Source organism: Pseudomonas sp. B22129, assembly GCF_044218875.1.
In the GTDB taxonomy this organism is placed as follows: Bacteria; Pseudomonadota; Gammaproteobacteria; order Pseudomonadales; family Pseudomonadaceae; genus Aquipseudomonas.
The window spans coordinates 6,531,279-6,586,073 of record NZ_CP162592.1; the positions used below are offsets into that span (position 1 = coordinate 6,531,279).

Sequence of the window (54,795 nt, forward strand, 5' to 3'; positions counted from 1 at the left end):
GGCATGCTCACGGCCGCAGTGCTCGGCGAATTCAATCTCGATAGAGGATGGAGGTTGTGACGACATCACGGGCTCATGTGAGTGGAACGGTAGTGAACGACCTTGATCCGCAGGTTAACCCGTGCAACGTGAAAAAAAAGTCGAAAGCCTTCCAGCCTGCCAATTCTCACCACAACAAGCCCACTCACCACAACAGCGCGGGGTTCACGCCTGGTGCAGGTACCACCGCCAATCCTGCTCACCGACTTCGCCCATGAACTGGCGGTATTCAGCGCGCTTCACCGCCAGGTACACGCCCAGGAACTCGCTGCCAAACGCATCCCGCGCCCAGCTTGAGCCTTCGAGGGCGCGCAGGGTGGTGAGCCAATCGGTGGGCAACAATTCCTTGGCCTGGGCGTAACCGTTGCCTTCTACCGGGGCGCCGGGGTCGCGCCTTTCGCGAATACCGCTGTGGATGCCCGCCAGGATGGCTGCAGCGGCCAGATAAGGGTTGGCATCAGCGCCGCAGATCCGGTGTTCGATATGCCGCGAATTCGCCGGGCCACCGGGCACGCGCAGGCTGACGGTGCGGTTGTCCACCCCCCAGGTCGCCGCCAACGGCGCGTAGCTGTTGCTCTGAAAGCGGCGATAGGAGTTGGCGTTGGGGCAGAACATCAGCAACGCATCGAGCAAGGTGCTGAGCATGCCGCCCACCGCCTGGCGCAGCAGTGGTGTGCCATCGGCGGCCTCGCTGGCGAACAGGTTGTTGCCCTGGGCGTCGGCCAAACTGACGTGCATGTGCATGCCGGTGCCGGCCAGGTCGTCGAAGGGTTTGGCCATAAAGCAGGCGGTCATGCCGTGCTTGTGGGCCACGCCCTTGACCAGGCGTTTGTAGCGCACCGCTTCATCCATGGCTTGCAGCGCGTCGGCACGGTGTTCCAAGGTGATTTCCACCTGGCCCGGGGCGTATTCGGAAATCGCCGTACGCGCCGGGATGCCTTGCAGTTTGCACGCGCTGTAAAGGTCGGCAAGGAACGGCTCGATTTGCTCCAGCTCACGCAGGCCGTAGACCTGAGTCGAGCGCGGACGGTTGCCGTCCACGTCCCGCGCCGGTTGTGGGCGGCCGTTGCTGTCGGGTTTCTGGTCGAGCAGGTAGAACTCCAGCTCGGCCGCCATCACCGGGTAATAACCATCAGCCTTGAGCCCGTCGATGACCTTTTCCAGCAAATGCCGGGGGTCGGCCACGGTGGCCGGCAAGCCTTCGGTGGGGTGCATGCTGACCTGCACCGCCGCCGTAGGGATCAGCCGCCATGGCATGCGCTGCAAACTGCCGCTGACCGGGTAGGCGCGGCAGTCGATATCACCGACCTCCCAGACCAGGCCGGAGTTTTCCACATCGTCGCCATTGATCGTCAGGCCAAGAATGGTGCTGGGCAATGGCCGGCCACTTTCGTACACCGCCAGCAGCTCGTCGCGGTGCAGCAACTTGCCGCGGGGTACGCCATTGTTGTCGAGGATAAACAGCTCGAACATCTCGATGTCCGGGTTCTGCTCAAGGAAAGATTGGGCTTCGTGCAGGCTCGCGAAAACACTCATGGCAGTTCTCATACGGTTGCGTCAGGCAGGCGCACAGGCGCCGCCAGGCAGATGCGCGCAGGTGCGCGTCATCCATGGGGCAGATCAACGTGGGAGAAGAGTGTCTGGTGGGCGCGCGTGTCGGCAGTGGAACAAAGCCCAGAAGGCCAGCTCGGAGGGCAATGCCTCGACAACCGTCGGACGGCTCGGCACCAAGGCGCCGGGCGATGTCTCGGGGTGAGTGTCGGGGGAACCGTCCATGCAAAAGTCACAATGAGGTAGATACCCGGCAGCGTCACATGCCGCCAAAGGTTGTTCAATTCAGGGTTGACGGAGTTTGGTTGCAGCTTGGCTAAACAATTGCCATCCCCCCGATTTGCTGGAAATAATGGCGCCCCCGATCATGCCCCCAAGGAATCGACCGCATGAAAGCGCCTCTGGCCTTCTGTTTACTGGCAAGCCTGGCTACCCACGCCTTGGCCGACTCGCGGCTTGATGACGTGCAGCAGCGCGGCACCCTGAACGTCTGCACCACCGGCGACTACAAGCCTTACTCTTCCCTGCGCGACGACGGCCGCTACGAAGGCATCGACATCGCCATGGCCGAGTCACTGGCAAAGAGCCTGAACGCGAAAATCCGCTGGGTGCCCACTACCTGGAAAACCTTGATGCCGGACTTCATCGCCCAACGCTGCGACATCGCCGTGGGCGGCATTTCGGTGTCACTGGAGCGCCAGAAAAAAGCCTTCTTCAGCCAGCCCCTCGGCGTCGACGGCAAGATCCCGCTGGTGCGTTGCGCGGATGTGCAGCGCTATCAGAGTGTCGAACAGATCAACAAACCCGAGGTACGGGTGATCGAGCCGGCAGGCGGCACCAACGAAATCTTCGCCCGCGCGCACCTTGGCCAGGCGCAAATCCGCCTGCACGACAACGTGACCATCTTTGACGAACTGCTGACAGGCAAAGCCGACGTGATGATCACCGACGCCAGCGAGGCGCGTTACCAGCAAAAACTCAAGCCGGGGCTGTGCGCGGTCAACCCGGAGCGGCAAATGCAGTACAGCGAAAAAGCCTTTCTGCTGCCCCGCGATGACGTGGCCTGGAAGAGCTACGTCGACCAGTGGTTGCACCTGAGCGTGGCCACCGGCGTGTATGCCGGCATCGTCAATCAATGGCTGGCGGCGCCCTGAGCCCCGGCGGTCTACGCTGTTGTCACATCTAACAAGAACGAGGAACGGGTCATGAAGGGACTGCTCCGACTCACCTGGCTGCTGCTGTTGGGTTTCAGCCAGGTGCACGCGGCCACGGCGCAAGAAGAAGACGCGGCGGCGGCCAAGGCGTTACTGGAAAAAGCCTTGGTGTATTACCAGAGCAATGGCGATAAGGCGTTTGCTGCGTTCAGCCGCCAGGGTGAGTTTGTCGACCATGACCGCTATGTATTTGTGGTCGACACCCAGGGTGTGTTGCTGGCCAGTGGCGGCCCCTCCTCTGCGTTGATCGGTCGCGATGTGTCCGAGGTGCTGGGGCCGGATTTGCGTCAATCATTCAAGGATGCGTTGAAGGTGCCTGAGGGTCAGGGTATTCAGCAGGCGGACTACCGCTGGCAGAACTGGAATGACGGCAAGGTGGAACACAAACATGTGTTTTACCAGCGTGTGGGCGAGCGGATTCTGGCGGTCGGGTATTACCTGCCACGCGCTACGCCTGAACAGGCGCGGGCGCTGCGTAACAAGGCGGCAACGGCGTTGCTCAAGGATGAAGCGGGGACGCTGAAGGCGATTAACTCATTGCAGGGCGGGTTTCTGCAGGATGATTTGTATGTGTTTGTGGTGGACCTGAATACCGGGCGCTATGTAGCGCACGGGACGAACTTGCGCCTGGTGAATACGGATTTCGGCAAGATCAAGGACCCGGACGGAAAGCCTGTCGGGGAGCCGATGCTGAAGATCATGGCGGAGCAGGATCAGGGGGAATACAAGTATCGGTGGAAGAACCCGGTGACTGACAAGGTGGAGAACAAGCACGCTTATGTGCGTAAGGCGGGGCATTTTATGGTTGCGGTGGGTTACTACAGCCCCTGATCAACCTTGAAATGCACACCCCTGTGGGAGCAGCTTGCCTGCGATAGCGGTGTATCCATGGCAACTGTGCCAACGGGTCGAGCGCAATCGCAGGCAAGCCAGCTCCCACATTTGGATCTATCGAGTGTCAGTTATCCAGCCTTGTCTTCACGGCCGCGCAGCAAGCGATTCGGCATGGCAACCGCCGCCGCCAACCCCAACAACGACACCCCCGCACTCACCATCAACAGATGCCGGAACGTCACCGCCAATTCCCCGCGCAACGCATCCTGCGCCGGGCCAGGCGCGGCGTTCAGGCCGTCGAGCAAAACGTTGCCCGACCCACCCTCGCCTGCCAACGCCCCACTGGCCAAATGCGCAAAACTCGAATCCTGCAACAACGCCAACAACAGCGCTGACATCGAAGCGACCCCCACAGCCCCACCCAACGAACGGAACAAGTTAGTGGTACTGGTCGCCACACCAATGTCGCGCTGCTCGACCGAATTCTGCGTCCCCACCAACGAGGTCGGAAACTGCATCCCCGCCGCGATGCCACACAGCAACATAAACACCGCCGTCAGCGCCACCGCTTGCGGCGCGCTGTAGGCCATGCCCAGAATCGCCAGCGGGCTCAACAACGCGCCGCTGAGAATCATCGGTTTATAGCGCCCGGTCACGGAGGTCATGCGCCCGGCAAAATAGGCCCCCATCGGCAACCCCATCGCCAAGGGCAGCAAGTGCAGCGCCGCGCTGTCGGCACCGGAGCCGGTCACCGTCTGGTAGCGCAGCGGCATCAGTACCGTCAGGGAAATCGCCTGAAAGCTGGTAAAGAAAATCGTGCACCAGCACAACACTGCGCTGCGGTTGGCAAACAGGTGCATCGGCAACAAGGGCTCGCGCGCACGGCGTTCGTGCCACACAAACACACTCAGCGCCACCAGTGCACACCCCAGCAACCCGAGCACTTGCTGATCACGCCAGTGGTGGCCCTGGCCAATTTCGGTAATGCCCAGCAACAAGGCGGTTAAACCGATGATCATCAGCAAGGTGCCAAGGTAATCGATGATCGGCTTGCGCTGCGGCACGGGCAGCCCGACCAGGGTGCGATGCGCCACGTACCAGGCGCCCGCGCCCAATGGCAGGTTGATCAGGAACACCCAGCGCCACGACAGGTACTCGGTCATGTAGCCGCCCAACACCGGCCCGGCCACGCTGGCCACCGCGTACATGCTGCTGAAATAGCCCTGATAACGCCCACGCTCGCGGGGCGGGATGATGTCGCCGATGATCGCCTGGCTCACCGAAATCATCCCGCCGGCGCCGATCCCCTGGAGAATCCGCGCCAGCACCAGTTGCTCCATGCTTTGCGCCATGCCGCAGAACAGCGAGGCGAGTGTAAACACGCCCATGCCGATCAGCATCATCGGCCGGCGCCCGTACAGGTCGCCGAGTTTGCCGTAGATCGGCACCGCCACGGTCATCGCCACCATGTAGCCGGAGATCACCCAGGCCAGCAGGTTGACGTCATGGAACTGCGCAGAAATGGCCGGCATCGACACGGCCACAATGGTCTGGTCCAAAGCCCCCAGGAAGATCGCCAGCATCAAGGCGGCAAGCACACTGCGTACGGCGGGAACGGGTTGGGCGGGCTGATTCAGGTTAGTCACGGCAGAACCTTCGAGCAGGGCCCGCTGGAAAGGAAGGGCCGGCGGGAATGCTCAACATCTTACTCGATAGCTGGCTATTCGATAGCCTCGTAAGGAAGCCCAACGTAATTTTCTGCAATGGTTTTGCGACCGGCTTCAGAGTGAATGAAGTAGGCCAGCTCACTCTCGGCAATGCGCTGGCTGAAACCGTCCGCCTCGGGGAATTCGTGCAGCATCGAGGTCATCCACCAGGAAAACCGCTCGGCCTTCCACACGCGGCGCAGGCAAATGGCCGAGTACTTTTCCAGCAGGTCCACACGCCCTTCGCGGTAGACCTTGAGCAGGATCCGGTACAGCGTGCTCACATCACTGGCCGCCAGGTTCAAGCCCTTGGCCCCGGTAGGCGGCACGATGTGCGCGGCGTCGCCGAGCAGGAACAGGCGCCCGTACTGCATCGGCTCCACCACGAAACTGCGCAGCGGCGCGATGCTTTTCTCGATGGACGGGCCGGTGACCAACCTCTGGGCCAGTTCACCCGGCAGACGGCTTTTCAGTTCATCCCAGAAGCGTTCGTCCGACCATTCATCCAGCGGCTCTTGCACCGGCACTTGCAGGTAATAACGGCTGCGGGTCGGCGAGCGCATGCTGCACAGGGCAAAGCCGCGCGGGTGTTTGGCGTACACCAACTCAGGGTGCACCGGCGGCGTGTCCGCGAGGATGCCCAGCCAGCCAAAGGGATAGACGCGCTCAAACACTTTCAGGGATTGCGCCGGGATCGACTGGCGCGCCACGCCGTGGAAACCGTCGCAACCGGCAATGTAGTCGCAACCCAGGCGAACGCGTTCGCCCTGATATTCGAAGGTCAACCAGGGGCGGTCGGTTTTCATGTCATGGGGTTGCACATTGCGCGCTTCGTAGAGCGTGACGCCACCGGCGTCGGCCCGGGCGGTCATGAGGTCGCGGGTGACTTCGGTCTGGCCGTAGACCATCACCGACTGGCCGCCGGTCAACGCTTTAAGGTCGATATGGCTGAGCTGACCATTAAGCACCAGTTCAAAACCGTCATGCACCAGGCCTTCGACGTCCATGCGCCGGCTCACGCCCGCCTCGCGCAACAGGTCGACCATGCCCTGCTCCAGCACTCCGGCGCGGATGCGGCCCTTTACATAATTAGCAGCCTGGCGCTCTAGGATGAGGGTCTGGATACCGGCGTTGTGCAGCAGTTGACCGAGCAGCAATCCCGAAGGACCGGCGCCGATAATGGCGACTTGGGTTTTCAGCGTTTTCATTATTTTTATGGCCCGCAAGCTTCACCGAACGGATTGGGTGAAAGAGTTGTCATTGAACTGATTGCTGGCATTTTTCACTTGAGTGGCCGGCATAAGAAGGTGAAAACTGAGCCAATGCCTGCGCTTTTTGCCAATCGGGGCGATTACCGCACCACTATCCTGAGTATCGGATTGAAACCATGACCAAAACTGCCAGTTCCGCGATTCCGGTCTTCAAGCTGTACGGGGAAAGCCAGCAATGGCCGACACCGGATTTACTGCACTGCGAGACCATCTCCCGGCGCAGTCGGGAATACCAGTGGGAAATCCAGCCCCACCGGCACGCGGATCTGTGCCAGTTGTTGTACGTACACAAAGGCCAGGCGCAACTGGAAATCGAAGGCCAGCGCACCACACTCAACGAGGCCACCTTGCAGGTGCTGCCACCGTTATGCGTGCACGGTTTTCGTTTTTCCGAGGATGTCGAAGGCTACGTGGTGACCCTGGCGGCGCCACTGGTCAGCCATTTACAGGAACAACTGGGCGCGACGGTGGATGGGTTGCAGGCCCTGGGCAACTACCCCGCCGGCAAGGACAGCGACTACCTCAATGCGCAATTCGCCCGTCTGCAGACCGAATACGCCGATGAACAACCCGCACGGGACATGATGATGCACGCATTGGTCAGCGTGTTGCTGGTGTGGATCAGCCGCCAGGCTATCCAGCGCCGTCACCCGCGCGCGCCACGTGGCCGTGAGTATTTCCGGCGCTTCACCCAGTTGGTCGAGCAGCATTACCGCGAGCACCCGAAAATCGAAGATCTGGCCCACAAGCTGGGCATCTCGGTCTCACACCTGAACGGGACGTGTCGGGAGTTGGGCGGGCAGCCCGCGCTGCAGATCATGCATGACCGCCAATTGCTGGAGGCCAAACGCTTGTTGACCTACACCAGCATGACCATCAATGAGATGTCGGAGGTGTTGGGGTTTTCCGACCCGACCAACTTCTCACGGTTGTTCCGCCGACGGGTCGGCTTCTCACCCAAGGCCTTTCGCGAGCAGTTGAAAGCGGAACAGGCCGTTACCTGAGTGCGCTGAAACTGCCGGTGCGCGGCACGCACAGGTCCTGATGACAACTGACGGCGAACGCCGCCGGCTGCATGCGCGTCTGTTCAACGCGGTAAGCGGCAGTGCCGTACAGCGCAGTAGCCAGGGCGCACAGGGTGAAAATCATCAGGTACTTTCTAATTTTTAGAGTCATGGCGGCGACCTCCGAACAGGCCTTGATGGGCCTGTTTAAAGCATAGGTCAGTCACGGCGAGTTGCCATTATCGGGCGCCATTCAACACGTTTATGTCGGCTTAAAGGCCAGCCCTTAAACACCCCTTGTCTAGCGTCAACACTCCCCCCCTGTGGCAAGCACTAATACCAGTCAGTTAAGGGCGAACGCTGTACCTGTGGCGAGGGAGCTTGCTCCCGCTGGGCCGCGAAGCGGCCCCGGCTCTTTGTTTAAAAAGCCTGGGACTGCTACGCAGTCCAGCGGGAGCAAGCTCCCTCGCCACAGGTACTCGTTGCCTGTTCCAAAGATTGCGCTCAGAGGCCGATGTCCCACGCCGGCTCTTGCGGGAACCTGAGCACCAGGAAATCCAGCAGGCTGCGCAGCGCCAACGGCATGTGTTTGCGCGAGGCGTACACCGCGTAGACATTCATTTGCTGCGGCTCAGCCTCGGGCAGCAGACGAATCAGCTCGCCGCTGCGGATGTAGTCCCCGGCCTGATAGCTCGGCAGCCGCGCCACCCCTGCCCCGGCCAGCGTCACCCGCAGCAGGGTCGTGGCCTCGTTGGCGGTGATATTGCCCTGCACCGCCACGGACACTGGCCCGCCGTTCTCGGTAAAGTGCCACAGGCTTTTGCCAAAGTAGGAGTGCGTCAGGCAATTGTGTTCGGCCAGTTCGTGCACGCGCCGGGGTTGCGGATGCTCCTGCAGGTACGCGGGTGAGGCGCAGATCACCGAGCGGCACAGCGTGAGCTTGCGCGCGATCAGGTTGGGGTCCAGCTCAAAGCTGGTGCGGATGGCCAGGTCGATGCGCTCATCGACCAGGTTCACGGTGCGGTCGAGCATCTGCATATCGATACTGACCAACGGGTACAGCTTGACGTATTCGACGACCGCATCGGCCAACTGGGCCTGGCCGAACGAGCTGCTGACACTCAAGCGGATCTGGCCGCGCGGGGCTTCATCCGGCTCAGTGACGGCGGCTTGCATGTCGTTGCACAACTCCAGCATCTGCCGACAACGCGGCAGCATTTCGCTGCCGGCTGCCGTGAGGCTGAGCTTGCGCGTGGTGCGGTGCATCAACCGCGCCCCAACCCAGTCCTCCAGCTCGGCCAGATAGCGCGACACCACCGGCCGCGACAGGTCCAGATGATCAGCGGCGGCGGACTGGCTGCCCAGGTCCACTACGCTGACAAACACGCGCATTGCTTGAAGACGGTCCATGATTTGCCCGGTTTTAGAAACAAACTATGTTCAAGCATGGCATTTTTTGTGATGTTTAGTGCAACTAAGCTCTGTGCATCACTGACCCCTTGCTGGAGCTGCACATGATCCCGATGTTCAAACGATTGGCCACCGCCATGGCCGCTTTGGCTTTCGCCGCCCACGCGGCTGCTGCCGACCTGACGCTGGACGCCTACAACCCTGGCGCCTCGGCGATGATGCCGGTGAGTTCGGTGCTGGTCAGCGGCGAACACGACGTCATCCTGGTCAACGCGCAATTCGGCAACGGCCAGGCCGAAGACCTGGTGCAGAAAATTCGCGCCAGCGGCAAGCACCTCACCACCATCTACGTCAGCGATGGCGACCCGGACTACTACTTCGGCCTTGACGTCCTGACCAAGGCCTTCCCGGACGCCAAGGTGCTGGCCTCGCAACCGGTGGTCGACCACATCAACGCCACCGCCGAACACAAACTCGCGTTCTGGGGCCCGAAACTCGGCGCCGACAAACCGGCGAAGCTGGTCATCCCGCAAGTGTTGCAAGGCCATACGCTGACCCTTGAAGGCAAAACACTGGAAGTCATCGGCCTCGACGGCCCGCAACCGGACCGCACGTTTGTATGGATTCCATCGATCAAGGCCGTGGTCGGCGGCGTCGTGGTATTTGAAAACACTCACGTGTGGATGGCTGATACCCAAACAGCAAAATCCCATGCCGACTGGCTGACCACCCTCAAGCGTATTGAAGAGCTGAAACCGCGCACCGTGATCCCAGGCCACTACCTGGGCACACCGACCGTGCAGTCCGTCGCGTTTACCGCCGGCTACATCAAGGCGTTCGACGAAGAGACCGCCAAAGCCAAGGACTCCGCCGCCCTGATCGCGGCCATGAAAACGCGTTACCCCAACCTCGCCGACGAAGGCAGCCTGGAACTGGGCGCCAAAGTCGCCAAGGGCGAAATGAAGTGGTGAATGGTTTTAAACCCTGACCTGACTGGAGAACGTCATGAGCAAGATTGCAATCATTGGTGCCACCGGCCGTGCCGGTAGCCAACTGCTGGAAGAAGCACTGCGTCGCGGGCATAGCGTGACCGCCATCGCGCGTAACACCGACACGCTCGCTGCGCGCCCGGGTATCACCGTCAAACAGGTGGATGCGCTGGATGCTGAGGCCTTGCAACAGGCTGTCAGCGGCAGTGATGTGGTCATCAGCGCTGCGCACTTCGCCACCCTGCCCGCCAATGCAGTCATCGGTCCGGTCACAAAAGCTGGCGTGAAACGCTTGCTGGTGGTGGGCGGTGCCGGTTCGCTGTTGCTGCCGGGCGGCAGCCGCGTCATCGATAGCCCGGGCTTCCCGGCGGAGTACAAGGCTGAAGCCAGCGCCGGCGCCGAGTTTCTCGCCACGCTGCGTCAGGAAAACGGTCTGGATTGGACTTTCCTGTCGCCGTCGGCGGAATTCGTCGAGACCGAGCGCACCGGCAAATTCCGTCTGGGCCAGGATGATTTGCTGGTCAGCAGCGAAGGCCGCAGCTGGATTAGCTTTGCTGACTATGCAATTGCGTTGATCGACGAAGTGGAAACACCCAAACACTCCCGCCAACGCTTCACCGTCGGCTACTGATAAAACAGGGTAAGCCTGTATAAGAGGACTTATGTGGGAGCTGGCTTGTCGAATCGTCGCACCGCTGCGATGCAGGCAACTCGGAGTGTCAGCTATACCGAGGTGATGCTATCGCAGGCAAGCCAGCTCCCACACAAGCTCTGCTCCCACATTTGGTTCTTCAGCGTTACGACTGTTGTGCCTGGCTCACCAGCCAATTCATCAATTCTTCCAGCCCGGCCGACGGCGCCGTCCCCGGCGGATACACCAGGTAATACCCCATTCCCGTCGGCACCCGCAGTTCAAACGGCGTCGCCAACCGCCCCGCTTTCAGGTCCTCGCCAATCAGCGCACTGTCGCCTATCGCCACACCCGAACCTTGGGATGCCACCGTCATGGCCAAATCCAGCGTTTCGAAATGATGCCCCTGAGCCAGGTTGCTCAGCCGCGTATTCGCAGCCTTTAACCACAATGCCCAATCGCGCTCATCCCGTGTGGGGTGTAAAAGCACCTGCTGCTGCAAGTCGGCGGGTGTATGTAAACCTGCAAGCAATGCCGGCGCGCAGACCGGCGTGAGTTGCTCGTCAAACAAATGCCGGGCCTCGGCGGACTGCTCGGCGATAGGCGCGTAAATCACCGCCGCATCGAATTGCTCGCGGCGAAAGTCTACGGTATAGGCCACGGTGGTCGTCAGTTCCACCGGCACGTCCGGGCGTTCCTTTTGCCACTGCATCAACCGTGGCAGCAGCCAGCGCATCACGCAGGTGGAGGCTTTGAGTTGCAGGGTTTCGCGGCGGCTGCTGATCTGCTCCACCGCATCGCCGATCAGGCCGAAGACCTGTTGCGCGCGCAGCGACCATTCGCGGCCCTCTTCCGTCAGGCTCAAGCCTCGCGCCTGGCGCTGAAACAACGCGTAGCCCAAATGGCTTTCCAACCCGGCAATCTGCCGGCTGACCGCCCCCTGGGTAATGTGCAATTGCTCGGCGGCTCGGGTGAAATTGCAGCACTGGGCCGTGACCCAAAAAGTGTGCAACGCGGGCAGTGGAGGAAGGCGTTTCATCGGGCTCAGCCATGACGTGAGGACATGGCTAGTATGACTTTTTATCGATTGTTGCCGCTACCGGCCAGCCGGTCCAATACCGCCTCGAATCCATAACAAGAGCGACATCTATGGCGACCTGCGGCGAAGTATTGGTCAACCTCCTGGAAAGCTACGGTGTGGACCAGGTGTTCGGCATCCCCGGCGTGCACACCGTGGAGCTGTATCGCGGCCTGGCGCGCTCGAGCATCCGCCACGTCACCCCGCGCCACGAGCAGGGCGCAGGCTTTATGGCCGACGGCTATGCCCGCACCAGCGGCAAACCCGGCGTGTGCTTCATCATCACCGGGCCGGGCATGACCAATATCACCACGGCCATGGGCCAGGCCTACGCCGACTCGATCCCGATGCTGGTGATTTCCAGCGTGCAGTCGCGCAGCCAGTTGGGTGGCGGGCGCGGCAAGTTGCACGAATTGCCGAACCAGGGCGCGATGATCGCGGGCGTGGCGGCGTTCTCGCATACGTTGATGTCAGCCGCCGAATTGCCCGGCGTGCTGGCGCGGGCGTTTGCGCTGTTCCAGGCTGGCCGGCCGCGCCCGGTGCACATTGAAATCCCGCTGGATGTGCTGGTGGAAAATGCCGACGCGTTGCTCGGCAGTGAGCCGGTCAGTGTCGCCCGCGCCGGTGCCGCGCCATCGGCAGTCAAGCAGATGAGCCAGTTGCTGGCTGCGGCAAAACGTCCGCTGATCCTGGCCGGGGGCGGCGCCATCGACGCCGCCCCCGAGCTGACCCGCCTCGCCGAAACCCTCGGCGCGCCGGTGGCCCTGACCATCAATGCCAAAGGCATGCTGCCGGGGGCGCACCCGCTGCTGATTGGCTCGACCCAAACCCTGGTCGCCACCCGCGCCTTGGTCGCCGAGGCTGACGTGGTGCTGGCCATCGGCACGGAGCTGGCGGAAACCGACTACGACGTGACCTTCGCCGGTGGCTTCGAGATTCCCGGCGCCCTGCTGCGCGTCGACATCGACCCCGACCAGACCGTGCGCAATTACCCGCCGCACGTGGCGCTGGTGGCCGACGCACAGATCGCCGCCGAGGCCTTGTTGACCGAGCTGAACAGCAAGCCATTGCCTGCCCGCGATACGCGTTGGGGCGCGCAACGCGTCGCGCGTTTATGGGCCGAATTGACGCCCGCCTGGGATGCCGCCACCCGCGCGCAATCCCTGTTCCTCAAAACCGTGCTGGAAGAACTGCCAGGCGCCGTGCTGGTCGGCGACTCCACCCAACCGGTGTACAGCGGCAACCTGACCCTGAACCTCGACCACCCGCGCCGCTGGTTCAACTCGTCCACCGGCTACGGCACCCTCGGTTACGCCTTGCCTGCCGCCATCGGCGCCTGGCTGGGGCGTGGCGACGGGCAGCCCGTGGTGTGCCTGATCGGCGACGGCGGCCTGCAATTCAGCCTGCCGGAACTGGCCAGCGCCGTGGAAGCACGCGTGCCGGTGATCGTGCTGCTGTGGAATAACCAGGGCTACGAAGAGATCAAAAAATACATGGTCAACCGCGCCATCGAGCCGGTCGGCGTGGACATCTACACCCCGGACTTTATCGGCGTGGCCAAAGCACTCGGTTGCGCCGCCGAAAGCATCCAGGGCGTTGAACATTTGCGCGGCGCCTTGCGCGCCGCCGCTGATCGCCAGGGGCCGACGCTGATTGAAATCGACCAAGGGCTTTGGATGAAGGAGGTAGCGGTATGAGCGCAGTGTTGAATGGTGTGTTTATCGGCGGCGAGTGGCAGGCAGGCCGTGAAGTGTTGGAGGTGATCAACCCGGCGACCGAGGCCACGTTGGCCCAGGTCAGCGTGGGCGATGCGGCGGCGGTGACGCGGGCGGTGGATGCGGCCAGCGCAGCGTTTGCCGCGTGGTCGAAAAGCACCGGGCGGGATCGCGGTGCCCTGCTGCGCAAAATTGCCCAGGGCGTCAGCGAAAGGCGCGAACAGCTGATGCAGCTGCAATCGAGCAACAACGGCAAGCCGTTGTTTGAGTCGGGAATCGATGTGGACGACGTGATCGCCACCTTCGAGTATTACGCCGGTGTGGCTGACGAAATGGACACCGCACAGGACAGTCCCGTCGCGCTGCCAGGCGATAATTTCAGCGCACGCCTGCGCCGTGAGCCGTGCGGCGTGGTGGGGCTGATTGTGCCGTGGAATTTCCCGATGGTGACCACCGCCTGGAAGCTCGCCCCGGCCCTGGCCGCCGGCTGCTGCGTGGTGCTCAAGCCGTCGGAAGTCACGCCGCTGGCCGAGCTGCAACTGGCGCGAATCATCGCCGAGGCCGGCGTGCCCGCGGGTGTGTTCAACCTGGTCTGCGGCACGGGCCTGGCGGTGGGCGCACCGTTGACGGCGGACCGCCGCGTGGCGAAGATTTCCTTCACTGGCAGCAACGCCGTGGGCGTGCAGGTGATGCAACGCGCGGCGGAAACCATCAAGGGCGTGAGCCTGGAATTAGGCGGTAAATCCTCGTTACTGGTGCTGGCCGATGCCGACCTCGACCTGGCGGTTGAGCTGGCCTGTGGCGGTGGCTTTTTCAACGCCGGGCAGATCTGCTCCGCAACCAGCCGCGTGCTGGTGGCTGACAGCCTGGCGGATGAATTCCTGCAACGTTTACAGGCGCGCGCTGAAGGCGTTCGCGTGGCTGATCCGTTTGCCGATGACGTGGAAATGGGTGCACTGATCAACCGCGCGCAGTACCTGCGCGTGCTCGGGCATATTCAGCGCGGCATCGAAGAGGGCGCACGCTTGCTGTGCGGCGGTAAGCGTCCGGCGGAACTGGCGAAAGGCTTTTTCATTCGGCCCACGGTGTTTACCGATGTACCGCCAGGCAGCGCCTTGTGGAATGAAGAGATCTTCGGGCCGGTGTTGTGTGTACGGCGGTTTACCACTGAGGACGAGGCAATCGCCCTGGCCAACGACAGTGATTTCGGCTTGGTCGCCAGTGTGGTCACCGCCAATGCGCAAACCGCTGATCGCGTGGCGAATGCCTTGCAAGCCGGTTTGGTGTGGATCAACGCGCCGCAGGTGATCTTCCCGCAGACCGCATGGGGCGGTTACAAGCAGAGCAGCATCGGCCGCGAACTGGGGCCGTGGGGGTTGGCGGCGTTTCAGGAGATCAAGCATGTGATCAAATCCAACTAACCCCACAAAATCCATGTGGGAGCTGGCTTGCCTGCGATAGCTATCGGTCAGTGAATGCAATGTTGACTGAAGCACCGCTATCGCAGGCAAGCCAGCTCCCACAGCGGGATTTGCGGTGTGTCAGTGATCTGCAATTTTCAGATAACCCGCGCGACGTTCTGATTTGCCCCTCGCCCCCCACAGCATTACACACGACATATTCGCTCACGTCGTGTTACCAACATTATTTGTCCCACACCAAACATAGAAACGACCTACAGAGCTTTCTATTGGTACGGGCGTTCCGTTAAGCTTTTGCGCAGTCTTGTACTGAATTCGGTACAAAGGGTTGACGGACGAAACCGATGCTAAACAGTAACTTGCTCAGAAAGCTTGATATGCAGGACTTGATGGTGTTTATCGCCGTCTATGACCAGAGCAGCGTTACCGAGGTGTCTGAAACACTGTTCGTCAGCCAGTCCACCGTGAGTTACAGCCTGAAAAAACTGCGCACCAGTTTTGAAGACGAGCTGTTTATCAACACGCGCGCGGGCATGCGCCCGACGTACAAGGCCACCACCATGTATGGCCATGTGCAGAAGATTCTGGAGAGCATCAACCTGTGCCACGCCGGTGGCCAGGCCTTCGACCCGACGCACAAGGCTGTGACCTTCAATGTGTGCGCCCCGGAATACTTCGAGCAACTGATCCTGCCGCGCCTGTTGAAGCACTTCGACCGCGCCGAGCTGCCGGTCATCGTCAATGTGCAGAAGCTGGAAACCGACATCCCCGCCGACGACCTGCGCGAGGGCCGCCTCGACCTGGTGATCTGCTTCGGCCCGCACGTTCACCGCACCCATAAAAGCTTCAAGACCCAAATGCTGCTGGAAGACGATCTGGTGTGCGTGTTCGATCAACGCTCGGCGCCCAGGGAGCCGGCGTTCAGCCTGCAATCCTTCGTCGAGCGGCGCCACGTATTTCCCACGCCATGGGCCTCGGACACCAACATGATCGACGGCTGGCTGGCGCGCAAGGCCCACAAGCGTCAGGTGATCGCCCGGGCCGACAGTTACAGCGCGGCGTTGAAGATGATCGCCGGTACCGACTTTGTCGTCACCCTGCCCCGCCGCGTGCAAAAACTGCTGGCGCCCGCGCCGGCATTCGGCCATTGCGAGGCGCCCAACGGGTTGCCGGGTTTTACCCTGGACATGCAGTGGAACGAAACCAGTGAACAGGACAGCGCCAATACCTGGTTTCGCGAGCAAGTCGTGAAAGTGTGCGCGGACCAGGGCTTATTGTAGTGAGCGGGCTTGCCCCGCGCTGCAATGTGCCTGACACCCGCAGCGCTCACTGACGGATCAGCCGATGGCGACTTTGCTGTAAGACTCACGGTCCATGTCCACCAGTTGCACACTCAGCTGAATCTGCACGTCGGCCGGCCATTCGCCCAGGTCTTGCAGCGCGGCCAACAGGCTTTCCGACAACTGTTTCTTGACCTGTGGCGAACGCCCGCTGAGCAAGGACAGTTTCACCGCGATAAAGCCGCGCGGGCTGAGGGAGGTGCCCACTTGAAACGTCTCGACCTTCACCGCGCGGCTCTTGATATCGAACTCGGAACCGAACTGCCCGGACGCCATCAACACGTTGTTGAGCCGCAACAGGGTTTTCTCAACGGCCAGGTCTGGCAGGTTGGCGGTGTATTCCAGGTGCAGGTGCGGCATGAAAAGCTCCGAATGATTGTAGGAAAAGGGTCATACATATACCACGCAGCCGAACCGAACCCGACCGCTTTCAATGTGAAAGTTCGGTCAGCCCCCGCAGCGAGCGGTTCTCCCAGAACGCCACGATCACCAGGACCAGTGTGGTCAGCGCGCCCAACACCAATGCCGAGAACACCTGCTGCAGCCCCAACGGCAACAGCACCAGCAACATCAGCAACCCGGCGAGGTGCGAGAACGGTGGCAACGGCCGGTCGCCCATCACCCACTTGAATAACGCACTGCCCAACAGAAACACCCACGGGCCGGCGATGATCGCGATGACCCCCGCCTGGCTGGCGTGACCGGGATGCACCAGCACCAATTCGTCGGCGACCGCGCTGACAATGATCCCGGCGACGATCAACACGTGCAGGTAGGTGTAGGCAATCCGCGCCTGCCGGCCGGGGTCGGCGGAGCTGGCAATGCGGTGATGGGCGCGCTCGGCGCCGCTGTCGAAGTAAATCCACCACAGCGCGATGCTGCCCACCACTGCCACCAGGAAGGCACTGAGGCCTTCCAGACTCCAGGGCAGCTCGGCGAAAGTGGCGCCGGTGACCAGCAACGACTCCCCGAGGGCGATGATCACGAACAGGCCGCAGCGTTCGGCCATGTGGTTGCCTTCCACATTCCAGTCCGTCAGCGTCGAACGCCCAAGCCCCGGCACCCAGAAATACACCGACGGCGAGATCAGCTCGATCAACAACGCCAGGGCCCAGAAGGCCAGGCGCTGTTCGCCTTCAAGCAGCGCGCCGGTGATCCAGAACACCCCGGAGCAGAGCATCCACGCCAGAATCCGCTGGAAATTGCGGGTCATGTTCAGCGACTCGCCGCGCACGGCCCACACTGCAAACAGCGTACGGCCCACTTGCATGAACACGTAGGCACCGGCAAACAGCAGGCCGCGATCGGTAAACGCCTTGGGAATCGACGAGGACAACAGCAGCCCGGCGACCATCAAGCCGAACAGGCCGATGCGGATCGGGATTTTTTCGGGGTCGAGCCAGTTGGTCACCCACGAGGTGAAGATCCACACCCACCACACCGCCACCATCATCAGCGCCACCTGCACCGCGCCGCCAAGGCTCAGGTGGGCGAGCAGCGAATGGGACAATTGGGTCACGGCGAACACAAACACCAGGTCGAAAAACAGCTCGACCATGCCAACCTTGCCGCTGTCATGACTGCCGCGCCCACGCAGCAAGGAACGGGATGGGGTCATCGGTGGTTCTCCCTGAAGGCGTTATTTCAAGATTTTTGCGCCAGCACCGGCAGCCTGTCGCGCTCGCTCATGAAGGCTTCGAGCCGCGAGCGCATCCAGCGCTCGGCCGGGTCGGTGTCGACGTGGCTGAGCCAGACCATGGACAAGTCCAGGGTCGGGGTTTCGAACGGGAACGGCTCGCAGAACAGGTTGCCGCCGGCCGCCATGGCGTGGGCGGTGTAGTCCGGCAGGCTGGCGATCATGTCGGTGCCGGCGAGCAGCGCCGGCAGCGCGCTGTATTGCGGCACCGACAACACCACGTGGCGCTTGCGCCCCACCTCCGCCAGCCATTCATCGGCAAACCCGGACACGTTGGCGGTGTGAGAGACCAGTACGTGGGGGCGTGCGCAGTATTCGTCGAGGGTCAGCGGTGTGTCCGAGGCGTCGGCGCGCAACAGGCAGGGGCGGATATGCCGCAACAGTTTGCGCTTGGCATTGGCCGGCAGGCCGCGCGTCTGGGTGATGCCGACGGTGATATCGCCGGACGCCAACAGGTCAGGAATGCGCCAGTAATCCACATGCTGCACCACGAACACCACCAGCGGCGCTTCCTGGCGCAAGGCGCGCAGCAACGGCGGCAACAGGCCGAACTCCACGTCATCGGACAGGCCGATGCGGAAGGTCATGGTGCTGATGGACGGGTCAAAATCATGGGTCAGGCTCAGCGCCGATGACAGCGAATCCAGGGCCGGCGACAAGTGCTGGATGATTTCTTCGGCGCGTGCGGTGGGTTCCATGCGGTGGCCGACGCGAATGAACAGCGGGTCATTGAACAACGTGCGCAAACGGTTGAGGGCCGAACTGATGGTGGGCTGGCCGAGAAACAGCTTCTCCGCCACCCGCGTCACATTGCGCTCGAGCATCAGTGCTTCGAAAACCACCATCAAATTGATGTCGGCCTTGCGTAGTTCATTACGATTCATCGGCGCCTGCCCCTTTCCCCAAGACAAGCCGCAGTTTAGAAAGCCCGCGGGGCTGCGTCTATGCGCCCACTGTTCATGGCGTAACTTAGGGGCTATAAATCAGCTGATTAAGGCCACAGGAACACACCGTGCTTGCCATTCTTGCCTTGGTCACCCTCTTGGCCGGGCTCTGTCTCTGGGCCATCCGGTTTATCGCCCACCCGATTGCCCGAACGTTGTTGAGGGTATTCGTCGGCCTGTGCCTGGCGGCCACCGTGGCGTTTCTGGTGTTGGCGTGGGGCTTCCCCATTTCGTTGTTGGTGTCTTGACGCCATTTGATTTTTTCGCAAGGAGCGCTCAACCATGAAATTCGCCTACACCATCCTCTATGTGCCGGACGTTGCGGCCTCTTTGGATTTCTTCGAAAAAGCCTTCGGGTTCAGTCGTCGTTTCCTGCATGAATCAGGCACCTATGGCGAGCTGGAAACGGGGGCTACGACCCTGTCGTTTGCCGCTCATGAACTGGGCGAAATGAATTTCGAGGGTGGGCATGTCCAAGCGCACACTTCGCGTCAGCCGCTGGGAATGGAGGTGGGGTTTGTGACCACGGATGTGTCGGCCGCGCATGCCAAAGCGCTTGCGCAGGGCGCAGTAGAGCTGTCGGCGCCGACGACTAAACCTTGGGGGCAGGTGGTGTCGTATGTGCGTTGCCCGGATGGGACGCTGGTGGAGTTGTGTACGCCGATCCTGGCATAAACACACATTTCATGTGGGAGCTGGCTTGCCTGCGATGGCGGCTTTACAGCCAGCACATCATTGCCTGATACACCGTCATCGCAGGCAAGCCAGCTCCCACATTTTGGTCCTTCATGTTTGGGCTATCAGGGTTTAAGCGGCCGTTCCTGGTCGCGCTCCGACAGCTCCGTACCGTCGTCCGGATGCTTCCAGGTCTGGGGTTTCTCCTCCTCATGACGCCGGGGTTGTTCACGCTCCGGCTCATCGTGGCGCTTGCGTTCGTCAGCCATTGTCACCTCCCATCCGTAAGATTTGGTCACACCCTCAAGCATAGAACAGGGTCTACCTTTTTGATGAATTCGGCGATTGATAGCCTTCACGCATCAATACATCCAAATTACTCACTTATCATTTCTAAATGTGTCAGCCACTATCCGCGGTCTTAAGCGAAACAAGCACTTTAAAAAGAACGCTGGAGACACAAAACCATGACTAGCCCTTCCCGGCCCGCCTCTGCCCGCTCGAAAGTTGGTGCGGTTTTCCGCGTGACTTCCGGCAACTTCCTCGAACAGTTCGACTTCTTTCTGTTCGGTTTCTACGCCACCTATATCGCTGCCGCGTTCTTCCCCGCCGCCAATGAATTTGCATCATTAATGATGACCTTCGCCGTATTCGGCGCCGGCTTCCTGATGCGGCCACTGGGCGCGATCATTCTGGGTGCCTACATCGATGATGTCGGCCGTCGCAAAGGGTTGATCGTGACCCTGTCGATCATGGCCAGCGGTACGCTGCTGATCGTGCTGGTACCGGGTTATCACACCATTGGCCTGTGGGCTCCGGCACTCGTGTTGCTGGGCCGCTTGCTGCAAGGCTTCTCGGCCGGTGCGGAACTGGGTGGTGTGTCGGTGTACCTGGCCGAAATGGCCACCCCGGGCCGCAAGGGTTTCTACACCAGCTGGCAATCGGGCAGCCAACAGATCTCCATCGTGGTCGCCGCCGCACTGGGCTATGGCCTGAACGTGTGGATGGAACCGGCCGTCGTCGCCGATTGGGGCTGGCGCATTCCGTTCGCCATCGGCTGCGTGATCATCCCGTTCATCTTCATCCTGCGTCGCAACCTGCAAGAGACTGAAGAGTTCGCCAACCGCAAGCATCGCCCGACCATGCGCGAAGTGCTGGCCACGCTGGTGAAGAACTGGACCGTCGTGATTGGCGGCATGATGATGGTGGCGATGACCACCACCGCGTTTTACCTGATCACCGTGTACGCACCGACCTTCGGCAAGACCGTGCTGCAACTGAGCACCTCCGACGCGCTGCTGGTGACCTTGCTGGTGGCCGTGTCGAACTTTGTCTGGCTGCCGATCGGCGGCACCTTGAGCGACCGTTTCGGCCGCAAGCCGGTGCTGATCGCCATGACCGCCCTGACCGTGCTCACCGCCTACCCGGCGCTGTCGTTTGTGGTCAACGCGCCGAGCTTCGCGCACATGCTGGAAACCCTGCTGTGGTTCTCCTTCCTGTATGGCATGTACAACGGCGCGATGATCCCGGCCCTGACCGAAATCATGCCGGTGGAAGTGCGGGTGGCAGGCTTCTCGCTGGCCTATAGCCTGGCGACCGCGATCTTCGGCGGTTTCACCCCGGCGATCTCCACCTGGTTCATTCACATCACCGAAGACAAAGCCTCGCCGGCCTATTGGATGATGTTTGCCGCGCTGTGTGCCTTTTGCTCGACCCTGGCCTTGTATCGTCGTGCCGGCAACCGTGGGCAGGTGATGCAGGAGGCCGCGTAATGCGCCCGCTGCTCAACACCCTGACGGCCCTGGCCCTCGGCGCTCTGGCGCTGACGGCCCAGGCCGAAGAGCTCAAAGTGATGACCTCCGGCGGTTTTACCGCCGCGTATAAATTGCTCGGCCCGCACTACACCGAGAAAAGCGGCGATACCCTGGACACCATCCTCGGCCCGTCGATGGGCAAGGCGCCGGAAGCGATTCCCAACCGCCTGGCCCGTGGCGAACAGGCTGACGTGGTGATCATGGTCGGCTACGCCCTGGATGACTTGATCAAACAGGGCAAGGTTGACCCGGCGTCCCGCGTGGAACTGGCGGACTCGCGCATCGGCCTGGTGGTGAAGGCTGGCGCGGCAAAACCTGCAATCGGCACTGACGCCGAATTGAAGGCCGTGCTGCTCAAGGCCAAGACCGTGGCGTATTCGGACAGCGCCAGCGGTGTGTATGTCGAGAAGGAGCTGTTCAAGAAGCTCGGCATGCCGGCCAAAGGCACCATGATCGAGCGCATCCCGGTGGCCGAACAGGTCGCCAAGGGTGACTACGAAGTGGGCCTGCAACAGGTCGCCGAGTTGTTGCCGGTGCCGGGCGTGACGTACGTGGGCAAGATCCCGGAAGACGTGCAATCGGTGACGCGCTTTGCGGCGGGTATTCCGGTCAACGCCGAGCACCCGGCACAGGCCAAGGCGCTGCTGCAATTCCTGGCCTCGCCGCAGGCACAACCGGTGGTGCAATCCACCGGCCTGGACTCGGTGTCACACTGACCGGAACGGCATCTCGCGCACTAACCGCTCCAACTCCAACGCCGCTGGCGGCAATGTCCGCCCGCGGCGTTTTATCAAGCCGACATTGCGCATCACCTGCGGCTCCACCAGCGGCACACTCACCAGTATCGGGTGCGTGCCTGCCGGCATTGCAATCGACGGCACCATCGCCACGCCCAGGCCGGCTTCCACCAGACCGATCATGGTGGTCACGTGGTGCGTCTCGCAGATGCTCTGCTTTTTCACCCGCACGCCACGCAACGCCTGATCCAGCAAGAAACGGTTGCCGGACGTTTTGTCCACGGTGATGTAGTCGTGCTCGTAGGCCTCGGCCCAGGTCACGCTCTCGCGCCCGGCCAGCGGGTGGTCACGGCGGCAGGCCAACACATAGCGCTCTTGCAGCAGCAATTCGAACTCCACTTCATCGGCCAGGCTGCCGCTGAAACTTACGCCGAAATCCGCCTCGCCACTTTCCACCGCGTTGCACACTTCACCGGCACTCGCGTCCAGTACGCGCAAGCGAATTTTCGGGTACAGCTTGTGGAATTCGGAAATCACGTGGGGCATGAAATAGTAGGCGGTGGACGGCACACAGGCGATGGTCACGTTGCCCATGCGCGTGGAGGCGACGTTGCTGATGCCCATCAACGCGACGTCGAGGTCATCGAGCATGCGCTCCACCTGGGGCAGGAATGCGCGCCCGACCATCGTCAGGCTGACCCGCCGCGTGGTGCGCTCGAACAGCTTCACGTCGAGGGCCGACTCAAGCTTCTCGATCCGCCGGCTGAGGGCCGGTTGCGAGATACGGATAGCCTCGGCGGCCCCGCGGAAACTGCCCTTGTCCACCACGGCGCGGAAGGCCTGGAGGTCGTTGAGGTCGAAATTGATGATCACGTGGGTTGGCCAGTGTGGTCGATTTGGCGGGCATTATCGTATGGGTGGGGGTGAGGCGCCACGTGTGTCGCTGCCGGCTTGCACTAATAACCCTGCTACAAATATGAAGTCATACATATCAGTGGGTTATTGGTCTGCCGAGGCCGCGAGATTGCAAAATTGCGTCAATACTTGCGGCCTGACCCTTTTTAAAGAGAGACAACCGCAGCCATGGAAATCTGCCAAAACCCATTGCTTTTCTGGACCGACGACGAGACGCCGGCCATCGACATCGGCCCGTTGCTGCTTGCTTCACGCCAATGGTTGAGTAGGATTGAATCCTACTCAACGCCTGCGGACGTCAAAATGCGCTCAACCCAACAAATGAGTATCACGTTGCCTCTCGAGATGGCCGCCCTGGTCAAGGCCAAGGTCGCAGCCGGTGAATATGCCACGGAAAGTGAAGTGATACGCGACGGCCTGAGGGTGTTGCTGGCGCGTGACCGTGCGATGGACGACTGGTTGCGCGACCAGGTTATCCCGGCGGCTGCAGCGCTGGCAGCTAACCCGGAGCGAGCCCTTTCAGCCGAGCAGGTGCGCGAGCACATGGCTGCCAAGCGCCAGCGAAAAGGCATTGAGAAACCGTGAGCTACTCGGTAGCCTTTTCGCCTGAGGCGCTGGCGCAACTCGACGCGCTTGAAGACTACATCGGCCACACCGGATCACCTCTTGCTGCAGCACGCCTGGTCGACAACATCATCGGCTACTGTGAAAGTCTTGCCCTGTTTCCCCAACGCGGCAATCGTCGCGACGACGTGCTGCCTCACTTGCGTATCACACACTACCGCCACACCACCGCCATTGCCTTCAGGGTCGAGCCTGACATTCAAAAGGTCTCGATCCTCGGCGTGTTTTACGGTGGGCAAAATTACTCGGCGCTGTTATCCCATGACGAGGAATAACCCCGTTCACAGCGTGCTCTACAAACAAGGAAGACAACAATGAACAGCACCGGATCGATGAATCGAGCACTGCGCGCGGGATTAAGCCTGTTTGGCTTGTTGGGAGCCGCGACCCTGGGCTTCTTCGCCTGGCAAAGCTTCTACCCCGTCAGCGCGGCAGCCGGCTGGAGCGTCCAGACCGTGCACCGTGATGTACCGAAAGCCGCCTCGCTGATGCCGTTACCGGACGGTTCGTTGATGGTGAGCCAGGAACTCAATGACGCCAAGGGCAGCATCGTGCGGATACACCCGGACGGCACCCGCGAAGTCGTCGTGGCCAACCTGTCGAAACCCGACGGCATGTTCGCGACCCACGGCGGTTGGGTATTCAGCCAGGAAACCGGCAACGCGCCCGTGAGTTTTCTCAAGGATGGCGTGGTCACCGAACTGTTCCGGGGTGAAAACGTGCAGGGCTTGTGGGTCGAAGGCGACGACCTCTACGCCATTGAAGATCGCAAGGAAAACGGACGGCTGATGCGCTACCGCTGGAGTGATCAGTCGCTGACCGTAATGCGCGACCAGTTGAACGAAGGCGAGTCCATCGCACGTTGTACTGACGGGCGCATGCTCTATACCGAAAAGAAAAAAGGCGTGATTCGCGAGCTGACCGACGACCACAGCGACCCTGTAGTCGTGGCAGGTTTGAACAAGCCGACATTCTTGATGTGCGATGAACGCGGGCTGTGGGTCAATGAAGACTCGACGCATCGCGCGCGGTTGCTGCTGATAGACCGGCAAGGGCGCCAGCAGACAATCCTGTCGTTCCTGAAGGCGCCGCAGTCGATTGTGCGAATCGGCGACGGCACCTATTTACTGGCTGAAGGCGGTCGTGACCGCGTCCTGAAACTTGTCAGCCAACCGCTGACACTTGCCAGCGATGGCGTGAAGCACTAAGCCCACATCGCCAAGAGCCCACCTTTGCGATGGGCTCTCTTCATATTGCCCACTCTTGCGGGCCACCGAAAAACGCCTGCGCATTACTGTCCAGCGTCTCTAGGTGGTACCCGCCTTCCTGCACGATCACACAGGGCAACCCCAGCCCGCGTATGCATTCGCCCAGTCGCGCGAACCCGTCGCGCGTCACCGCGACTTTGCTTTGCGGGTCCAGCTCGTAGATATCAAAACCCAGGGACAACACTAGCACGTCGGCCGATAACTCCTTCACTGCCGTCAGCGCGAGTTCCAGTTTTTCAAAGAACAGCGCTTCACTGGCGCCATGCGGCATGGGCAGGTTGAGGTTGAAACCTTCACCAGAGCCGGCTCCCCGCTCTTCGGCGAAACCTGCCACACCGGGGTAAAAGTTGGTGGGGTCGCCATGGATCGACACATACAGCACGTCGTCGCGCGCGTAGAAAATCTCCTGGATGCCTTGCCCGTGGTGCATGTCGGTATCCAGCACGGCGACGCGCTGGAACCCTTCGCGCAGGACCTGCGCGGCCACTGCGGCATTGTTGATGTAACAGAACCCACCCGCCGCCTCGTATCGGGCGTGATGGCCGGGCGGGCGGCACAAGGCGTAGGCGGCGGGCGCACCCTCGAGGACGTCCCTTGCGGCTGCGACAGCACTTTGCGCCGACCAGTAAGCCGAGCGCCAGGTCAGTTCGCCGATCGGGCAACTGCCATCGGCCAGGTAACGCGCAGCCTGGGCGAGAATACCGCGCAGGGCGTTGGGCTCGCGCACGAAGATGTTGGACATGACTTCGTCGCCCCAATCTTCAGGGATTTCCTTCCAGCGCAGGTGGGCTTCCTGAAGGAAAGCCAGATAAGGCGCACCGTGTACGCCAAGCAATGGATCAAGGCCGTGGTCAGCCGGTTGCCGGATATCGAAACCCAGTGTTTGCGCAGCCAACAGCAGGTTGCGGGCGCGCTCAGGGACTTCCTGCGGCGTGCGCATCTGGCCACGGGAGTAGTAGCTGCGCGGATGGTGCAAGAGTTGTTCGGGGTGGAAGTAAGTACGCATCAAATGCTCCTGGATAACCGTGCAACCTATGGGAGCTGGCTTGCCTGCTCCCACAGTGGATTGTGTTCAGTGTTACAAGACTGGGTCGTCAGCCAACCCGGCCGGCGCGTTGCAGCACGGCGTTCAGCAATACATCGGTGCCCTGGCGCACGTCTTCGGGCAACACATCTTCGGCTTCGTTATGGCTCAGGCCGCCCACACAGGGAATGAAGATCATCGCCGTCGGGCAGTAACGCGCCAGGTGAATGGCATCATGCCCGGCGCCACTGACGATGCGCTGCTGGCTGTAACCCAAGGCGTCCACCGACGCTTGCACGCAGGCAACGCACTCGGCGTCGAACGGCGTGGCCGGGCTGATCCAGTGCGGGCTGATGGTGATATTCAGGCCGCGCTTTTCAGCGATAGCCTGCAGGCGTGCGCGCACTTGTTGCTCCATGGCTTCGATGTCGGCATCACGGTGATGGCGCAGGTCCACAGTGAAATTCAGCAGGCCGGGAATGGTGTTGCGCGAGGACTTGGCAATGCTCAGTTCGCCAACGGTGGTCAGGCCTTCGGGGGCGAAATCCGTCGCGAGATTTTCCAGGGCCTGGATCATTTTCGCGGCGCCGTACAGCGCATCTTTGCGCAGTGGCATCGGCGTGGTGCCGGCGTGCGCGGCCATGCCTTCGACACGCACATCGAGCCAGCGAATCGCCTGGCCACCGGTGACCACGCCGATGCTCTTGGCGTTGTCTTCCAGGATCGGGCCTTGTTCGATGTGCGCTTCAAAGTACGCGTCCACTGCAGCACCCAACGGGCGCTCACCGCTGTAGCCGGCGCTGCGCAAAGCCTCTGCGACGCTGATGCCGTCGATGTCCGCCGTGGCCAAGGCCTTTTCCAGCGCCAGGGTGCCGGTGAACACTGCCGAACCGAGCATGGCGGGGGTAAAACGGGCGCCCTCCTCGTTGGTCCACACCGCGATTTCCAGCGGTTTGCGGGTCTGAATGCCGTGGTCGTCAAGGCTGCGCAATACTTCAAGACCGGCCAACACACCGTAGACGCCATCAAAGCGCCCGCCTTCGGGTTGAGTATCGAGGTGGCTGCCCATCATCACCGGGGCCGCATCCTTGTCCGTGCCGGCGCGGCGGGCGAACAGGTTGCCGATGGCGTCCACGCTCAGGGTCAACCCCGCCGCCGTGCACCAGTGGCTGAACAGTTCACGCCCGGCTTTATCTTCGGCACTCAACGCCAGGCGGCAACTGCCGCCGCGTGCGGTGGCGCCGACCTCGGCCATGGCCATCAGGCTCGCCCACAGGCGCTCGCCATTGATCTTCAGCATTACGCAATCTCCATCATTTCAACGCGATGAGCCGTGGCATGGCGGCGCGACAACGCCAATACACACACCAGCGAGACCGCCGCGATCAGGCTGTAAAACACTGCCATGGGCCACCATTGGCCCTGGTATTCATGGGCCAGCCAGGTGCCGATCAACGGCGTGAGACCACCGGCCAGCGCGCCACACACCTGATAGGCCAGGGAAATCGCGGTGTAGCGCACGCGGGTTTCAAACAGCCCGCTGACAAAACCTGCGATGACCGCATAAAACGAGGCCATGCACACCACCGCCAGCGCGATGCCGAGGATGATCAGCGGTGCCTGGCCGCTGCTGACCAGCATGAACATCGGATAAGGCGAGGCCATCGCCAGCACGGTCATGGCGCAGAGGAAACGTGTGGCGCCAACCTTCTCGGCCACCCAGGCGGCCAAGGGTTGGACGCAGAACTGGATGATGGCAACGAAGAACAGGCACTCCAGAATCAGCGAGCGCGGCAGGCCCAGCTGTTGAGTGCTGTAGGCAATCATGAAGGTGTTGGTGAAATACACACCCGCGATGCCCAGGGTGTTGGCGCCGATGCACAGCAACAGTGGGCGCCAAGCGGTTTTCAACACTTCGATGACTGGCGCCTGGTCCTTCTTGATCGCCCGCGCCTTTTCAGCGAGGGCTTTATCTTCAAGAAACTCTGGCGACTCGTTCACGCCCAGGCGGATCGCCAGGCCGACAATCAACAACAAGGCACTGGCCAGGAACGGCACGCGCCAGCCCCAACTCAGCAAGTCTTCTTCCGGCAGACGCGTCACCGCACTGAACGCCAGCAGCGACAGAATCAATCCCGCCGGGCTGCCCAGTTGCGCGAAGGACGCAAAGAAGTTGCGGCGGCCCTTCGGCGCATGCTCGCCGGCCATCAAGACCGCCCCGCCCCACTCGCCACCGACCGCAATACCCTGCACCACGCGCAGCAAAATCAACATCACCGGCGCCGCGACGCCGATCTGTGCATAGGTCGGCAACAGGCCGATACACACCGTGACCACGCCCATCATGACCAGGGTGATCACCAAGGATTTCTTGCGCCCGATGCGGTCGCCGATATGCCCGAACACAATGCCGCCCAATGGCCGCGCGAAGAAGCCCACAGCAAACGTGCCGAACGCGGCCATGGTGCTGAACAGTTTGTCGTCGGAGGGGAAAAACAGTTGGCCGAACACCAGCGCAGCGGCGGTGGCGTAGATGTAAAAGTCGTACCACTCGATCATGGTGCCGATAAAAGCGGCGGCCGCAGCACGGCGAGGCTGCGGCGAAGCGGATGGCTTCATGGGGCTGGCTCCTTTGGTTATTTTTTTGGCAGGAGAAGGTCAAACCGGTGCGCTCTGATGGCGCTTGTTAAGGGTGATTTATCGTCGCGGGGCTATGATTAGTCAATTTTCTATTTATTATTCCAATTATAAATCCTACTTATTATTGAGCCGCACCATGTCTGACATTCGCCGCGATATTCACCCATTGCTCAACGACCGGCTGGACTGGAACCTGCTGCGCACCTTCCGCGTAATCGGCCAGGAGCTGAGCATCAGCCGCGCTGCCGCGCGCCTGCACCTGACCCAACCCGCGATCAGCCAGGCGCTCAAACGTCTTGAAGAACAGCTCGACTGCCAACTCATCGTGCGCCGTGGTCCGCGCTTCGTACTCACCGAGGCCGGTGAGCAGATCTTCGCCATCGCCGGCGAGATGTATGGCCAGGTGTCGCAGATGAGCAACGCCCTGCAAAAACCCGGCGACGAAGTGATCGGCAAAGTGCGCCTGCTGATGATCAGCCGCATCAACTCCGACACCTTCGATGACTTCCTCGCCGGCTTTCACCGTGAACATCCGCGCGTGGACCTGGACGTTGAAGTGATGCGCAGCTCGGACATCGTCGCTGCGCTCCTGGAAAAAACCGCCACCTTGGGCCTGAGCCTCAATCGCCGTGCACAACCGCGCCTGGAACAGCACCTGTTCCTGCGCCAGCGCTATGCGTTTTTTTGCGGGCGCCATCACCCGCTGTTCGGGCGCAGCGGTTTGGCCGAAGGCGATTTGCAGTCGGAAAATTTCGTGAGTTTCACCAGCGACCAGATTGGCGGAATGCTTTCGCCCTTGACGATTTTCCGCGATCAACAAGGCTTCAGCGGGCGGATCGTGGCGTCGTCTTCCAGCCTGGAAGAAGTGCGACGCCTGGTGATTGCCGGGTTTGGGCTCGGGTGTTTGCCGATTCATGTGGTGGCGGAAGATGTCAAAAACGGCCTGCTGTGGCGGCTGCCGCCGGATGAAGGGATCGCGGATGTGGATATTCATTTGCTGTGGAACCGGGAGCAAAAGATGAGCCGGGCGGAAACAGTGTTTATTGAATGCCTTTCGGCGCGGTTGGTGGCTCAATGATTGGCGCACTTTGCAAGTCACCTGGCGCCCTCTTGCTAGTGTAAGAACAACGCCCATCGACCATCCTTCGTGCACTGGCTGATTCAGCTGTCTCACACGAAGAGGTGTTCACATGTCCAAAGTCTGGTTTATCACCGGCAGTTCCCGTGGCCTTGGCCGCGCCATTACCGAGGCGGCTTTGCGCGCGGGTGATCGGGTTGCGGCCACGGCGCGCAGCCCTCGCCAACTGGATGATTTGGTCGCCGAGTTCGGCGATGCGGTTTACCCGTTGCCACTGGATGTGACGGACAACAAACAGGTGGCTCAGGCTGTGGAAGCCGCAGTGGCACATTTTGGCCGCCTGGATGTGGTGGTCAACAACGCGGGCTACGGTGATCTGGCATCGGTGGAAGATGTAACTCCGGAGGATTTCAAGGCGCAGATCGATACCAATTTTTATGGCGTAGTGCACGTGAGCAAGGCGGTTGTGCCGGTACTGCGCGCCCAGGGCAGCGGGCATATTTTTCAGGTATCGTCCCTGGGCGGGCGTATTGGCATGCCGGGCCTGGCGGCTTACCAGAGTGCGAAATGGGCCGTCGGTGGTTTTTCGACGGTGCTGGCGCAAGAGGTCGCGCCGCTGGGCGTTCAGGTAACGGTACTGGAGCCGGGTGGCATGCGCACGGATTGGTCAGGCAGCTCCATGACGATTGCGCCGATCAGCGAGCCCTACCAGCAAACCGTTGGCGCACTGGTTGAACTGCTCAACTCCCCAGGCATTCTGCCGACCGGCCCGGCGCGGGTCGCCGAGATCGTGCTGGAGTTGGCCTTGAGCAAAGACGCGCCATTGCGTTTGCTGATTGGCGCGGATGCCGTGCAATACGCGGCCAGGGCAGCCGAAGACTTGGCCGCTTCCGACAAAAAATGGCATGACCTCAGCGTGTCAGCCTCCGACTGATGTGATCGTTTGACCGCAAGGTGCCCCATGCCTGACACACGCCAATCGCGCTTCAACATCCCGGATGTTTTCTGGCAAGCCCTGAGAAACATTGGGCTGGAGCCGTCTGCGGTGCTGCGTCAGGCGCGGCTACCCGTGACCCTCAACCTGCGAGAGCGCCGGGACCGGCGCCAAGTGACAACTGCGGAGTTCTTTCGGCTGTGGGAGGCAGTGAGCGTGCTCAACCCGGATCCGGCCGCCGGCGTTTTGCTGGTCACCCAACTGGAGAGCACAACACTGCCACCGTCCAGTTTTGCGGCGTTTATTGCACGTGACTTTCGCGATGGGCTGCAACGTCTCGCCCGCTTCAAACAGTTGTGCACGCCTGAGCGTGTGCGGCTGACCGAAGAGGGAAATACCTGCACCGTCACCCTCGATTGGTTGCGCACCCCGCAGCCCTCTCCCACCTTATTGATCGACGCGGCATTTGTGACGTTCGTCGAGTTGGGCCGGCGGGGCGCCGGGGTTCACATCGCTCCACACAGTGTCGAACTCGCCCGGCCAAAAAACGGCAATAGCGCATTGGCCGATTTCTTCGGTTGCCCGATACGTTTCGGTGCCGAACGCAATGCCCTGGTGTTCAAGGGGGCTGACTTGGATCGGCCGTTTCCTGGCCATAACCCTGAACTGCTCGAAATACTTAACCCCGCGCTGGTGGCGGCACTGGCCGAAGCGACTGCGCCCACCACCGTCAGCCATCAGGTTAAAAACGCCCTCAAGCGCATCCTCGCCAGCGGCCGGCCCGAAATGGTCGAGGTGGCGCGGGAAATGGGCATGAGCGAGCGCACGTTGCAACGCCGCATCACCGAAGAAGGCACCAGCTTTCGCCAACTGATGCTGGAGACACGCCAGGAAGTGGTGCGCCATCTACTCGCCGAGCCGTCTATCGAAATTGATGAGATTGCGTGCCTGCTCGGGTACGAAGACACCAACTCGTTCTATCGGGCATTTCGCTCATGGGAAGGCACGACACCCGCTCGCTGGCGGGCGACGCAGTTGCCTTCAACTCACTAGTGTCTTTTCAACACTGCCGGCCATGATGTGCAGATCCTCGAAGGCGTTTCTGCCGATCAACATGAAAGCATGGGAAGGATTGGACCAAAACACCACGTTCATCCCCCGACGTTGTTCAGTGGCCATCGGCTGCGCGCCCTTTTTACTGGCCGTGATACACAGTGCCAGGGGGCCGTGGCGTGGGTCCAGATAGGTCAATTGGCCGATCAGTACGCTGTCATAGTCAAGAATCTGCGCACGCCGGAACTCGGCGCCGGGCAAGTTCACGGACGCAATGGACAAAGGCAAACCCAACTGCGCGCCCACGGAACTGAGCTGGGCAAGGTGCGAGGCAGGGTCGGCGCTGAGGTTTTCCAGCGTCTGCGGCGTGTACAAGGCCATGTATTCAGCGACTGACGCACGCCAGCCCTGGCCGGATTCTGTGTGGGGCCAGCTCAGGAACAGGCGATCGGCGATCACGCCGGCGACCGCAAAGCTTGCGGCGACGGCCAAAAAGCTGCGCCGGCTGAGGGTCGCGGTTTGTGTCGGCGGCAAAGCGTTGAGCATGGCCTGCAAGCGCCCGGCAGGCGCCTGATCCAGCATCGAATCGAACGCCGTTTTGAACGGCAAGCCAATGCACTGCAATGCTTCCAGACGTGCCGCCAGATCAGGGTCTGCCTGAATCTGCCGGGCGATGAGCCGCTGCTGGTCAGCGTCCAATTCACCGTCAAGATACGCCACCAACAGTTCGTCGGGCGGTGCGTTCACGTCAGTCATCGCCGTTCTCCGCTGCTTTTTTCCGGCAAGGTTTTTGGCGGGTTCGTTTCTGCAAGCTTCAGGCGTGCCGCCGCTAAACGGCTCATCACCGTTCCCACCGGAATGTGCAGCACCTCGGCAATCTCCTTGTAGGAAAGCCCTTCCACATACGCCAGAAAAACCGTTTCCCGCTGCGCTTCCGGCAGCCCGTTCACACGCTTGATCACTTGTGCAGCCAACACGTGCTCCTGAGCCTGGCTTTCTCCGTCGAACGACAACGCCTGCTCGGCATCGACAAAACCCTGCCCTTGCCTGACGCGCTGCGAGCGCAGTTCGTTGAGCCAGATCGAGTGCATGATCGCCAGCAACCAGCGGTCCAGCCGCGTGCCGGGCGCAAACTGCCCGGCACGTTCCAACGCGCGTACGCAGGTGGCTTGCACCAAGTCCTCGGCCACATGCTTTTGTCGCGACAACACCCAGCCGTATCGCCATAAACGCGGCAATAGCAGGCCCAACTCACGACGAAACTCAGCCTCTGTGGTGATGGCTGCCCCCTGCCCTTTCACACATGGATGATCACGCCTGCGGCGCGGCGGCGATGGCTTCGGCCAAGTCTTCGTACTCTTCGCAGGTGGTGCTGCACAAGGCTTTGATTTTCACCAACTGCTCCTGGGCCAAATCGACGCGGCCCTTGATCACGTAGGCCTCACCCAGGTACTCGCGAACCTGTGCGTAGTTGGGGTCCAGCGCGACTGACTTAAGGTAATAGCTGATGCCTTCATCGGTGCGGCCAAGTTTGCGGGTGGCATAGCCCCGATAATTGAGGGCCTTGGCGGTATTCGGCTCTTGCAGGGTGTCGAGCAGGGACAGCGCCTCCTCGTAACGCCCATCCTTGGCAAGGCGGTACGCGTAATCGGTGCGATCAGCATCTGAAGTAGCCTTGCTGGTTTGCAGCACGCATTTGCCGGTTTTGGTGTCCCAGACCTGGCCCTTGGGGCAGTTGGGTTTGGGCGGCGCCGATTCGTCGCCTGAGGCGCGGGCCTGGCCTGCCAACAAAGCAGCCGCCATACAGGCGCCGAAAAACAGCGCGGTACGGTAGGTGATCGGGTGTTCCTGGCGGTTCTTCATGGCGGTCATGCTCCGTAACGAGAGGGAAGTACAGCAGCAATGTTCATTTTTGAAGAGCGCCGGGCAGCATACGGCGCAAGGTGTTGTCGCCCATCACAAAGTGATGCCACAGCGCAGCCACGGCATGCAGGCCCGCCAGCAAAATAATCGCCCAGGCCACATTGTTATGCAGGCCGCCGAGGGTGGCGCGCCATTCGTGATCAATCACCAGGGGCGCCGGGACGGGGAACAGCCCGAAAAAGTTGAACGGTTCGCCTTGAGCCCAGCGGAACAGAAAACCCAACACAATCTGAGCCAGCAACAACAGGTACAGGCAACCATGCGCCATTTTCGCCAGCAGGTTAAGCGTGGGGTGACTCTCGGCTTTTGGGCGATTGCCGCCGGACAGGCGCCAGATAATCCGCGCCGCGATCAGCACGGCCATGGCGATGCCCAGGGAGATATGCACCGATTGCAGGCCCTTGCGCAGTGGCGTGCCTTTCTCCAGGTTTTCCCAAACATGCGCGCTGGCGAACATAAAGATCACGACGGCGGCGGTCAGCCAATGAAAGGTTCGGGTCAGGCGATCGTAGCGGGCGACGGTGGTGTTCATGGACGTTTCCTGGGTGGTCTGTGGGGTGAACACCACAGCGCAGGAAGATATTCGGTGAGGCGGTCATTATTTATTTCATAACAGGCCTGCCCTGCAAAAAAGCCCCGTCGCGCGCTCGGCGACGAGGCTTATCAGCTTAACGGTTGTTGCAGATCAGTTGCCCCGCTCCTTGTTGGCCTGGGAGAGCACTGAGGCCGCAAGGGCTTTGGTTTCTTCGCTGTACTTTTCGCTGCCGAGCACTTTTCCGGCCTTTTCCTCCATCTGTGCACTCGTCTCTTTGTCGGTGCCTTTCTGAGCCAACGCCGACGCCGCGAGGCTTTTGGCAATGGCAGAGGATGCTGGATTGCTGAGTGTCTCAGCCGCTAGCGTGGCGATTTTGCCGGAGGTTTTTTTCGTGTTTTTGCTCATGACGCAATTCCCTTGCAGTTGAAAGCGCCGTGTTTGGCGCGCTACCACAAAGTAATGAGCTACCGCAGGTAGCGCAATGCGCCACCTGTAGGCAACGTTTTGGAAGCCTGTATGAAAGCTGCATCAATGCTGTAGTGCGAGCTAGAGCGTTGCATCGATTGCGCTGATGATTACTATCGAAACGAGCGCCTGCCCGATTTTCAGCACTGATTCCTATAATCGCCTCCACTTTCCCTCCCCCTCGCCTGGCTTCAGGCGACGTTCACCCTGGAACCCGACATCATGCCAAGTGCCAGCCAGGCCCCTCGCGGCCTCCCCGAACATAATCAGCAGAGTGTCAAACAGCAGTGGCTGGCGATACTCTCAGTCGCAGTCGGCGCGTTCGCCCTGGTGACCAGTGAGTTTCTGCCAGTGGGCGTACTCAACGACGTCGCCGCCGACCTCGGCATCAGCGCCGGCCATGCTGGCCTGATGGTCACTCTGCCCGGCATCATGGCCGCACTCGCCGCGCCGCTGCTGTCAGTCATCATCGGCGCCATGGACCGCCGCTACCTGCTGATCGGCCTGACGCTGATCATGATCGTCGCCAATATGGTCGTGGCCTACGCCAGCGACTTCAGCCTGTTGCTGTTCGGCCGCGTACTGCTGGGCATCAGCATCGGCGGATTCTGGGCGACAGCCATTGCCCTCAGCGGCCGCCTGGCCCCCAACGGGGTGGGTGTGGCGAAGGCGACATCGATCATCATGATGGGCGTGACCCTGGCCACCGTCCTGGGCGTGCCGGTCGGCACTTGGCTCAGCGGCTTGATGGGCTGGCGCATGACGTTCCTGGTCACTGCGTTACTGGGCATTCCGGTGCTGGTGGCGCAGCTGTTCCTGTTGCCTACGCTCAAACCGGAAAAAGCCATTCTTGTGCGTGACTTGCCGGCCTTGTTTATCAACCCACGCGCCCGGGTCGGCCTGATCGCCGTGTTGCTGATCGGCCTGGCGCACTTTGCTGCCTACACCTATGTGGCGCCGTTTTTCAAAAACAGCTCCGGCTTCGACGGCCCGACCATTGGCTCACTGCTGCTGATGTTTGGCGTGGCAGGCGTGGCGGGTAACGTTTTCGCTGGTTTCGCCGCCAACCGCAGCGTGCGCTACACGCTGTTGCTGGTCGCACTGATGATCGGCACCAGCACCGCCCTGTTTCCGTACTTCGCCACCGGATTGACCGGCGCAACCATGCTAATCGCACTCTGGGGCTTCGCCTTCGGCGCCTTCCCGGCTTGCGCGAGCATCTGGATGTTTGTGGTAGCGCCCAAGGATGTGGAACGTGGGATGCCACTGTTCGTGGCGTTGTTCCAGGTCATCATCGCGCTGGGCTCTTTCTTTGGCGGGCGGATCGTCGACCAGATGGGTACGTCCGTGCTGCTGAGTCTGGCCACGGCGTTGGTTGGCGTGGGTTTTGTGACGGTACTGGTACTGGGCCGGAATGTGAGTAACAGCTTGGCGGCGCAGCCTGCTTAAGAAGGCCGTGTTTCCTGAAAAGCCTGCTGAGCGTTGAGCTTGGCAGGCTTTTTTGTTTTAGAAGCGGTCGATCATTCGGCTGGCACAGGATGGCCGCTATGCGTGGATTGACAGGCCGGTGTACAGGGTCACACACGACCCGTTTTCTGCCTCAACCAGCGCAACCCTGTACGAAAACTCCGGATCCCAGTGTCACGGCAATCCGGGTTTGGAAAAGCTTTGCAATCAGCATTCGCAGAATGAAGCGTGTCGGCGCAAAACCCTGAACTAGCCTCAAAAAGTCGCTGGCGTGGCGACATTTTGCTGAGGCGTTCATATGCCAACTGATGCGATAACAAAGAGGCATGGAGGAAGATGAGGACCCTGTGTCGACAGCTACTTGCCAACGAAACACACTTGATCCAAGGTAATGACAAATGTCATTACACTATGAATTCTTTCATGGCCTCCATAAACGTCCGAATCGATGACGACCTGAAAGCTCGCGCCTACCTGGAACTCGAGAAACTCGGCGTCACGCCTTCCGAACTCATGCGTCAAGCACTGCAGTATGTGGCGGACCGTGGTCAGTTGCCCTTCAAGCCGGTGCTGATGACTGAGGACGATGAAGCCCTGATGGCCACTGTGCGAGAACGGCTGGCGTCGCCTCAACGCGTAAAGGTTTCCATGGATGACCTGTAGCCTCGATTTTGATGCCCACGCATTGAAAGAATGGCAAAAACTCGGCTATACCGTCCGTCAACAGCTCAAGAAGAAGCTGGTGGAAATCCTGAAAATCCACGCGTTGAAACTAACCGCCTGCATGGCCTGCCAGATTGTTACAAGATCAAGCTACGTAGCAGTGGTTACAGGCTGGTCTATCAAGTGATTGATCAGGAAGTCACAGTGTATGTGGTGGCCGTAGATAAACGGGAGCGCGATCAGGTTTATCAAAAGGCATCCGAGCGATTGAGCCAGTAGTAAATTAGATGGCCTGTCACAAACAAAAGCCAAAACAAAAAAGCCCCGTAGCTTATTCAGCTACGAGGCTTTTTCTATGTAATGGCGGAGAGATAGGGATTCGAACCCGACCAGCACACCCCACAACCCGCTCTAGGCCGCAATTATATTGGGTTTTGAGTAGGCTGCAAGGACAGAAAGGGCCTACAGCGGCCCACGTTATGCCCTAAATTTGCCCTAAGCAGACAGAGCTTATCGAGCCGCTTTGTATGCCTTAGTGCCATCGCGTCATCCGCTACGATGCAATCAAATCTCGAATCGACCTACGGCATTCGAGAATCAGCGCGGGGACCAGTAGGTTTGGCCCTTAGATATCATCCCCCGTGTTCGCCCAAAACGTGCTGCCAGTGTGGCAGCCATAACCGAATCCATGGTTTCCAGGTGGGGAATCATCATGGCCACATACGCCTCAAAAGTCGGATGTTTGGTCCAATAGCCGTCCATGACTGCGCTATGAAGCGAACGGTCGAACCAACTCCGAGTGATCATAAGCAAACCATCAATTCGATCTGACTCATTCCCCTCGCGGCGCATCTGCTCGTATCCATCCTGCTTCATCCGCTCACGCTCGGTATAGGTTCCGGGTCGGTACCCTAGCTTATCCTCGGCCTCCAATAAGCGCTCGTGGACATCACGGTGCATTTTTTGATCAGGCTTACAATCGGCAGCAAAACGGTAATCACAGAATAAACAGTGACTTACACTGTTGGGGCCATCGGGCGTGGCGACATGCTGATTGATAAGTCGGTCGAACCAGCGATTCAGCTCGTGAAAATTTCGAGCACCGCACAGCTCAACTGCTGCTTTGTCCAAGCGCTGAGCATGTGATAGTTCAGGTGCGGTAGCTTTGAGTTGCTTGGCGAGACGCTTGACGCATCGGACGTCAGCGTAGGTAAGGGCGTGTTTCATGTCAGCCTCCAAGGCCAGGCCTAGTGTCCACTACGAGAACCCAATACAGGGCTGTTGTTACGGTCACGGTAGAGCGTGAGCTTTGCCTTTGTGGACGGCCGGCACCTACCGGGTGCCTTCAAAACATTACGACAAACAGTTCTTAAAATGCAAATTTTCAGCGCGCCGAGAGTCAGCAAAGTGAAGTCAATTGAATAACGAACACGCCCCAATTGTGCAGGGGTATGTGCGGGATTTTAGGGGATAGTCTCGTAGTCGCTGACCGTGACGTTCGTCCACGGCAGTTTGCATCAATGCATATGGGTATTGAACGGCGTAGCTTGGCGTATGACTTGCCCCATTTTTGCCCGGTGCGCGCCTTAAAAGTTCCCCCTTCGCCTTCCCCTCCGTCCGAGGTTCGATTGGACCGTTTATAGGCAATAGCCTAATAAGCATTGCTCCGAAAGCCATATTTATACGCAGCCGTAGCAATCTTAAAACAAGCTATGACCATCGACAAAAACACAACCCTAACTAAAATCAAACTAGTAACAGATTTACAATTCTCTATAGCCCTGCTACTGATATACACTCTAACACTGCAGAAGCTTTGAGCGAATGCTTTGAGCTAATAGAATCACCATCTAAAAACTCAACCTCTTCCCCTCCACCCCCTACAAGCTGCTCCAAAATAAGACTGACCAGTTTAACATTTACCGCATTACCTAATGCCTCATAGGCATCATAGATGGAGCCGGGTAAAGAAATGTCATCCATGCTCTGAAGCCGAGCACACTCCCTAACTGTCAAATAACGCTTTTTCCAAGCTACAATTGGAATCTGACTGTCAGAAGCGGCAACTAATGCTGGAGAAAAATCAGGCCTTTTGATGCGCAATCCGGAGGCGCGCACCTGGACGAGATGCTTCCAAACGTCACGCTCTCCGCCCTTGTAGTTCCACTCTAACTTTTGTAAAGAAGAATGAAAGCCTTGAACACTTGGCAGCCAATCTTCAAGAAACTCTTTGTGCAGCTCATAAAAATTACGGTTTCTTTCGATAAAGCTGATTTTCCATTTTGGAAAACCAATCGGTCTTAAAGCATGGCTCGGAAGAGAAGCATAAATTTTTTCGCGACTCATCCCGTCTAAACTGACACCGAAACTACCCCTATATTTCCAAAGCTCTTTTGTTTTAACTTTGTCAATTGGCCTATCAATTGGGTAGGTAGCACCAAACTCCATACTCCACAATGGGTAATATGGAATGCTAACCTCCTCGGGTATACGAGAGATAAAATCCTGCCACACAGCCAAACAATCGAGAACATGATGAGGCAAATATTTCCCATCAGTCGGTTCATCCTCTAAAACACTTTCAATATGAGTTTTTTCAGTAATAGTCGATGGCCACTCAAACTCTTCCACTCCGTCAAGCGAAGCTACAATATACATTCGTTCACGATGCTGGGGCACACCAAAGTTATGCGGGGATAGCTTTGCAGACTTCACCTCATAACCCAACTCATTAAGAGTACTTATAACTTGCTTGTAAGTATTACCTTCGTCATGCTTAAAAAAGTTAGCAACGTTTTCCAAAACAACATACTTGGGCCGCTTCAGCTCTAAAATTTGAGCTATTACAAAAAACAACGTTCCCCGCGTTTTATCCTTCCAGCCCTTCTGCCCACCAGCCTTAGAAAATGGTTGACATGGAAATCCAGCACATAGTAAATCGTGCTCTGGAATATAACGAGGATCGACTAAGTTTATATCACCTTCAGATTTTACGCCGTAATTTAAATGATACAACTCTCTCAACAAAGGCTTTAACTCTGATGCGAAAACACACTCACCGCCTAGAGACGCCGCTGCAAGATGAAAACCACCCAACCCGGCAAATAAATCAATAAATTTAAACCGCTTATTCATAATGTCTCGAGCTTAGAAACTTTAACATCAACCCAGCCATCAATCATATCCTGAAGCTCTTGTGGCAAATCAGCATTTCCGCTAAGACCGGAAAGCAGAAGCGGCCTATCGACCAGCGGTCCACCTATTAATACCAGACTTCGGGAAAACTCCATTTCATCAATCAAAAAAGGTACGGCCATACCCCGAATAGGTACGGAGTAAATATTCATTACATGCTTCCAAACCTGAAGGTCGGGCGTGGTCCTTTTCCCCTTCCAATTGGCGCCTGAAGCACACTGAAACATCATAAAAGGAGCGCTAGGCCGCCTCCCCTGCCCCGGAAAATATCCATAGACGTCTAACCCCAAATCTTTTACGTTACCTGTATCCCAAAGATCGAGATTCTGCTCCGCAAAATTAGCATCCTGGCAAATCTGACCAACTAAATCGGCAAACTTCTGATTCGTTGTAACGCCACTCCATCCCGTAGACTTGAATCTAATATTAGGATGATGTTTTGCGAGCGACAATTTAGTCAACTCTTCTAATATGTAGCCTTGAGCGAGATAATCCCCACAATGATTTTTAGACCATCCTTCATAGAAAACGCGCAAGGAGGCGGCCAAGCAATAAGCAAACGCTCTGTCCTCCTTCCAATTAGCCTCGAATCGGATAGCTCTTGAGTCTACAGTAACTACCGGGCTGTTTATAGTCCCCACAAATGATTCTAAAACGCCCCAAACTGAAGTTAGAAACTCCTGACAAAAATCTTGATTAGAGTAGACCTGATTTTCAATCAAAATATCAGAAACATCTGATCGCGACACATCCTCTTCACAAAAAAGCGATGAGCCTAAAAGCCAGTCAGCTACAGCAAGAACATCACAATTATGAACCTTTACACTACTAGCTATTCCCTTATCTGGCAGAACTAACATTTACTTTTTTTCCTCAACCAATTTTTTAAGATCGGGAAATATTTTTGTTATTTGAACCAAATGCATAGCTAAACGCTTCGCGACAGAATATACATCCTTATCATCTTGATGCATATGAAGAGTACTAAACGAGATTTCAATATTGTCGCCCGCCTGAGATAGCAGCGTTATTATCTCATCCGTATCTCCGCCCGCCTTCTTTAAAGCAAAATCAAAATTAGGACTTTGACTATTCTCCAAATAATTTACCGCTTCAGCACTTAAAAGAACCTTGCCAAACTTATCAATATTCCGCGAATCTGAAAATAGTGGTGGATTTTTCTCATCACCAAACATCCATTTAGCATAATTGTATAGCTTTTGCTCAGCATCTTGGGCAACTGGAACTCTAGCCACATCTGGAGAGGCCTTAATGTCTATACCGAGATACTTTTGTACACCTGCCGTACGAAGAGAGAGATATAAAACACTAAATTTATCTTCAATCTTCTCGATCGCGACACCTTCAGTATCCTCCAACTGCAAAAGCAACTTATAGGCAATATAATGACTTCTGACTGTCGGAGTTTTACTACCAATCTTTCGCATTACCTCTTCATAAGAAAGGTTTTCTCTTTCAATCAGATATGCAATAAATTGTGCTTTTTCTGCCGGGTCCCACTCTTTTATTCCAGTAACATGTCGGAACCCTAGAAAAGCCGAAACGTCTTTCCTATCAGCAACCCGAATAAATGGTATACGATCAAAAAAGTCAGTAGCCAACTTATCTGCAGATGCTGCTATCTCCTTCCACTTCTTTTCTTTAGCCTGACCGTCAACCGCCTGCTTTAATTTCTTTAAAGCAGCTAAACGTCTGTTACCCTCCAGAACAACTAACCCAGGAGATCCATAGATCGGCTCTTCAACGACCAGCAATGCCTCTTGAGGCCAGAAACCGCTCTCTATGAAAGAAATAGCCAGCTCATCTAAAGTCCAGTCATTCATAACATCTAGAATAACTTCCTGCTTTACATTAGCTGTCGCTACATTTCGGCCCAGCCTTGGGTTAAGGGGGTCAAGGAAAAGCTTATCTAACGAGATGAATTCAATTTCTACTGGACCCATTTTCGCCTCACACAAAATAACCAGGAGCCGTCCCACCTAGGCGAGGGCCCACGAATACCAGAATATTAACCGCCCCCCGCCCTGACGTCACTGCAAATCCTATGTCAAGGTTTGGTCGGGCTTTTTCTCACAACGAAAGCTACCCAGAAGCAAGGAATATCTGGAACACGAAAGGCCTGCGCGACCCGAAGAAGCATTTCCCGTAATCCAATTTGCGATTGATTAGCGGGGCGAAGATGGCATAACGCCACCTAAAATAGAGCTTCCAGAGCAGAGGGTTCCCAGTTCATAAAAACCAATTCCACGCTGCACTCCGCCTTCCCTTTCCTTTGGTTGGACGTGCTGTACTTTATGTTGACAGCCTCAAAATGAAACCCTTCAAACACTCGCCGGATATCCGGATGATCGTTGATGCTAACCATCACCTTACCTTTACACCGTCGCATGAAGTCAGCCATGCGCTCGTAATTCTCAAAGGGAAAATCCACGCCATAACCGGCCGTCTGCCAGTAAGGCGGATCCATATAGTGGAAGGTGTGAGCGCGGTCGTAGCGTTCCGCGCAGTCAAGCCAGGGGAGGTTTTCGACGTAGGTGCCCGACAAGCGCTGCCACGCTGCAGATAGATTTTCCTCAATCCGCAGCAGATTGATCGCAGGGCCGGTAGTCGCGGTACCAAACGTCTGCCCCGTCACCTTGCCGGCAAAGGCATGGTGTTGCAGGTAGAAGAATCGAGCGGCGCGCTGGATGTCGGTGAGGGTTTCAGGGCGGGTCATCTTCTGCCACTCGAACACCTGCCGAGAACTGAGCGCCCACTTGAACTGGCGCACGAATTCTTCCAGGTGGTTCTGCACGACGCGGTACAGCGTCACCAGGTCGCCGTTGATGTCGTTGAGGACTTCAACGGGCGCGGCCTGGGGACGCATGAAGTAAAGCGCGGCGCCGCCGGCGAACACTTCAACGTAGCATTCGTGGGGTGGGAAGAGAGGGATAAGGCGGTCGGCCAGGCGGCGTTTGCCGCCCATCCAAGGGATGATGGGTGTGGACATAAAAAGCAAGACCTTTGCTGTATGGATAAACAGTGCTAGGCTCGCTCCGCTTTGTGCACGAAGCAGGAGCCTTGGCTGGACTTGCAGGGACGTTCTGCAGGGAAGGTGGCCGGGTTGGATGTTGACGCATCCTGCCCGGCCGCTCCTTTTACTTCGGTGTGGAAAGTTCTTTTGCGTAGGCCTGACAGGCCCGCAGGGCGATCAATCCTTGGTCGCCGGCATCGGTGATGCCGATAATTCGTTGAGCATGCGCTGGGTCAAGTTGGGCTCTTGTGGGGCCATGAACCACGCGGCCGGTGGCGGTGGTGGTTGGCATTGCACAGCTGCTGGTGGTTTCGGTGGCGGCGAGTACGACTGACAGCCGCAAATCAGCAGTAGCCAGACGATCACGCAGGCGAGCCTGCTTCGTTTGCTCATCAGTCAATTCCTTGTGGTGAGTTTCGTCTTTGCTCTGCAGGCGCAGTTCCAGTGCCAGGCGCTTGTCCTGCTCGGTACGCTGCAGCGCAGCAGACGCCTGGGATATCTCGTTGAGGGTGTCCGCCTGCAGTCTGGCTTGGCGCTCCAGAGCGCGGCCGTAACGCCACTCCTGCGCAGTCCAGGCTAACCCCGCAGATCCAACGGCTACGATCAGCAACAGCACGCCAATGACGGCGAGACGGAATTGCACAGGGATCAGCTCGAAGAGACGCATAACACTGCCCTCGCCCTGCCCCACAGCTGCAGCCGATCCTCCAGACCGTTGAGGCCGCCATTGATTCGGCGGGTGATGGTGTTGAACTGATCTTGATCCGCGAGCGCATTCAGCCCGTTTATCGACCAGAACCACGCTGCCGACTCTGCCGCCCATTCCGGCTGTTCCAACAGCTCAGGTGTACGCAGCAATCGCTCATCGCCGAACAGCGCCAGGCTGCAGCGCAGGTAGTTGTTGTGGCCGGTGATCTGGATCAGCCCACGGCCACGGTAGCGCTGACCATCACCATCGGCCTCGGGCGTGTTCCCCAGCTTGGCGGCCAACGGGCCGGTGTCGTATTTGCTGATCCGCCCGGAAACGCGTTTCGACAGGCTCAGACTCGGCAGCAGCGCCAGAATGTTGGACGGTGCCATATGGATCAGACCGCCCATCCAGTTCAAAGCGATCTGCGTTTTCATCAGCTGCGAGGCCACCATGGTGACCACTCGCCGGCACGGGTGAGCCGGTGACAGGCAGCGCATGGGCTCGCGAGCATACGGCGTCCGCTCGGTGCGGTATTGACCGGGCTCAGGGGCGCCAGTGTCTCGCGGGATGCGCATGTACTCGTCGGCCCACTCGTCGATCCAGAGATCTGGGTCGGGATGCAGCCCACGGAAATACGCCTCACGGAAGACCTTCTCACCGTCAGGGATTTCCGGGTGCATAGGTCAGCTCGAAGTCATTGCACGTTCAAGGTCGGATGAGGACATGCGTTCAGCCTCTTCCAGCGTTTTGCGGAGCGTAGCCGCCAGTTGTTTTTCGATGTCCCAAGGGTCAGTCATGACTGCCAGCTTGTGGGACAGCTGCGGCAACAGACCGAACAACTGATCCCGCAGATGCCGCCCGGCGTTGTAGGCGCCCAGCTCAACAGCCTCTCTCGCGACCAGCGAGCCCTGCGCCTTGTGCAGCTCGATCTCGGCCAACTGCGCAAGGTTGTGTTCGCGCATGGCGCGAGCCTTCTGGAAGTCGTGGCCCTTGGCACCACCGGTAATAGGCTGCTGCGGCGCAGCCGTGTTAGTCGGCTCGACCAAGGGAGACAGTTGGCTGTAAACGTCGCGCTGGATCCGGTCTTGCTGGTGTCGAGCCGCGACGGCGGCCTTGCTGGGGTCGGCGGTTTCGAGGATCAGTGCTTCGGTTGCCAGCACGTCCACTTTCTTGCCATCCGGCGAAAGCACCAGGCGGTTGTTGTCCTTCAGCCAGGTGATGTAACTCGGCGTCCTGCCGATGCGAACCGCGAAAGCGCTTTTAGACAGGAACAGTGAATCCGTCATAAGCCCTCCTTTTCAACGGCTTTTCAATGGAAACCTTTCAATTTCAATGGATTGAATTTCAGTAAGCTGGCGGGCCTCCCGCTAACGCTTTCCCGCGGGTTTCATGCCCCGTGTCCCTCGGATGCCGCCAGGGTCCCCGGCGCCCCGTCGGCGCTTCATTTTGGTGCGCAGCCCTACAAGCCACGTATTACGTGGCCTCCAGAGCATCACCCCTGCGCACCGCCTGAGGGTGGTACATCGCACACGCCCAACCGCTTGGCAGCCCAGCGTTCGTACAGGCCGATGGCGACATCGGCGCCGGCCATTGCGGTGAGGCAGCCGATGCTCCCCGCCGCCAACACCGACATGCCTGATGCGTGCAACAACATCATGGTGGAAAGCCCGCAGACCACGCAGGCGCCGGACCTGAGGAGCAAGCGGCGAATCAAGGACCAGCCGCTTACCCCCGCTTTGTCTGCCCGCCATGCCTCGCCGGAAATTCCACCGACCAGGGACAGTACGATCACCATCCAGATCGGCATATCAATAAGCGCTTGCTGCTCGTTCGTCATACGCGAAGCCTCAGAAAATTAAGGAAAAAGGATATGTGGCCGTAAAACTGGGAAGCGCTCTTTCAAAAAATGACTGCGCCATTATCTCAACGAAGAGGAATCACTTTTGGCAGTACATGACTTAATCCAGACAGCATGCGCGGTGATTGCAATTTTGTTGGCGCTGTATGGCTTAGAGGCTGAAAGAAGAACGCAGCTACGCAACGCATTGCGCGCGGTTAGCTCAACCGTAATGATCGGGGTCTTCTACCTCGTCTTGGCAGCGCTTATCTACATGTCCGTGCAAGAGGTCGTCCAATTCGCTCGAAGCAATGCTCCGATAACGCGAATAGAGATCGTTGATCTCATAATCAACTTCTTGTCCATCTGCGGTTTTATATGGGCTGGATTTTTCCTGTTTGCGAACCTGGGTAGAGGCTCAAAAAACACTTAATAAAAAACCGGCCATTGGCCGGTTCTATGTACTACTTTTGCGGTCGCACCTATCGAAGATGGGTACTTTTTACAGGTGGATTCCGGTGGCAGCAAGGGAGTTTTAATGCCATGGCGCAATACGGGTGCAATACAGGTATGACGCAGGTGCAACGCAGGGACAACGCATTCAATCGGCTATCGCTTCTGGTGCCTTGTCTGACCTGTCCCACTATTCTGAATCGAAGTAGGACAGCTACAGGCGCCTGAATACGGGGCTCTGCCCTACTGTCCTACCTTTTTTACTTTTCTCTTGTGTATAGAGAGAAAGCTAAAAGCACGCGTGCGCGCCATGGGCGCGAATACGTGCCCGCTATGCTCATGTGTGCGTGGGGCGGGTAAAGGTTGGACGGTAGGACAGGCCAACAACGGCGCGGCCTGCGCCTGTCCAACCGCACTTGGTGGCAGCCGGACAGGGGCAGAGGGTTGGACAGAGAAACGCGGAGTGACGCCGAGGGTCATGCAGCCTGCCCCATCAGCATGAAAGCGATTTGCATGTGAGCTTCGTGCAAGCGCAAGTAGTAAGTATCGCGCCCACAGTCGCAATGGGCGTACTTCAAGCGCATGTTGGTGTCGTGGTTGCAGTAATGCTCACGAACAACGGTCACAAGCAGCGGGTCCAGATGCTTGGTCACGATAAGCTCTATATCGAGTGAGCCCTCGAGCGGCGCACGAAAAGCACGCCGTCCGCGAATCAACTGACCATTGCTCTCCATCATCATGGCAACCATGTTGCCGCCAGCGAGCCCGCCCTTGGTAAAGTCGCTGTGCAGCTCTTCTGCCCACATCCGCAGGCGCGCATCGATCTCTTTAATCAAAGCATGGCTCCTCTATCGCTGAGCCCTGCAGCGCAGACGTACGCCCCCAACCCGCAGGCTTTTCATAGGCCCATGGCCGCACACCGCTTTTCGGCAGAGCTGGCATACGCTTTTTCCGCCAACCCAGCCGGTGCATGATCGCCCCGACTCGCATCTGCTCAGGCTTGCCCCAATGACCGAAGTCCAGCTTCAGCGCCTGAGTCAGAACCTCGTTGCCGGTGGCGGTTTCGCCGATCTGCGATTCCTCCAGCCAGGCCAGAATCGGCCCCTCCCATTCGTCCACCACAAAGCGTTCGTCCTGGGCCTCGGCAAACATCCATGATTCGTCTTTGGTTACCCACCAGATGTCGCCCGCTTCGAAGCAGAACAACGCCTCGGCCCACAGCTGGTCGCGGATCTCCCGCAGTTGCTCCAGATCGACCTTGTTACAGAACACCGGCCAGTAACGGCGATTGCCCGTGGCGTCCTTGAGGTATTCCTCTTGGTTGGTAGTGCCCACGAAAACACACTGGCGTGGCACGTCATTCGTTCTGCGGCCGTAGCTCTCGCGGTAGGTGTCGGTGGACGCCGAGAAGAACTGCTTGGCCTTGGTACTTTCAGCCTTGTTGAAGCTGTCCAACTCGCCCAGTTCGACAATCCACTTGCCGCGAATCGCCTGGAAACTGTCCTTGTCACCGAGGGCAAAAGGCGTGTCCATAAACCACTCGCCGCCGAGTACGCCCATGGCTGTGGACTTACCAGCGCCCTGCCCGCCTTCGAGGATCATCACCGAGTCGGCCTTACAGCCTGGGCGCATCACCCGTGCGACTGCGGAGATCAGCCAGCGCTTGCCGACCTTGGCCGAGTACTCGCTGGCGTTGACGCCCAGCACGTCGGTCAGCCAGGTTTCAATACGAGGTACGCGGTCCCATTCCAGCTTTTCCAGATACTCGCGCACCGGGTGAAAGGCATGGTCGTGGGCAACCACGCTGACCGCCTCGATCACATGGGACGCCTTCACACGCAGGTTGTACTGCTGCGCGAGCCACTTCATCACCCGCATATCGTCGATATCGGCCCAGTCACCGGCACCGCCGCCGAAGGGCGCAGACCGCAGCTTGACGATCTTGGAGCTGAACACGCTGTAGCCAATAACACCGGCCCAGCGTTCGTCATTACCCAGGATCAGCTCGACGTTTTGCATGTGCGCGATCAGGGAGCCGTTTTCGGTGCGGGCGAGCTGATCCTTCCAACCACCCGCTGCAGGAGGATTGACCACCGCCAGCACCTGGCGGCGGACGGCCTCCAATCCCTCGGCGACGTGCAAGTCGTTGAAGTCGGTCCACTTGATCTCGCGTTCGCCAGAAAACACCGGGGCAACTACCTGGCCGCCGACAATCAGCGCGGCGTTGTTGGCCTTCTCTTCACCGGGGTTCCAGGGGTCACCGTTGGGGCGTTTGGTCTTCCAGTCGTCATCGCGACAGACGATCAGCGGGCAGCCGGGAAAACGCTCACGCATGGCCTTGGAGACTGGCAGCAAGTTGCCCGCATCAAAAGCGATAGCTACCGTGAGTGAAGTCGCCATGTGCAGGCTGGCGCCCGTGGCGTACCCCTCACACACCAGCACAGGCTCACCGGGTTCAGGGTGCGGGCCGATCAGGTGGAAGGCGCCCTCTTTCGACATGCCGGCGGGCCAATACTCTTTGTCGCGCCCGGTGTCCTCTCGCGCCGCTGGATAGATCACCTGCAGGCCGACGATCTGGTCGCGCACATTACACATGGGTACCAAAAATGCGCCGGTGCGTGGCGCATAGCGAACCTTGAAGCCAACGATCTGCTTTCGATCCAGATAGGCGCTCTTACCCTTTTCGGGCATGCGCTTGAACAAGCCCGAAGCGCGGCTGGCTGCTCGGCGAGATCTGTTTGCAGCGCTCTCAGCGGCCTTGCGCTTGCTCTCTTCCTGCCGGGCGCGCATAACCTCACGCTCTTCAGGAGTCAAACGCCCCGGTTTAACTTTAATTTTCTGGGTGTCGCCCGAACGCCAGTCGCCGAAACTGCCGAAGATCAGCGTTTCGTTTTTCTGAGTGCGGTGTTCGTGAGCGACATACCAACCGTTCTTTTCCTTGCCCTTGTCTTGGGAGGTTTTGCAGCGGGTCAGCTTGCCGAAAACCAAAGGCTCCTCGGGCTCCAATCCATAGTCTGCAAACTGACCGAGGACGTCCTTCAATACCTCATCGGACATAACGCGCCTTCCTTGCTTCGTCGAGCGATTGGCAAGTCACGCACTGGGTACAGCCGGGGCTGGCAAGGCGGCGCGCCAACGGGATTGGCGTGTCGCACTCTTCACAGAACAGGAATGAATACGCCACAGGCGCGGGTTTATTGGCAGCACGTGCAGCGAGGGCTTGGTCCAGGCGCTCTTGCACCAGGTCGTTGGCGAAGTCAGCGATATCAGCCACGGTCCGTCCCCCGCGTTGTCTGGTTGACATACTTGGCGCGGTTGAACATCCCCAGCAGCCCTTGTATGCCGCGAAACACCTGCAGGCGAATCTCGGCCAGTTCCTGATCGCTCACAACGCCGTCGCCAATGCTCTTGGCCCAGGTGTCGGCCAGGTCAGCCACCTGCCGGAAGTACGAGGCAATCCCGGTGGTGAGCGTTTCGGGCATGTCGCTGGTATAGGTTTCGGCCAGCTCCTGCCAGGTCGTGTCGCCGACCAGAGCGTGCACCGCATCGAGAATGCGACGGTCCTTGGTCAGTTCGAGGATCTCGCCAAACTCTTGGATATTGACGGTGTGAGACGGATGGGTGGGAGACAACTTGTGCTGCAACGTGGTGGCATTTCTGCCGGTGGTGGCGGCAATTGCAGCGGCACCGCCGGGATAGTCCCGTGCGGCGTGGTACAGAGCTAATTCGAGCGTCAAGACTTCCCTTTGCGCTCGATCAACACAGCTTAAAATGACTCGGCTCATGGCATTAATCCTACAAAGTTGCCAGTGCCGCGCGACATGCAGTGGTGTTACATTGGCCGCGCGGCTTGAAAGGGCCCAAACGCCGGCCAGATCTTAGGGATCGAAACCGGCACCGTGCCGAGGCGAACAATCCGTTGTTCACCTCTGGCGCAACAGCTGCCCAATCTGTGGTGGAAAAGGCAGCAACCCAAGGCATCCGTGCCTTGGAAGCGCGCTAAAGAGAGGTGGTTTGCATGTGGTGTGCCCGCAACTCTTTATCGCGACCCGACAGCACTGTGGTGGTGTGTGCCGGGAGGAACTGGGCGGCCCTTGGGTCGCCTTTTTTCTTGCTAGGCTTCCGCTTTTTGAGGGGCCGAAACGTTCAGCAGCCAAGCTGCTTGGAAGGCATTGCCTTTCTGTTTTGCTGCTGTAGCGAGCAGCTCGGCATATTTGGTTTCACCTGTGTAATCGGTTCGCGGCAGGCATGCCGCCTGACGCCATTTGTTCAACGCTTGATAGCTTCGATTGCACACCTTCGCGGCGGTCCCAATGCCGCCTACAGCTTCAAAAGCGAACGCGATCGCGCTTGGAAAATTTGCAGGATCCAACATGACAACCCCCTATTATCAACTATCGGTTGATTTTATACATCAACTGACAATTGCGCAATGTTTATGACACTCTCAACTTATGGTTGATAAAAATAGACTCCGCGCAGCTTTCAGCGAGCGCCTACACGAAGCCTTAGACGATGCCGGTGTTCGCACCCGGGGTCGTGGTGTGGACATCCATCGCCAATTGAAGAGCTTAGGGGTGGGGAAAACCACTCAGGCTATTAGTAAGTGGCTAAATGGGGAGGCAATGGCCGAAGCTGATAGCATTGCTGCACTCTGCACATGGCTAAATGTACGCAGGGAATGGTTGGAATATGGAGTGTTGCCAAAAGAGGCTGGCGAAAATAACGTTCGCAAATTTACAGGTGGTGAGGGGGGCAACGTTATTGAGGTCACTCAGCGCTTTGGGAAAGTGCCACTTATTTCTTGGGTGCAAGCCGGAGCTTGGTGTGAAGCTATCTCAAATTTTGAGGTCTATGATGCGGACTCATGGCTTTCCTGCCCAGTCGCAATCAGCAGCCATGGGTACGCGCTGAAAGTGCTTGGCGACTCTATGACAAATCCCGGCCCCGGCCGCAGTTATCCTGCGGGATGCATCATATTCGTTGATCCCGAGGCAGAAACTAAAACCGGAGACCGAGTTATTGCTCGCCTGCCTAGAACAAATGAGGCAACTTTCAAGGTGTTGGTTGAAGATGCAGGGCGGCAGTTTTTGCGACCCATTAACCCTCAATATCCAATTATCGAGATTTCCGAGGAAACGCACATCTGCGGGAAAGTTGTCGGGGCCTTCATGAGTGAATGACCCCTGGGAAACTCAGCTATTCTACACCATAAAGATCTTTAACCCTTTTAGCATTCAAAGTGCTTTCATTGGCAACTTTCTTAAGCGCTTGAGTCACAACCTCAAGAAACTTATTGAGCTCGAGCCTCTGGGCATCTGTTTGAGTTCGGTACCCCTTGAACAAAAACAGACCTTTACGTATCTTCAGATTTAAATTCTCAGGATTTGACTTCATCCAACTATAATACTCATCAACAGTGCGCCGCTTAAGAAAAGTATAATCCTCATCACTCCAGAATTTACTGTTTGCTATGCGTTGCGTTACATCATCGATATCCTTAACTTTCTCTTCAACGACAACAGTTTCAAATGCTTCTCTTAGCTTTTGGTTTCGAATATTATGAGAGTTTCCGTACAATCCCGCGCTTATATCCCGCGAATTTCCAACAATAAAGCTATCAACTATATCTTCAACATCCTCACCTACGTCCTCTAAGAAATCTATCGCTGTAAGAAAATCTCCAAATCCGGATTTCGGCAAACCATTAATTAACAAAGTCTTTAGTGAGCAAGTGATCTCTTCAAAATCTTCAGCAAATGAGTTCCGAAACAAATCCCAAGTAGTGTTCCAGTCGGATGACACGCGGTTTACAAGTTCATTTGCTTCAAGATTTGCTACACACTTGTTCAGCTTTGAATCATCGGGATAACCCTGCTCTAAATACTTCATTATTGGCTCAATCAATACTGAATCAACTAATTTCAACTCTATAGCAGCTGCAGCAAATTCTTTAAACTCTGTACTATCATCAGACTTTGAACTTAATAACGACACCCATGAGCCGCCTGCCATCCGCTTTTTTATTTCGTGACACGATGGGTGTGCACCGACGGAAAAATATGCCCAAGCTAGAACAGCAGCATGAACATTAAATTCATGCACCACTGATAGACTAGCATTAGCTAAAAGGACCGAATGATGGGCATACAACTGTTTAATCTTTTTAATCACCCTTACATTGGTGATATCAAAGGCTCTTACCACATCCCTAGCCGCCTCCCACCCAAAGTCTCCAACACTAAAAACATGGTTAAAATTTGCTTCTGATGCTGGCTTATAGAGAAGCTCTACATCTACCACTTTCTCACGGTATGATTCAAACTGCTTTAAATCATCAGCATCGTCGAAAGATCGCTCATTAAATATTAAAACAACTTTACACCCTTTTCTTTTGGCCAGCTCATCAACGAGCCCCATAAGCTCTTTGATTTTAAGACCCTTGCCCTTCCTTTCGATATCGTCGATACAGATAACGTAATTAGATATGAGCCCACTACCAATCCTATCAAGCAAGCCAGAAAATTTATTTACGAATGGAACCTCCTTAGCCACTTCAAAATATTTTCCAAACCAATTGACGCCATTCCTTGCACCCTGCTGGGCTTTAATAAAATTAGAACTTGCTAAATCTGCTAGATAACTAGCTATATTACTTTTCTCCGATGAAACCTCCTCAACATACTCATTAATTTCTTTATCAGTCGCCAACTTCACAGCACAAGAAAATATCTCATTTTGTATTTGATCTACTGAATTTTTACCGAACAGCGATACGTAGCTATACGCCATTTGCTTGAAGAACTTAGCGCGTTTCCGATCTTGAAAATATGAATTCCAAAAATGCGTTTTACCGACACCCCAATCTCCTTTTATAACCACGACATTTGAATCATTACGAAAAAAATGATCCAGCGATTGATTCAAGTGTTCCATACTTATCTCTCGAGATTCTGTCCAAGAACGATACTAAAAGGCCACCATAAAGTCCATGAACCTCTCGCCAAACAAATCAACCAACAGTTGACATCTTGCAACCAGCAGTTGATATTCAGCCTCACTCTTCCACCACAGAGCGAGGCAACATCATGCACACCACAGCCACCCTGCACGTCCACCCGGCCGCTGCTAACCCCTCCCGTATCTTTGAAATCCGCCGCTTAGCTCAAGATTGCGGCTGCATCTTCATCACGTCCAAACCCAAGCTAAAGCAGCGCTACGCGCCTGCACCATTCGATCCAAACGGCGGAGGGCACGCGGCATGAGCAAGTACAAACTCGACAACCGCACCCTGGCCTTGCTCAAGGCCCAGGTCAGCCTGACAGAAACCTTCAACCACCTCCTGCGCGCCGAGACCCAGCGTCAGACCCTGGCCTTTCGCCTCAAAGTCGAACGCCGAAAAGCCGACACGCTCTTCACTGTTGAACTGGGCAGCGAACGCCACACGCTGACCCTGACCAACAGCAAGAAGATGCACCTCAGACTCGCGGACTTCATCGAAGAGATCGTCAACGGGCCGACAGATCCAAACCTCTCGATGGAACCATCGTCTCTGCCGCACGCAGACCGACGCTATGGAGTGTTTGAGGTTGAACACAAGCAGCAGGTGTTCGAGTTAGTGCGCACGGGCGGCGCACTCAGCTTGGACATGGGGTTTGAGTTGCCGATCAACCTGGCTATACATCGCAATAAAACCCGCACGGGTGTCACCACCATCATGAGCATCGGCGTCAAGAAGCCACGCACCAAATGCTTCACGGTGTACGGCAGTGACGTGGAGATCTACTCCATGGTCGCCGCATCCATCACTGACCTGGCAGCCGTGGCGACTCCCGCCGCGCATGCTGCGTAGGAGGCCACCATGGAACGTAGCCTCGAAAAAGCCGCCAAGTACTTTGGCCTCACCCGTCCCAAGCTCATCGCGATGATGCGCGAAAAGGGCTTGCTCAACGACCGCAACCTGCCGGCCTTCCCCGTCCGTGATCGTGAGTACCTGCGGATCAAGAACGGCAACTGGTACCACGAGATAGCCGGCATGCAATTCAGCCAGTCAACCAAGATCCGGCAAGCCGGCATGCCCTGGTTGGCCACGCAATTAGGTCTCGAACTGCCTGCCATCCCGGCAGACAACCGTGACGTGGCCTAGGGAGTACGCCCGCCAGATCGTCGCCATGTGCACAAAAGAGGAGCGCAACGCCGCACTCCTCGAAGTGCCGGAGCATCTGCGGGAGCTGACCAAACGGCACTGCCTGAATGCCTGGAACCACCCATCACGACTCAAACGCAAAGAGGCCGCAACCCATGAGCAACAACAGCCAAACGCCGCTAAGACTGCAACCCGCGCCGGATAGCGCGACCGTAGAGATGCTGCACCAGCTCTTCGGCGACGTTCTTATCCCCTTGGAAAAGCTGCGCGTGCACTACTTCAAGAACCTGAACGAGAAGACCTTCACCGAGGCGATCAACAGCGGCCGGATTCAGCTGCCGGTGACCACACTGGATCACAGTGTGAAGGCGTTGAGGTATGCGCACATCAAGCATGTCGCGGCGCTGATTGATGTACGCGCTTACCGAGCGGACGAAGATATGCCGCGACCGCAAACCGATTCAACCGATACCGACCTATAACACCAACGGCTGCCACCACCGGCCAACCAACTACCAGGAGCACACCACATGACTGCAGTTCAAATATGCGCACTGATCAGCCTCATTATCGCGGCCGCGATCCTTTACTGGGTCGGCTACAAGGGCGGCTTAACGGACGGTCGGGCTGAGGGCTATGACCAAGGTCACGCACAGGGTTACATCGAAGGAATGGACGAGGGTGAGTCAGCAAGGACCACCGAGTTGGAGCAGGTCTCCGAACGTTGCCGGCACCTGCAACTTGTTTTAGATATCCAGCCACGAGATCGTCTCCCCCTTTT

60 protein-coding genes and 1 pseudogene (2 of these 61 running past the window's edge) are annotated in these 54,795 nt (G+C 58.2%); 26 read left to right on the forward strand and 35 right to left on the reverse strand.

Annotated elements, in window-relative coordinates; all coding sequences use genetic code 11:
- Window positions 1-66, reverse strand: partial view of a class I SAM-dependent methyltransferase gene (locus AB4P94_RS29730; protein ID WP_395608630.1) — the start only. It extends 534 nt beyond the left edge of the window; the window shows 66 of its 600 coding nt (coding positions 1-66); its start codon is at window positions 64-66; the stop codon falls past the left edge of the window.
- A gap of 138 nt (window positions 67-204) precedes the next feature.
- Complete coding sequence (locus tag AB4P94_RS29735; RefSeq protein WP_395608631.1) at window positions 205-1,575, reverse strand: glutamine synthetase family protein; 1,371 nt, start codon at window positions 1,573-1,575, stop codon at window positions 205-207.
- 404 nt (window positions 1,576-1,979) lie between these two features.
- On the opposite strand from AB4P94_RS29735, the gene AB4P94_RS29740 reads away from it, so the two are divergent.
- Window positions 1,980-2,744, forward strand: a complete 765-nt coding sequence (locus AB4P94_RS29740) for a transporter substrate-binding domain-containing protein (RefSeq protein WP_395608632.1) — start codon at window positions 1,980-1,982, stop codon at window positions 2,742-2,744.
- A 51-nt stretch (window positions 2,745-2,795) separates the two neighbouring features.
- Window positions 2,796-3,635 carry a cache domain-containing protein gene (locus AB4P94_RS29745; protein WP_395608633.1) on the forward strand — a complete coding sequence of 280 codons (840 nt, stop codon included), beginning with the start codon at window positions 2,796-2,798 and terminating at the stop codon, window positions 3,633-3,635.
- 131 nt (window positions 3,636-3,766) lie between these two features.
- Here the strand turns inward: AB4P94_RS29745 and AB4P94_RS29750 are convergent, their stop codons facing one another.
- Both AB4P94_RS29750 and pobA read right to left on the reverse strand, forming a co-directional pair.
- A complete protein-coding gene (locus AB4P94_RS29750) occupies window positions 3,767-5,284 on the reverse strand; it encodes an MDR family MFS transporter (protein ID WP_395608634.1) in 1,518 nt (505 codons plus the stop codon).
- Between the two features lie 74 nt (window positions 5,285-5,358).
- Window positions 5,359-6,543, reverse strand: a complete 1,185-nt coding sequence (pobA, locus tag AB4P94_RS29755) for a 4-hydroxybenzoate 3-monooxygenase (protein WP_395611404.1) — start codon at window positions 6,541-6,543, stop codon at window positions 5,359-5,361.
- Between the two features lie 188 nt (window positions 6,544-6,731).
- Here pobA and AB4P94_RS29760 point away from each other — a divergent pair, with 188 nt between their 5' ends.
- Window positions 6,732-7,619 carry a helix-turn-helix domain-containing protein gene (locus tag AB4P94_RS29760; protein WP_395608635.1) on the forward strand — a complete coding sequence of 296 codons (888 nt, stop codon included), beginning with the start codon at window positions 6,732-6,734 and terminating at the stop codon, window positions 7,617-7,619.
- Here the strand turns inward: AB4P94_RS29760 and AB4P94_RS29765 are convergent.
- A complete protein-coding gene (locus tag AB4P94_RS29765; RefSeq protein ID WP_395608636.1) occupies window positions 7,612-7,791 on the reverse strand; it encodes a hypothetical protein in 180 nt (59 codons plus the stop codon). The genes AB4P94_RS29760 and AB4P94_RS29765 overlap by 8 nt on opposite strands.
- A 332-nt stretch (window positions 7,792-8,123) precedes the next feature.
- Window positions 8,124-9,029 (reverse strand): LysR family transcriptional regulator, encoded by a 906-nt coding sequence (locus AB4P94_RS29770; protein WP_395608637.1) that lies wholly within the window; start codon window positions 9,027-9,029, stop codon window positions 8,124-8,126.
- Between the two features lie 104 nt (window positions 9,030-9,133).
- Here AB4P94_RS29770 and AB4P94_RS29775 point away from each other — a divergent pair, with 104 nt between their 5' ends.
- Both AB4P94_RS29775 and AB4P94_RS29780 read left to right on the forward strand, forming a co-directional pair.
- Window positions 9,134-10,000: an MBL fold metallo-hydrolase gene (locus AB4P94_RS29775; protein WP_395608638.1), complete on the forward strand. Its 867-nt coding sequence runs from the start codon at window positions 9,134-9,136 to the stop codon at window positions 9,998-10,000.
- A 34-nt stretch (window positions 10,001-10,034) separates the two neighbouring features.
- Window positions 10,035-10,649, forward strand: a complete 615-nt coding sequence (locus tag AB4P94_RS29780; protein WP_395608639.1) for an NAD(P)-dependent oxidoreductase — start codon at window positions 10,035-10,037, stop codon at window positions 10,647-10,649.
- A gap of 166 nt (window positions 10,650-10,815) precedes the next feature.
- Here AB4P94_RS29780 and AB4P94_RS29785 read toward each other — a convergent pair whose 3' ends face one another.
- Complete coding sequence (locus AB4P94_RS29785; protein ID WP_395608640.1) at window positions 10,816-11,688, reverse strand: LysR substrate-binding domain-containing protein; 873 nt, start codon at window positions 11,686-11,688, stop codon at window positions 10,816-10,818.
- Window positions 11,689-11,798: 110 nt separating this feature from the next.
- On the opposite strand from AB4P94_RS29785, the gene AB4P94_RS29790 reads away from it, so the two are divergent.
- From AB4P94_RS29790 to AB4P94_RS29800, 3 genes are all read left to right on the forward strand, one after another.
- On the forward strand, window positions 11,799-13,424 hold the full coding sequence (locus tag AB4P94_RS29790) for a 5-guanidino-2-oxopentanoate decarboxylase (protein ID WP_395608641.1): 1,626 nt from the start codon (window positions 11,799-11,801) through the stop codon (window positions 13,422-13,424).
- Window positions 13,421-14,863: an aldehyde dehydrogenase family protein gene (locus tag AB4P94_RS29795; RefSeq protein ID WP_395608642.1), complete on the forward strand. Its 1,443-nt coding sequence runs from the start codon at window positions 13,421-13,423 to the stop codon at window positions 14,861-14,863. The genes AB4P94_RS29790 and AB4P94_RS29795 overlap by 4 nt, the downstream gene beginning before the upstream one ends.
- Before the next feature lie 344 nt (window positions 14,864-15,207).
- Window positions 15,208-16,143, forward strand: a complete 936-nt coding sequence (locus AB4P94_RS29800; protein WP_395608643.1) for a LysR family transcriptional regulator — start codon at window positions 15,208-15,210, stop codon at window positions 16,141-16,143.
- 57 nt (window positions 16,144-16,200) lie between these two features.
- On the opposite strand, the gene AB4P94_RS29805 is transcribed toward AB4P94_RS29800, so the two are convergent.
- From AB4P94_RS29805 to AB4P94_RS29815, 3 genes are all read right to left on the reverse strand, one after another.
- Window positions 16,201-16,563 carry a 5-carboxymethyl-2-hydroxymuconate Delta-isomerase gene (locus tag AB4P94_RS29805; RefSeq protein WP_395608644.1) on the reverse strand — a complete coding sequence of 121 codons (363 nt, stop codon included), beginning with the start codon at window positions 16,561-16,563 and terminating at the stop codon, window positions 16,201-16,203.
- A 70-nt stretch (window positions 16,564-16,633) separates the two neighbouring features.
- Window positions 16,634-17,821: a low temperature requirement protein A gene (locus AB4P94_RS29810; protein WP_395608645.1), complete on the reverse strand. Its 1,188-nt coding sequence runs from the start codon at window positions 17,819-17,821 to the stop codon at window positions 16,634-16,636.
- Between the two features lie 26 nt (window positions 17,822-17,847).
- Window positions 17,848-18,783, reverse strand: coding sequence for a LysR substrate-binding domain-containing protein (locus tag AB4P94_RS29815; RefSeq protein ID WP_395608646.1), 936 nt, complete (start codon window positions 18,781-18,783; stop codon window positions 17,848-17,850).
- A gap of 128 nt (window positions 18,784-18,911) precedes the next feature.
- On the opposite strand from AB4P94_RS29815, the gene AB4P94_RS29820 reads away from it, so the two are divergent.
- Both AB4P94_RS29820 and AB4P94_RS29825 read left to right on the forward strand, forming a co-directional pair.
- Window positions 18,912-19,091: a hypothetical protein gene (locus tag AB4P94_RS29820; protein WP_395608647.1), complete on the forward strand. Its 180-nt coding sequence runs from the start codon at window positions 18,912-18,914 to the stop codon at window positions 19,089-19,091.
- Between the two features lie 34 nt (window positions 19,092-19,125).
- Window positions 19,126-19,518 carry a VOC family protein gene (locus tag AB4P94_RS29825; protein WP_395608648.1) on the forward strand — a complete coding sequence of 131 codons (393 nt, stop codon included), beginning with the start codon at window positions 19,126-19,128 and terminating at the stop codon, window positions 19,516-19,518.
- A 125-nt stretch (window positions 19,519-19,643) separates the two neighbouring features.
- Here AB4P94_RS29825 and AB4P94_RS29830 read toward each other — a convergent pair whose 3' ends face one another.
- The gene (locus AB4P94_RS29830; protein WP_395611418.1) at window positions 19,644-19,793 is read right to left on the reverse strand and encodes a hypothetical protein; all 150 of its coding nucleotides are present in this window, start codon (window positions 19,791-19,793) and stop codon (window positions 19,644-19,646) included.
- A 192-nt stretch (window positions 19,794-19,985) separates the two neighbouring features.
- On the opposite strand from AB4P94_RS29830, the gene AB4P94_RS29835 reads away from it, so the two are divergent.
- Entirely contained in the window at window positions 19,986-21,290 is a 1,305-nt protein-coding gene (locus tag AB4P94_RS29835) for an MFS transporter (protein ID WP_395608649.1), read from the forward strand.
- Window positions 21,290-22,048: a substrate-binding domain-containing protein gene (locus AB4P94_RS29840; protein ID WP_395608650.1), complete on the forward strand. Its 759-nt coding sequence runs from the start codon at window positions 21,290-21,292 to the stop codon at window positions 22,046-22,048. The genes AB4P94_RS29835 and AB4P94_RS29840 overlap by 1 nt, the downstream gene beginning before the upstream one ends.
- Here AB4P94_RS29840 and AB4P94_RS29845 read toward each other — a convergent pair.
- On the reverse strand, window positions 22,040-22,942 hold the full coding sequence (locus tag AB4P94_RS29845) for a LysR family transcriptional regulator (protein WP_395608651.1): 903 nt from the start codon (window positions 22,940-22,942) through the stop codon (window positions 22,040-22,042). The genes AB4P94_RS29840 and AB4P94_RS29845 overlap by 9 nt on opposite strands.
- 345 nt (window positions 22,943-23,287) lie before the next feature.
- Here AB4P94_RS29845 and AB4P94_RS29850 point away from each other — a divergent pair, with 345 nt between their 5' ends.
- The 3 genes from AB4P94_RS29850 to AB4P94_RS29860 are packed head-to-tail and all read left to right on the forward strand — an operon-like array spanning window position 23,288 to window position 24,816.
- Window positions 23,288-23,569, forward strand: a complete 282-nt coding sequence (locus tag AB4P94_RS29850) for a type II toxin-antitoxin system ParD family antitoxin (RefSeq protein WP_395611405.1) — start codon at window positions 23,288-23,290, stop codon at window positions 23,567-23,569.
- On the forward strand, window positions 23,566-23,883 hold the full coding sequence (locus AB4P94_RS29855) for a type II toxin-antitoxin system RelE/ParE family toxin (protein WP_395608652.1): 318 nt from the start codon (window positions 23,566-23,568) through the stop codon (window positions 23,881-23,883). Before AB4P94_RS29850 ends, AB4P94_RS29855 begins: the two co-directional genes overlap by 4 nt.
- Window positions 23,884-23,922: 39 nt before the next feature.
- A complete protein-coding gene (locus AB4P94_RS29860; protein ID WP_395608653.1) occupies window positions 23,923-24,816 on the forward strand; it encodes a hypothetical protein in 894 nt (297 codons plus the stop codon).
- A gap of 40 nt (window positions 24,817-24,856) precedes the next feature.
- Here AB4P94_RS29860 and AB4P94_RS29865 read toward each other — a convergent pair whose 3' ends face one another.
- From AB4P94_RS29865 to AB4P94_RS29875, 3 genes are all read right to left on the reverse strand, one after another.
- Complete coding sequence (locus AB4P94_RS29865) at window positions 24,857-25,882, reverse strand: histone deacetylase family protein (protein ID WP_395608654.1); 1,026 nt, start codon at window positions 25,880-25,882, stop codon at window positions 24,857-24,859.
- 88 nt (window positions 25,883-25,970) lie between these two features.
- Window positions 25,971-27,200: a Zn-dependent hydrolase gene (locus AB4P94_RS29870; protein ID WP_395608655.1), complete on the reverse strand. Its 1,230-nt coding sequence runs from the start codon at window positions 27,198-27,200 to the stop codon at window positions 25,971-25,973.
- Window positions 27,200-28,519, reverse strand: coding sequence for an MFS transporter (locus tag AB4P94_RS29875; protein ID WP_395608656.1), 1,320 nt, complete (start codon window positions 28,517-28,519; stop codon window positions 27,200-27,202). The genes AB4P94_RS29870 and AB4P94_RS29875 overlap by 1 nt, the downstream gene beginning before the upstream one ends.
- Before the next feature lie 157 nt (window positions 28,520-28,676).
- Here AB4P94_RS29875 and AB4P94_RS29880 point away from each other — a divergent pair, with 157 nt between their 5' ends.
- The 3 genes from AB4P94_RS29880 to AB4P94_RS29890 all read left to right on the forward strand — a co-directional run bounded on the left by AB4P94_RS29880 (window position 28,677) and on the right by AB4P94_RS29890 (window position 31,605).
- On the forward strand, window positions 28,677-29,618 hold the full coding sequence (locus AB4P94_RS29880; RefSeq protein ID WP_395608657.1) for a LysR family transcriptional regulator: 942 nt from the start codon (window positions 28,677-28,679) through the stop codon (window positions 29,616-29,618).
- Between the two features lie 112 nt (window positions 29,619-29,730).
- Window positions 29,731-30,552 carry an SDR family NAD(P)-dependent oxidoreductase gene (locus AB4P94_RS29885; RefSeq protein WP_395608658.1) on the forward strand — a complete coding sequence of 274 codons (822 nt, stop codon included), beginning with the start codon at window positions 29,731-29,733 and terminating at the stop codon, window positions 30,550-30,552.
- Between the two features lie 27 nt (window positions 30,553-30,579).
- Window positions 30,580-31,605, forward strand: a complete 1,026-nt coding sequence (locus AB4P94_RS29890) for an AraC family transcriptional regulator ligand-binding domain-containing protein (RefSeq protein WP_395608659.1) — start codon at window positions 30,580-30,582, stop codon at window positions 31,603-31,605.
- Here AB4P94_RS29890 and AB4P94_RS29895 read toward each other — a convergent pair.
- The 5 genes from AB4P94_RS29895 to AB4P94_RS29915 all read right to left on the reverse strand — a co-directional run bounded on the left by AB4P94_RS29895 (window position 31,594) and on the right by AB4P94_RS29915 (window position 34,468).
- On the reverse strand, window positions 31,594-32,361 hold the full coding sequence (locus tag AB4P94_RS29895; protein WP_395608660.1) for an anti-sigma factor family protein: 768 nt from the start codon (window positions 32,359-32,361) through the stop codon (window positions 31,594-31,596). The genes AB4P94_RS29890 and AB4P94_RS29895 overlap by 12 nt on opposite strands.
- Window positions 32,358-32,855 carry an RNA polymerase sigma factor gene (locus tag AB4P94_RS29900; protein WP_395611406.1) on the reverse strand — a complete coding sequence of 166 codons (498 nt, stop codon included), beginning with the start codon at window positions 32,853-32,855 and terminating at the stop codon, window positions 32,358-32,360. The genes AB4P94_RS29895 and AB4P94_RS29900 overlap by 4 nt, the downstream gene beginning before the upstream one ends.
- A 61-nt stretch (window positions 32,856-32,916) precedes the next feature.
- Window positions 32,917-33,468, reverse strand: coding sequence for a tetratricopeptide repeat protein (locus AB4P94_RS29905; RefSeq protein ID WP_395608661.1), 552 nt, complete (start codon window positions 33,466-33,468; stop codon window positions 32,917-32,919).
- Window positions 33,469-33,511: 43 nt separating this feature from the next.
- Window positions 33,512-34,060: a cytochrome b gene (locus AB4P94_RS29910; RefSeq protein ID WP_395608662.1), complete on the reverse strand. Its 549-nt coding sequence runs from the start codon at window positions 34,058-34,060 to the stop codon at window positions 33,512-33,514.
- A gap of 153 nt (window positions 34,061-34,213) precedes the next feature.
- Window positions 34,214-34,468 (reverse strand): hypothetical protein, encoded by a 255-nt coding sequence (locus tag AB4P94_RS29915; protein ID WP_395608663.1) that lies wholly within the window; start codon window positions 34,466-34,468, stop codon window positions 34,214-34,216.
- 282 nt (window positions 34,469-34,750) lie between these two features.
- Here AB4P94_RS29915 and AB4P94_RS29920 point away from each other — a divergent pair, with 282 nt between their 5' ends.
- From AB4P94_RS29920 to AB4P94_RS29930, 3 genes and pseudogenes are all read left to right on the forward strand, one after another.
- Window positions 34,751-35,977 carry an MFS transporter gene (locus AB4P94_RS29920; RefSeq protein WP_395608664.1) on the forward strand — a complete coding sequence of 409 codons (1,227 nt, stop codon included), beginning with the start codon at window positions 34,751-34,753 and terminating at the stop codon, window positions 35,975-35,977.
- Window positions 35,978-36,418: 441 nt separating this feature from the next.
- Entirely contained in the window at window positions 36,419-36,658 is a 240-nt protein-coding gene (locus AB4P94_RS29925; protein WP_395608665.1) for a type II toxin-antitoxin system RelB/DinJ family antitoxin, read from the forward strand.
- Window positions 36,648-36,937 (forward strand): annotated as a pseudogene (locus tag AB4P94_RS29930) (type II toxin-antitoxin system RelE/ParE family toxin). Before AB4P94_RS29925 ends, AB4P94_RS29930 begins: the two are co-directional and overlap by 11 nt.
- A 318-nt stretch (window positions 36,938-37,255) precedes the next feature.
- Here AB4P94_RS29930 and AB4P94_RS29935 read toward each other — a convergent pair.
- The 14 genes from AB4P94_RS29935 to AB4P94_RS30000 all read right to left on the reverse strand — a co-directional run bounded on the left by AB4P94_RS29935 (window position 37,256) and on the right by AB4P94_RS30000 (window position 50,243).
- Window positions 37,256-37,885: a hypothetical protein gene (locus AB4P94_RS29935; RefSeq protein ID WP_395608666.1), complete on the reverse strand. Its 630-nt coding sequence runs from the start codon at window positions 37,883-37,885 to the stop codon at window positions 37,256-37,258.
- A gap of 546 nt (window positions 37,886-38,431) precedes the next feature.
- The gene (gene dcm / locus AB4P94_RS29940) at window positions 38,432-39,793 is read right to left on the reverse strand and encodes a DNA (cytosine-5-)-methyltransferase (protein WP_395608667.1); all 1,362 of its coding nucleotides are present in this window, start codon (window positions 39,791-39,793) and stop codon (window positions 38,432-38,434) included.
- Window positions 39,790-40,713, reverse strand: a complete 924-nt coding sequence (locus AB4P94_RS29945; protein ID WP_395608668.1) for a hypothetical protein — start codon at window positions 40,711-40,713, stop codon at window positions 39,790-39,792. The genes dcm and AB4P94_RS29945 overlap by 4 nt, the downstream gene beginning before the upstream one ends.
- A complete protein-coding gene (locus tag AB4P94_RS29950; protein ID WP_395608669.1) occupies window positions 40,714-41,817 on the reverse strand; it encodes a hypothetical protein in 1,104 nt (367 codons plus the stop codon).
- Between the two features lie 251 nt (window positions 41,818-42,068).
- Entirely contained in the window at window positions 42,069-42,863 is a 795-nt protein-coding gene (locus AB4P94_RS29955; RefSeq protein ID WP_395608670.1) for a DNA adenine methylase, read from the reverse strand.
- Between the two features lie 148 nt (window positions 42,864-43,011).
- Window positions 43,012-43,554: a lysis protein gene (locus tag AB4P94_RS29960; protein ID WP_395608671.1), complete on the reverse strand. Its 543-nt coding sequence runs from the start codon at window positions 43,552-43,554 to the stop codon at window positions 43,012-43,014.
- A complete protein-coding gene (locus tag AB4P94_RS29965; protein ID WP_395608672.1) occupies window positions 43,536-44,258 on the reverse strand; it encodes a phage terminase large subunit family protein in 723 nt (240 codons plus the stop codon). The genes AB4P94_RS29960 and AB4P94_RS29965 overlap by 19 nt, the downstream gene beginning before the upstream one ends.
- Before the next feature lie 3 nt (window positions 44,259-44,261).
- Window positions 44,262-44,864, reverse strand: coding sequence for a terminase small subunit (locus AB4P94_RS29970; protein ID WP_395608673.1), 603 nt, complete (start codon window positions 44,862-44,864; stop codon window positions 44,262-44,264).
- Between the two features lie 206 nt (window positions 44,865-45,070).
- A complete protein-coding gene (locus AB4P94_RS29975; protein WP_395608674.1) occupies window positions 45,071-45,415 on the reverse strand; it encodes a phage holin family protein in 345 nt (114 codons plus the stop codon).
- Between the two features lie 929 nt (window positions 45,416-46,344).
- A complete protein-coding gene (locus AB4P94_RS29980) occupies window positions 46,345-46,704 on the reverse strand; it encodes a hypothetical protein (protein WP_395608675.1) in 360 nt (119 codons plus the stop codon).
- Window positions 46,697-48,925: a VapE domain-containing protein gene (locus AB4P94_RS29985; protein WP_395608676.1), complete on the reverse strand. Its 2,229-nt coding sequence runs from the start codon at window positions 48,923-48,925 to the stop codon at window positions 46,697-46,699. Before AB4P94_RS29985 ends, AB4P94_RS29980 begins: the two co-directional genes overlap by 8 nt.
- Entirely contained in the window at window positions 48,915-49,142 is a 228-nt protein-coding gene (locus AB4P94_RS29990) for a TraR/DksA family transcriptional regulator (protein ID WP_395608677.1), read from the reverse strand. Before AB4P94_RS29990 ends, AB4P94_RS29985 begins: the two co-directional genes overlap by 11 nt.
- Window positions 49,135-49,653 carry a phage regulatory CII family protein gene (locus tag AB4P94_RS29995; RefSeq protein ID WP_395608678.1) on the reverse strand — a complete coding sequence of 173 codons (519 nt, stop codon included), beginning with the start codon at window positions 49,651-49,653 and terminating at the stop codon, window positions 49,135-49,137. The genes AB4P94_RS29990 and AB4P94_RS29995 overlap by 8 nt, the downstream gene beginning before the upstream one ends.
- A 329-nt stretch (window positions 49,654-49,982) precedes the next feature.
- Entirely contained in the window at window positions 49,983-50,243 is a 261-nt protein-coding gene (locus tag AB4P94_RS30000) for a hypothetical protein (protein ID WP_395608679.1), read from the reverse strand.
- A gap of 79 nt (window positions 50,244-50,322) precedes the next feature.
- Here AB4P94_RS30000 and AB4P94_RS30005 point away from each other — a divergent pair, with 79 nt between their 5' ends.
- On the forward strand, window positions 50,323-51,051 hold the full coding sequence (locus tag AB4P94_RS30005) for a LexA family protein (RefSeq protein ID WP_395608680.1): 729 nt from the start codon (window positions 50,323-50,325) through the stop codon (window positions 51,049-51,051).
- Window positions 51,052-51,067: 16 nt separating this feature from the next.
- Here AB4P94_RS30005 and AB4P94_RS30010 read toward each other — a convergent pair whose 3' ends face one another.
- The gene (locus tag AB4P94_RS30010; protein WP_395608681.1) at window positions 51,068-52,804 is read right to left on the reverse strand and encodes a P-loop NTPase fold protein; all 1,737 of its coding nucleotides are present in this window, start codon (window positions 52,802-52,804) and stop codon (window positions 51,068-51,070) included.
- A gap of 325 nt (window positions 52,805-53,129) precedes the next feature.
- Between AB4P94_RS30010 and AB4P94_RS30015 the strand changes: the two genes are divergently transcribed.
- From AB4P94_RS30015 to AB4P94_RS30030, 4 genes are all read left to right on the forward strand, one after another.
- Complete coding sequence (locus AB4P94_RS30015; protein ID WP_395608682.1) at window positions 53,130-53,720, forward strand: hypothetical protein; 591 nt, start codon at window positions 53,130-53,132, stop codon at window positions 53,718-53,720.
- A gap of 9 nt (window positions 53,721-53,729) precedes the next feature.
- Entirely contained in the window at window positions 53,730-54,014 is a 285-nt protein-coding gene (locus tag AB4P94_RS30020) for a phage antirepressor KilAC domain-containing protein (RefSeq protein ID WP_395608683.1), read from the forward strand.
- Window positions 54,015-54,169: 155 nt separating this feature from the next.
- Entirely contained in the window at window positions 54,170-54,496 is a 327-nt protein-coding gene (locus tag AB4P94_RS30025; protein WP_395608684.1) for a pyocin activator PrtN family protein, read from the forward strand.
- 48 nt (window positions 54,497-54,544) lie between these two features.
- Window positions 54,545-54,795, forward strand: partial view of a hypothetical protein gene (locus AB4P94_RS30030; protein ID WP_395608685.1) — the 5' portion only. The gene runs 148 nt beyond the window's last position; the window shows 251 of its 399 coding nt (coding positions 1-251); its start codon is at window positions 54,545-54,547; its stop codon lies beyond the right edge, outside the window.

Excerpts from the sequence above, each read along its gene's own strand:
- AB4P94_RS29795 (WP_395608642.1), top strand. The coding sequence starts at position 13,421 with ATGAGCGCAGTGTTGAATGGTGTGTTTATCGGCGGCGAGTGGCAGGCA.
- AB4P94_RS29735 (WP_395608631.1), bottom strand. The coding sequence starts at position 1,575 with ATGAGTGTTTTCGCGAGCCTGCACGAAGCCCAATCTTTCCTTGAGCAG.
- AB4P94_RS29840 (WP_395608650.1), top strand. The coding sequence starts at position 21,290 with ATGCGCCCGCTGCTCAACACCCTGACGGCCCTGGCCCTCGGCGCTCTG.
- AB4P94_RS29955 (WP_395608670.1), bottom strand. The coding sequence starts at position 42,863 with ATGTCCACACCCATCATCCCTTGGATGGGCGGCAAACGCCGCCTGGCC.
- AB4P94_RS29870 (WP_395608655.1), bottom strand. The coding sequence starts at position 27,200 with ATGCTGAAGATCAATGGCGAGCGCCTGTGGGCGAGCCTGATGGCCATG.
- AB4P94_RS29875 (WP_395608656.1), bottom strand. The coding sequence starts at position 28,519 with ATGAAGCCATCCGCTTCGCCGCAGCCTCGCCGTGCTGCGGCCGCCGCT.
- AB4P94_RS29865 (WP_395608654.1), bottom strand. The coding sequence starts at position 25,882 with ATGCGTACTTACTTCCACCCCGAACAACTCTTGCACCATCCGCGCAGC.
- AB4P94_RS29785 (WP_395608640.1), bottom strand. The coding sequence starts at position 11,688 with ATGAAACGCCTTCCTCCACTGCCCGCGTTGCACACTTTTTGGGTCACG.
- AB4P94_RS29995 (WP_395608678.1), bottom strand. The coding sequence starts at position 49,653 with ATGAGCCGAGTCATTTTAAGCTGTGTTGATCGAGCGCAAAGGGAAGTC.
- AB4P94_RS29780 (WP_395608639.1), top strand. The coding sequence starts at position 10,035 with ATGAGCAAGATTGCAATCATTGGTGCCACCGGCCGTGCCGGTAGCCAA.
- AB4P94_RS30020 (WP_395608683.1), top strand. The coding sequence starts at position 53,730 with ATGGAACGTAGCCTCGAAAAAGCCGCCAAGTACTTTGGCCTCACCCGT.
- AB4P94_RS29910 (WP_395608662.1), bottom strand. The coding sequence starts at position 34,060 with ATGAACACCACCGTCGCCCGCTACGATCGCCTGACCCGAACCTTTCAT.
- AB4P94_RS29880 (WP_395608657.1), top strand. The coding sequence starts at position 28,677 with ATGTCTGACATTCGCCGCGATATTCACCCATTGCTCAACGACCGGCTG.
- AB4P94_RS29920 (WP_395608664.1), top strand. The coding sequence starts at position 34,751 with ATGCCAAGTGCCAGCCAGGCCCCTCGCGGCCTCCCCGAACATAATCAG.
- AB4P94_RS29815 (WP_395608646.1), bottom strand. The coding sequence starts at position 18,783 with ATGAATCGTAATGAACTACGCAAGGCCGACATCAATTTGATGGTGGTT.
- AB4P94_RS29895 (WP_395608660.1), bottom strand. The coding sequence starts at position 32,361 with ATGACTGACGTGAACGCACCGCCCGACGAACTGTTGGTGGCGTATCTT.
- AB4P94_RS29740 (WP_395608632.1), top strand. The coding sequence starts at position 1,980 with ATGAAAGCGCCTCTGGCCTTCTGTTTACTGGCAAGCCTGGCTACCCAC.
- AB4P94_RS29975 (WP_395608674.1), bottom strand. The coding sequence starts at position 45,415 with ATGACGAACGAGCAGCAAGCGCTTATTGATATGCCGATCTGGATGGTG.
- AB4P94_RS29810 (WP_395608645.1), bottom strand. The coding sequence starts at position 17,821 with ATGACCCCATCCCGTTCCTTGCTGCGTGGGCGCGGCAGTCATGACAGC.
- AB4P94_RS29885 (WP_395608658.1), top strand. The coding sequence starts at position 29,731 with ATGTCCAAAGTCTGGTTTATCACCGGCAGTTCCCGTGGCCTTGGCCGC.
- AB4P94_RS29965 (WP_395608672.1), bottom strand. The coding sequence starts at position 44,258 with ATGCACCCGGAAATCCCTGACGGTGAGAAGGTCTTCCGTGAGGCGTAT.
- AB4P94_RS29745 (WP_395608633.1), top strand. The coding sequence starts at position 2,796 with ATGAAGGGACTGCTCCGACTCACCTGGCTGCTGCTGTTGGGTTTCAGC.
- AB4P94_RS29960 (WP_395608671.1), bottom strand. The coding sequence starts at position 43,554 with ATGCGTCTCTTCGAGCTGATCCCTGTGCAATTCCGTCTCGCCGTCATT.
- AB4P94_RS30000 (WP_395608679.1), bottom strand. The coding sequence starts at position 50,243 with ATGTTGGATCCTGCAAATTTTCCAAGCGCGATCGCGTTCGCTTTTGAA.
- AB4P94_RS29945 (WP_395608668.1), bottom strand. The coding sequence starts at position 40,713 with ATGTTAGTTCTGCCAGATAAGGGAATAGCTAGTAGTGTAAAGGTTCAT.
- AB4P94_RS29800 (WP_395608643.1), top strand. The coding sequence starts at position 15,208 with ATGCTAAACAGTAACTTGCTCAGAAAGCTTGATATGCAGGACTTGATG.
- AB4P94_RS29850 (WP_395611405.1), top strand. The coding sequence starts at position 23,288 with ATGCGCTCAACCCAACAAATGAGTATCACGTTGCCTCTCGAGATGGCC.
- AB4P94_RS29825 (WP_395608648.1), top strand. The coding sequence starts at position 19,126 with ATGAAATTCGCCTACACCATCCTCTATGTGCCGGACGTTGCGGCCTCT.
- AB4P94_RS29790 (WP_395608641.1), top strand. The coding sequence starts at position 11,799 with ATGGCGACCTGCGGCGAAGTATTGGTCAACCTCCTGGAAAGCTACGGT.
- AB4P94_RS29860 (WP_395608653.1), top strand. The coding sequence starts at position 23,923 with ATGAACAGCACCGGATCGATGAATCGAGCACTGCGCGCGGGATTAAGC.
- AB4P94_RS29835 (WP_395608649.1), top strand. The coding sequence starts at position 19,986 with ATGACTAGCCCTTCCCGGCCCGCCTCTGCCCGCTCGAAAGTTGGTGCG.
- dcm (WP_395608667.1), bottom strand. The coding sequence starts at position 39,793 with ATGAATAAGCGGTTTAAATTTATTGATTTATTTGCCGGGTTGGGTGGT.
- AB4P94_RS29985 (WP_395608676.1), bottom strand. The coding sequence starts at position 48,925 with ATGTCCGATGAGGTATTGAAGGACGTCCTCGGTCAGTTTGCAGACTAT.
- AB4P94_RS29950 (WP_395608669.1), bottom strand. The coding sequence starts at position 41,817 with ATGGGTCCAGTAGAAATTGAATTCATCTCGTTAGATAAGCTTTTCCTT.
- AB4P94_RS29770 (WP_395608637.1), bottom strand. The coding sequence starts at position 9,029 with ATGGACCGTCTTCAAGCAATGCGCGTGTTTGTCAGCGTAGTGGACCTG.
- AB4P94_RS29970 (WP_395608673.1), bottom strand. The coding sequence starts at position 44,864 with ATGACGGATTCACTGTTCCTGTCTAAAAGCGCTTTCGCGGTTCGCATC.
- AB4P94_RS29760 (WP_395608635.1), top strand. The coding sequence starts at position 6,732 with ATGACCAAAACTGCCAGTTCCGCGATTCCGGTCTTCAAGCTGTACGGG.
- AB4P94_RS29890 (WP_395608659.1), top strand. The coding sequence starts at position 30,580 with ATGCCTGACACACGCCAATCGCGCTTCAACATCCCGGATGTTTTCTGG.
- AB4P94_RS29765 (WP_395608636.1), bottom strand. The coding sequence starts at position 7,791 with ATGACTCTAAAAATTAGAAAGTACCTGATGATTTTCACCCTGTGCGCC.
- AB4P94_RS29905 (WP_395608661.1), bottom strand. The coding sequence starts at position 33,468 with ATGAAGAACCGCCAGGAACACCCGATCACCTACCGTACCGCGCTGTTT.
- AB4P94_RS29775 (WP_395608638.1), top strand. The coding sequence starts at position 9,134 with ATGATCCCGATGTTCAAACGATTGGCCACCGCCATGGCCGCTTTGGCT.
- AB4P94_RS30025 (WP_395608684.1), top strand. The coding sequence starts at position 54,170 with ATGAGCAACAACAGCCAAACGCCGCTAAGACTGCAACCCGCGCCGGAT.
- AB4P94_RS29805 (WP_395608644.1), bottom strand. The coding sequence starts at position 16,563 with ATGCCGCACCTGCACCTGGAATACACCGCCAACCTGCCAGACCTGGCC.
- AB4P94_RS30010 (WP_395608681.1), bottom strand. The coding sequence starts at position 52,804 with ATGGAACACTTGAATCAATCGCTGGATCATTTTTTTCGTAATGATTCA.
- AB4P94_RS29935 (WP_395608666.1), bottom strand. The coding sequence starts at position 37,885 with ATGAAACACGCCCTTACCTACGCTGACGTCCGATGCGTCAAGCGTCTC.
- AB4P94_RS30015 (WP_395608682.1), top strand. The coding sequence starts at position 53,130 with ATGAGCAAGTACAAACTCGACAACCGCACCCTGGCCTTGCTCAAGGCC.
- AB4P94_RS29915 (WP_395608663.1), bottom strand. The coding sequence starts at position 34,468 with ATGAGCAAAAACACGAAAAAAACCTCCGGCAAAATCGCCACGCTAGCG.
- AB4P94_RS29925 (WP_395608665.1), top strand. The coding sequence starts at position 36,419 with ATGGCCTCCATAAACGTCCGAATCGATGACGACCTGAAAGCTCGCGCC.
- AB4P94_RS30005 (WP_395608680.1), top strand. The coding sequence starts at position 50,323 with ATGGTTGATAAAAATAGACTCCGCGCAGCTTTCAGCGAGCGCCTACAC.